Below are 41,077 nucleotides of genomic sequence, written 5' to 3' on the forward strand. Positions count from 1 at the left end.
CGAGCCGGCTGCTCATGGCGTTGAAGCTGTCGCCCCGCTACATGGGCGAGGGAGTGCGGGAAGCGGCGAGGGAGTTGTTCAGCTCGCGCGTCTTCCTCTCCAGCGTGGCGCTGTCGGTGCTGGTGTATTTCAGTGCCTGGCTGGTGCCCGAGCCGCTGTTCACCAAGGCGTGGGTGGCAACGTGGACGCTGAGGCTGACGCTGTTGGTGGGGGCGGTGGAGTTGAGCCGGTTCGCCAACGCGTGCGTGAGGCTGTACCAGGAGGCGCAGGCGGCGAGGACGGTGGAGGAGTTGGAGGCGGTGGCGGAGCGCTTCGGCAAGGCAATGGGAGGCACGGGGCTGAGGGTGTTGATGGTGGTGGCGAGCCTGGGCGTGGCCAAGGGGTTGCCCGAGGTGCCGAGTGGAGGGCTCGGGGCGTTGCTGCGAGCGCCCCGGTTCGCGCTGCCCGAGGGGATGTCGATGGGGAGCGCATCGACGGTGCAGATGATGGCGGATGGCACCGTCATCGTGACGGGAGTAGCGGCGGGCACGGCGGCGGCCTCCGCGGTGGGAAGCGCCTGCACGGATGGCACCGAGAGCCAGGAGGGCTACCACTGGCACCACCTGGCCACGAACAAGAACGACATCTCGGAGCGTTCCGGTGGCCCATGGACGCCCAGGTTCGAGCAACTCTTCGAGTTGGCGGGGATGAGCCTGGACGCGGCGGAAAACCTCGTCTACCTCAAGGGCCACAAAGGCCCTCACCCCGAGGCGTACCATGAAGCGGTGTTCGAGAAACTCAACAGCGAGCTACGCGACTGCGGGCCCGTTCCTCGATGCAAGGCCAAGCTGCTGCAGGCACTTGGAAAGCTCGCGGAGGACATATGCACTCCCGGGTCCCGGCTTCATCGATTGGTGACGAAGTCTCACGACTGAAGCCGGAGGGCAAAGCGTGCACTATCTCCTCAAGGATGACATGCGCATCGCGGGACGTTGGCACCTGCGCCATCCCATCGATGAACACGGCGAGAAGATCGAGCCCTGGCAGTTCACCAAGAGCCAACAGCTCGAGCCCCACGGGACCATCCGTTTCCCCGTGAAGCCCGATGGACTGGCGCTGGAGTTCACCTTGGATGCCTTCCTGACTCCCGTGGTCCACGGCCGTGTCATCCAGCTCTTCGAGCGACTGGGCATCCAGGAGGTGCAGTTCATCCCCATCCAGGTCGAGGGACATGCCGGGCCCTATTTCATCCTCAATACCCTGCGCGTCATCCGATGCATCGACGACGCCCGGTGTGAGGAGGTGCAGTACTGGAAGCCGGAGGACGGCGAGCCCGAGAAGGTGGGCGAGTACCGGTTCGTCGCGGGCCTGCGCATCGATCCGTCGAAAGTCGAAGGAGCCCGCATCTTCCGACCCTGGGGGTGGCCGATGGCTCTCCTCATCTCTGAGGACCTCAAGCAGGCCATGGATGCCGAGCACATCACCGGCACGCGGTTCGTCGAGGCGTAAGAGTCGTGTGCCTTGAATAGTGGCGAGTTCCTCTCCGGCCCATGTGGCCTCGCCTGGTGAGAGACATGTCCGGATTCCATGAGCTAAGGGATGACGTCTACCATCCAGGGCGCTGGCACTTGAGCAGTCCCAGGGATGAGCAGGGACAGCGAATCGATCCCTGGCAGTTTTTCAAGGGTAGATGGCTCGAACGCCAGGGGCCCATCCGCTTTCCAGTGAAGCCCGATGGGGTGGAATTGGGCTTCTGTTGGGCGGCCTTCTCCATCCCCGTGGTCCACGGCCGCTTCGTCCAACTCTTCGAGCGCCTGGGTGTCCAGGACGTGCAGTTCATCCCCGTGGAGGTGGAGGGTCACGCCGGCTCCTTCTTCATCCTCAACACGCTGCGCACCCTGCGCTGCATCGACGATGCCCGGTGTGAAGAGGTGCAGTACTTCAAGCCCGAGGACGAGCAGCCCGAGAAGCTGGGCGAGTACAAGTACATCGCGGGCCTGCGCATCGACCCGGCGAAGGTGGGCGATGCCCGCATCTTCCGCCCCTGGGGTTGGACGGGCTCGCTCATCGTCTCCGAGGACCTCAAGCAGGCCCTGGAGGCCGAGCGCATCACCGGCACGCGGTTCGTCGAGGTGTGAGCGGGCATTCCCCGCGGCCCCGGATTGCTTTTGGGCCGGACCGCGTTTATCTCTATGGAACGATGATTCTCCTGACGTGCCAGCGTCGATTTAGCCGCCCCCCGAGCCCCACCAGGCGCCGGGAGGCCGTGCTGCGTCGCTAGCCCGTTCTCCCTTCGCGGATCGCCTCTCGGCGTGACGCTCGCCTGGACCAGGGGTTCGGGGGGTGTCCGAGCGTCCCGGCGTCTCCTGACGCCGCCTCCTTCCACTCCAGCCCGAGAGCCCTTCCATGTCCGTCTGCATCCTCAGCACCGACGCCGTCCGCCGTGCCCTTTCCATCCGTGACCTGACCGATCCCTCCGCCGGCCCTCATGCCATGCAGCGTCTCGTCGAGGACGTGCTCGCCGCCCTCCGCGACACCTGGCGCTGCGAGGTCCTCCTGCACCGGCAGAGCCCCATCGTCTCCGTCTCCGACAACTACGACCGGCTGCGCTACCCGCCCGGCGGGGCCGCCCGCGACGCCCGCTACACCCGCTACGTCTGTGACACCGCCCTGCTGCGCACCCAGACCTCGGCGATGATTCCTCCCCTGTTGCGTCAGCTCGCCGCCTCTCCCCGCGCTCCCGGAGACGTGTTGCTCGCCTGTCCCGGGCTCGTCTACCGCCGCGACTGCATCGACCGGCTCCACACCGGCGAGCCCCACCAGATGGACCTCTGGCGCATCCGCCACGGCGCGCCCCTCGGCGTCCGCGAGCTGCTCCACATGGTGGAGACCGTGGTGCGCGCCCTGCTCCCCGGCCACGCGCTGCGCACCACTCCCTCCCAGCACCCCTACACCACCGATGGGCTCCAGCTGGACGTCCGCCACGACGGCCAGTGGGTGGAGATCGGCGAGTGCGGCCTGGCCCACCCCGAGCTCCTCGCCGACTGCGGCCTGGACCCCTCGCGCGTCTCGGGGCTCGCCATGGGGCTCGGGATGGATCGCATCCTCATGTTGCGCAAGGGCCTGGACGACATCCGCCTGCTGCGCGCCGAGGACCCACGCATCGCCTCGCAGCTGCTCGACCTGGAGCCGTACCGCGAGGTCTCCTCCATGCCCGCCGTCCGCCGCGACCTCTCCCTCGTGCTCGAGGGCGACGCCACCCACGAGGAGCTCGGAGACAGGGCGCGCGCCGCGCTCGGCGAACAGGCCGGCGTGGTGGAGTCCGTCGAGGTGCTGTCGGAGACGCCCTACGAGTCCCTGCCGCCCGCCGCCATCCGGCGGCTCGGCATCGCTCCCGGGCAGAAGAACGTGCTGCTGCGCGTGGTGCTGCGCGCGCTCGACCGCTCGTTGACCCACGCCGAGTGCAACGAGCTGCGCGACCGCCTCTACGCCGCCCTGCACCGGGGCTCCGCCTGGCAGTGGGCCTCGGCCTCGGCCGCGCACCCCTGAGGCTGGTCCCGAAAGCAGGCCCGGCGCGGGGGACTACTCCGCCGCGCCGGTGTCCTGCTTCGCCGCGGTCTCGCGCGCCGCCTGCCCGCGCACCTGCATCGAGCCCACCAGCCGATCAATCCACATGTGGCTGATGCCGAAGTTCTTGTCCGGGCAGGCGAAGTGGTGCGCCATGTGGTGCGCGCGCATCGTCTTGCCCCACTGGGTCCACGGCTTCTTGTAGTGCACCGCCCAGTGCAGGTAGTCGTAGGCGAGGTAGCCCACGACGATGCCGAAGAAGTACGGAATCGTCGCGTCCGGCCGGCCCACCAGCCACAGCAGTCCGCCGATCACGATGGCCAGCGGGATGCTCGCGCCCAGGGGCATCACCAGCCGCTGCGGATCATCCGGGTACGTGTGGTGGTAGCCGTGGATGATGGCGTGGAAGCGCCGGGTGAGCGGCCCGTTCCCCTCCCAGTGGAAGAGGTTGCGGTGCAGCGTGTACTCCATGAAGCACCACGTGAGGTACCCCAGCGGCGCGAACAGGGCCACCATGCCCAGGCGCGTCGTCCCGCTCCAGAGCGCCCAGCCCAGCAGGCCCGTGATGATCGGGATGTAGAAGGCGAACGGAGTGACAGGGTGGATCTTCGAGGCGGCTTCGAGGAAGTCGTTCTCGAACATCCGCGCGGATCCGTGGCGCACGTACTCGGTCTTCATGGACGTACTCGGGAGTGAGGCAGAAGGGGTGTTGCATGGCGGACATCGCCCGCCGCCGTCCTTATATACCCCCCGGGCAAGCGGGGGGCGTCACGAAAATCCCCGGCTTCCTCCCCCGGTGTCCTCCAGTCCTTGCTGTCCGGCCCGCCTGGAGGACAGGCGGACGGCCGGGGTGTCTACCCTTGGACAGCCAGTTGCGGCATCCTGGATTTCCGTGGAGGGCATGAGCCGATGCGCCGACTGCTGCTGAGCACCCTGTATGGCACCCTGCTGGTGGGCGGCTCCCTGCTGTCCACCACCGTGCCCGCCCAGACCGAGCCCCGCAAGGACGTGGACCCTGCCGCCCTCTTCGCCCGGTTGGGCTGCACCCTGTGCCATGCCCCGGGCGCCCGCTACCACGAGCGCCTCGTCCAGTCCGCCAGCAAGTCCGAGCAGGAGCTGGTGAAGTGGATCCGCAACCCCGAGCAGTTCGCTCCCGGTACCACCATGCCCACCTACGCCTCGCTCGTCGACGAGCCCACGGCGCTCGCCCTGGCGCGGTGGATCAAGTCCGGCGGTCCGGCCGCTCGCAAGTAGGAGGCGCCGCATGCGTGTGCGCCGGGCGCTGCTCGTCGTGGATCTCGATGGTGTGGCCGGTGTGGACGCGCCCGACGCGCTCAGCGCCGGGACGGCGGAGTACGCGCGCGCCCGCGCCCTGCTGACGGCCGAGGTGAATGCCGCGGTGGAGGGCCTGCTCGCCGCGGGCTACCCGCGGGTGCGGGTGAGCGACAGCCACCTGTCCGGCTCCGGTGAGTCCAACCTGCTCCTCGATGCGCTGCACCCCGCGGCCGAGCCGTACTTCCTCGTCCCGGACGCGTACGCGCCCCACCTCTTCGAGGACGTGGAGGCGGTGGCCTGTCTGGGCATGCACGCGGCGGCGGGCCCGGTGGGCTTCGCCGCGCACACCGTGAACCTGCTGGGCGAGTGGACGTGCGCTGGACGGGCGCTGTCCGAGGCGGACTTGGTGCTGGCGCTGGCCGCGGAGGCCGGGGTGCCGGCGGTGTTCGTCTCGGGCGATGACGTGCTCCAGGCGCAGCTCGGCGGCCGCGTGGCCTCCGTGCGCACCAAGGAGGCCCTCTCCGTCACCCGCGCCTTCTCGCGCGCGCCCGAGGCCGTGCTGCCGGAGCTCACCCGCGCCGCTTCGCAGCCCGCCCGCCCCGTGGAGCCCCTCCCGGACGCGCCGCTCGTCCTCACCTTCAAGAGCGGGCACCAGGCCGCGCTCGCCGCCCAAGCGGGGGCCCGGCGGTTGGACCGTTACCGCGTGGAGGTGGAGGGGCCCACCTTCCGCGAGCGCTACACGCGGGCCCTTCACGCCGCCCGGGCCGCCACCGCGGTGCTGGGGGACGCGGTGCCGGATGCCCCCGGCAGCCCCGCCTTCCTCCGGGATGTCTCGGCGCTCTTCCACCTGCGAGGGCCTCCCGCGCACCCGCCCTCCCCGCGGACGGAGGCGGTGGACCGCGCGCTCGGGGCCTTCCTCTCGCTGACGGAGGGAGCGGACGACGAGGCGCGGGCCCTGCGCGCGCTGACGCTCCACATGCTGGAGGGCCATGCGCCCGGGGTCTTCGCACGCCGGGGACTGGGGCCCACGCTGGAGGCGGCGGTGGCCGCGCTGGCCGAGGTGCCGCTGGTGCTCCCCGACGGGCTCTCCCCGGACGTGGGCATGGCGCGGGTGGACGCCTGGTACGTGCGCCGCGAGCGCGGCCTGCCCCATGCCCCGCTGACGCCGTACCTCCTCCGGGCCTACCTGGAGCACCTGGATGGCGAGGGCCACGGCCTCCATGCGTGGCTGCTGGGGGAGATGGCCGCCACGCGCGGCCTGGACGTGCGCCTGTCCATCCCCGCACGGGCCATGCGCGAGCTCTCCCGCGTGGCGGACCTCTACTGGCTCACGCACCTGTACCTGCTGGACACCCGCTACCTGCGCACCGCGCCGCGGCACCCGGACGCCACGGCCTGGACGGAGGAGTTGCTGGTGGCCACCCCCTGGGTGGTGGAGCAGGGCAACGTGGACCTGGGCGCGGAGCTGGCCTTCTGTCTCCAGTGCGTGGACGAGGCGGGGGGCGGGGCCCACGAGGCCCTCCTGTGCCTGCTCGAGCGTCACCAGCAGCCCGATGGCCGCATGGAGGACGCCCATGCCACCGCGGGCGCGCTGCTCGCCTTCGCGGGCGCCGAGGAGCGTCATCCGAAGTTCTCACGGTGACGAACGGACAGGCACCGGCGGGGCGCCATCTTTCCCAGATGGGGAAATGACTTTCCATGGAGAGCCTGTAGGCCTCTGTGTGCCCGCTCCGGCGGGTGTTGATCCTCTCACGTTCTGAGACGCCCACCGTCGAGCGTTGGACGGAGTGGCTGTCGACAGGCAGACCTCTACGGCTTTCCTGGAGTTCCAGCCGATGCCGGGAAAATCCCGCATCCCCACCCTCACTTTTGCCACCCGGTGAGCCCCAGGTGGCCGAGAGCCGGAGGTGTGAGCCATGGGTTTCACGTCTTTCGAAGGTCTGCGGAACGGGATGGCCGGGCGCGTGGCGGGTCGGAGCGTGGTGGCGTGGGTGCTCACGTCGGCGCTGGTGGGCGCCACGGGCTGCGGGGTGGCGGAGCTGCCCGCGGACGAGCAGGGCTCGGAGTTGCGGACCCTGGAGCAGGCGCTCCGGGAGGAGAACGGGCTGTCGCTCAACGGCCTGTCGCTCAACGGCCTGTCGCTCAACGGGCTGTCGCTCAACGGCCTGTCCACCACGAACTTCTCCACCTGGTTCAACGGCGATCCGGCCAACAACGACCGGCTGATGCGCTACATGGTCCGCTGCGCGGTGCCCGCGGGCCAGACGCGCACCTTCACCAGCTCGCTGACGGGCACCGTGTACTCCTGGACGGGCCTGCTGGGACTGGCGCCCAACTGGGCGAGTGGCGCGCCGGCCACCGTGGAGGAGCAGCAGGTCATCTCCTCGTGCCTGGGGGCCCACGCCAACAACTACGGCCTCAACGTCTCCATCTCCGTGCTGGGGCGTGACGCGACGGGCAGCACCATCCCCTTCTCCTCCGAGGAGCTGTCCACCTTCTCCCGCAAGGAGTCGTGCTTCTTCGGCAACGTCTTCACCAACGAGGGGCTCTTCGCCGGCAATGACCGCAACGCGCTGGCCTCGGACGAGAGCACCGACCGTCCGTGTGGCCTGAAGGGCTTCGGAGCGCAGTCCAACCCGGCCTGCGAGCAGGTGAAGCGCATCGGCCAGTGCGAGCAGTACTGCACGCTGGACGCCAGCGGCACGTACTACACGCAGTGCACCTACAACGGCGTGCAGTACAAGCCGCTCACCACCCGCATCCGCGCCCAGGACGTGCACCGCTGCGGTGACGGCGTGTGCCAGAAGGGCGAGAGCTGCGGCTTCGGCATCACCGCGGACAGCTGCCTGCTCGACTGCGGCACCTGCGTCCTCTGAGGGGCGGTGGCCTCAGGCCACGCGCACCCGAGGGAGCTCCTCGCGGCGCTCCACCCGCATGGGCATGGGGCCGCGGGGACGGAGGCTGACGTGGGCCTCGGGCACCACGGGCACGCCGGGCACCTCGCGCAGCCGGAAGCGCTGCGCCACCAGCGTGAGGAGCAGCTGGGCCTCCATCATCGCGAAGTTGTTGCCGATGCACTGGCGCTGCCCGCCACCAAAGGGCAGGTAGGCCCAGCGCGGCCGGTCCTTGCTGTTCTCCGGGAGGAAGCGCGCCGGGTCGAAGCGCTCCGGCTCGGGCCAGAAGTCCGGGTGACGGTGGGTGACGTAGGGGACGAGGATGACGATGTCCCCCTTGGGAATCCGGTAGCCGTCCACCACGTCGTCCTCCAGGGGCACGCGGGGAATGGCCCAGATGGGCGGGTAGAGGCGCATGGCCTCCTCGAAGACGCAGCCCACGTAGCGCAGCCTCGGCAGGTCCGCCACCGTGGGCATCCGCCCGCCGAGCGCCGCGTCCACCTCCGCGTGCAGCGTGGCCTCCACCTCCGGGTGTCGTGCCAGCAGGTGGAACGTCCACGCCAGCGAGGTGGCCGTCGTCTCGTGGCCGGCCAGCAGCAGCGTCATCACCTCGTCGCGCAGCTGCGCGTCATCGAAGGTGTCCCCGGTGTCCGCGTCGCTGGCGGCCATGAGCATGCCGAGCAGATCCTCCGCCTGCGTCCCGGCCGCGCGGCGCTGGGAGATGAGGCCGCGGACGATTCCATCCAACGTGTCCACCGCCCGGCGGAAGGCGCGGTTGCTCCGCGTGGGCAGCCGGTAGAGCCAGGGCAGGTAGGGCAGGGGAGAGATGATGCGCGCGTTGGTGACCTCGAGCGCGGTGGTGAAGGCCTCGCCCACGGTGGTGGTGTGCCCGGCCACGTCCACGCCGAAGAGGGCGCGCACCGCCACGGTGAGGGTGAGCCGCATCAACTCCTGGAACACCGGCAGCGGCGTGCCCCCGTCCGCCGCGCGCTCCCAGGCCGGCAGCAGCTCGGCGATGGTGTCCGTCATCCGCGTGCCGAGCGCCGCCAGCCGCTCGCGGTGGAAGGCGGGCTGGGCGAGCCGGCGCTGGCGCTTCCAGAAGTCCCCCTCGGCGGTGAGCAGGCCGTTGCCCACCAGGGGACGTGTCTTGTCGAAGACGGTGCCCTTCGTGTAGCGGGCGCTCGCGTCGGCGAGCACGTGTTTGACGTGCTCGGGGTGCGTGAGCTGCTCCACGTAGATGTAGCCCATGCGGTAGCGCACCACGTCTCCCAGCCGCCGCTGGCTGTCGAGGTAAAGGCCGAGCGGGTTGCTCGCGCGCTCGGGCAGGTGGCCCCAGAGCCAGTGGCCCGGGGGCATGGGAGGCAGCGGTGCGGAGGGGGTGTTCATGAGGGACGGGCCGTTTCGGGAAGAGGCGGGAGTGTGTCCGCCGTGGAGCGTGGGAACCAGCATCCACGGGGAGACTGACGTCACCTGACGAGTCCCCTCTTCCCCTGGGAGAGGGCCAGGGAGCGAGGCCATGTATACCCGGCGTGAAGTCATCGGAGTGCTGGGCTCGGGGACGGAGGCGCACCGGAGCTGGGTGGAGGTAGCCCTTGAGCTGCACGCGCCAGGTGCCCGCGGCCGGGCGGGGCACTGTTGATGCGGGAGTTCCGGATTGGATCCAGATTCGAAAATCATTCTCCGGGTGCTACCGGGGCCGGGAGGTAGCGGGCCGTCGTCTCGCCGCCGCCGAAGTCGACGGTGAGGAATGGCTCGGTGATGTCCCCCTCGGGGCGTGCGGCGGGGAGCCCGGGCCGCGGGAGGACGAGGAGCTTGTCCCCCTCGAGCGTCAGGACGTGGCCCTCCCGGGTCACCGGGGTGCTCGACAGGTGGAGCGTGATGGACGTCGCCTCCACGAGCGTGTCCGGGTTCTCGAACATCGACGGGGAGACGTGCACGGGGAGGGCGGGGACACTCACGCCCTCGCTGGAGCACGTCCAGGACGTGGCCGCCTCCCCTGGCGCGGTGAAGACGACGCGGGCGGGCGTGGCCACGGTGGCCGGGCCGTCCTGTCCCACCACGTAGGCGCAGGGCGGTTCGGCGGGGGTGAGGCTCCAGACCATCAGCCCCGCGAGCAACACGCCACCCGACAGTGGCAGCCACTGGCGGAAGGCCGCTCGTTGCTTCTCACTCGAATCGGAGGGGCGCACCTGTCCAGGTATTGATGCGAGGACAGGGGATTGGATCTCCCGCGCTCAATACACCGTCAGCCGCAGGGTGAGGGTCGAGGGCGAGGGCGGCAACAGGCCCCCGGCCGTGGCGGTGACATTGAATTCGTACACGCCCGCCTGGGTGGGCGTGCCCGAGACGACGCCCGTTCCGGCATTCAAGGTGAGGCCCGGTGGGAGGGCGCCGTTCTCCGTCTTCCTCCACGTCCAGGTGACGGAGCTGGGGGTGCTCTGGAGGGTATGGGTATACGCCGAGCCGGCGCGCGCATCCGGGAGGGCGCTGCTCTTGATGCAGACCTCGGAGCCCGAGCACGAGATGGAGGTGAGCTGGAGGCGGCGCACCCGGCTCTGCGGAGGCTCGTCGGAGTCGGTGACGCGGACCTCGAAGGGAGGCGTGCCACTGCCCGCGTAGGCCGCGCCGTCGAGCCTGCCGTTGACGCGCAGGACGATGCCCGGGGGCAGTGCGCCACTGGAGAGCTCGAAGGTGTAGGGCGGCTTGCCTCCGGTGGCCGAGAGGAGCTCCACATAGTCCTTGCCGCTCTCGAAGTACGCGAGGACGTCCGGCCCGGCCAGGTGCAGGAGGGGCCGGATGCGCAGGGAGAATTCCTGGCCGCGGCGCTGGGGCTCGGCGCCCTGGTCCACCACCTCGACGGTGAAGGTGGACTCCCCGGCGGTGAGCGGCTTGCCGGAGAGCTCTCCTCGCGCGGTGTCGAAGGACAGGCCCGCGGGCAGCTCGCCCGTGGTGGAGAAGGTGTATGGAGGCGTGCCGCCGCTGACCTGGAAGCGGTGGAAGTAGCTCACCGTCTCCGTGCCGGGCCCGGGCGCATCCGGCACGAGCATGAGCCGCGCCGGGCCCGCGTCGGGGTTGCCACCCTCCGCTTCCGTGCCCCCGTCCGTGCCCCCGTCCATGCCCATGCCCGAGGGATCCTCGCCGGTGCAGGGCCCGCGCTCGCCGCAGTCCGGGAGGCAGACGCCCTCGGAAGCCAGACACGTCCAGCCCGAGGCACAGGCCCCCTGTGCGTCACACGCGGGGAAGCGGGAGAGGTTGGGTTGGAAGGTGCAGGCCGCCACTCCGAGGAGCACGGCCAGTCCCAGCCACGTCAGCCCCTGTCTCATGGCAGCTCCCAGACGAAGAAGACGGCGCCTCCGGCCCCCAGCAGCGCGCCCGTCCCCATCAGCACGTTGGCCGTGCGCGCCTGCCGCTGGCCCTCGCGCAGGCGCCCGGTGAAGCAGGAGCGGAAGGCCTCGCCCTCGCCCGTGCAGCCCGCGTTGCCCTGGGAGAGCACCGCCTCCGTGTTGCGCGCCGCCAGCCCGAAGCCCACTCCGGCCGCCAGCGCCACGCCACCCGCCGCCAGCAGCACCGTGGGCCACACCCCGCCCGGGCGTTTCACCGCGCCAGCCGGCAGGCGCGTCTTCCACAACTCCTGGAAGGCCTCACGCGCCCGCGCCTCCTCCTGGCCGGGCGGCAGTCCCTCTCCGGAGAGCTCGACGAGGGTGTGGGACTCGAGGCCCTCGCGATCCACCAGCGTGAGCGCCACGCTGCGCCCACCGCCCACGCCGAGCGCGACGCCTCGCACCAGCCGCTGCGCGCCGAGCGCCTTCGCCTGCGCTCCCCGGCACGCCGCGTCCACGCAGCCCGGCAACCGTCCACCCTGGGCGCGCACCTTCGCCACCGTGTCCGCGCGCGGCTCCAGGCACACGCCGGAGGTGCCCTCCGCCGCCCGGCGCACGGCGTCCTCCACCTGCCGGGCCTCGGCCGTGGACAGCGCCACCGGTTGGAAGGGGAGCAGCACCCACCGCTCGCCGCCTCTGCACGGGGCCTGCGCCAGCGACAACGCCAGCGCGAAGGAGAGAAGGCTCATGGCGAGAGATCGGGCTGTTGCTCGGGCGCCACGGGCGTCTGCCCGAGGCTGGCCATGTAGCCGTTGTAGAAGCGCGGGCCGAAGGGCACGGAGAAGAGCCTGTCACGCAGGGCGTCCTCCATGGCGCCTCGCGCGGCCAGGGCGTTGTCGCGCCACGAGAGGACTCCGCCATCCACCACCGCGCCCGCGCGGGCGAAGCGGAAGGAGGCCTCGCGCCCCGCGCCCCTCAGGAAGTAGCCCTGCGAGGGAGGCAGCCCCAGCACCACCGAGCGCTCGCGCTCCTTGTGGAGCTCGGCCACCCGCAGGCCGCGCGCGTCCTCCACCCACAGCCGGCCCTCCAGGCCCGCGGGCAACAGGAGGAAGCCCAGGCGCGCCTCGTCCCCCAGGTCCACCAGCGCCGCCGCCCGGTCCAGCGCGGGCGGTTGGATGGAGACCTCGAGCCGGCCGCGCACGTCCTCCACCCCCTGGTTGGCGGCGGCGACGAAGGCGCTCAGCTCCGAGTACTCCACCCGCCCGTCCGCGTTGACGTCCGCGGCGCCGGAGAGCGCGGAGAGCACCTGGTGGCTGAAGACGCCCGAGCGGATGGCGCTCCACTCGTGGCTCTCCTGCTCGCGGGTGGTGGAGAGCACGGCGCCCACGTTGGGGTAGCGCGCCAGCTCGCGCGTGGCCAGCAGCCCCTTCACCGCCTGCACCTGGGCGGGCGCCACGGGCAGCGCGCCGCGCGAGTTGACGAAGAAGTACGAGTCACACGCGTCCACGATGAGGTGGACGAAGGCGGCGGTGCTGGGGGCGATGACCTGGGAGTAGAGGTCCGTGCGGGTGAAGGGCCCGTCCAGCAGGCTCACGGCGCCCTCGCCGGCGGGCCCGCGCTTGCCGTGGCCGGTGAAGACGAAATACAGCACGGGCGAGTCGCCGCGGGCCTTGTCCTCGGCCATGCGCGCGTTGAGCTGGCGCAGGGCCTCCTTGAGGGCGGCCCGGGTGGGCGGACGCGTGCGGGCGGCGAGCCCCGGGTGGAGCGCCTGCGTGTCCGCGTCCAGCACGGAGAGGAAGAGCGTCTCCTTCGTGCGCGAGGAGAAGAGCTCGTAGTAGCGCGCGCCGTCGTCATCGGCGTAGCGCAGGGGCGCCTGCTTGGGCTCGGTGCCGGTGTTGTTGGCGATGATGAGCGCGTAGGCGGCCCGTGCGGGAGCGGCGCTCGCGGTGGAGCCGGCGAGGAGCGCGAGCCACAGCAGGGCTGCCGGAGCGCATCGGAGCGGTCGCATACGCGGGGGGTCTCCGGGGGGAACGACGAGGGCGCTCAAGGTGCCACGGTTGCATGTGGGGAATCCACCCGCCCTCCCAGGGGGCTGGGACCCACCAGGGGGTGTGTTGCGCAGATGACCCTGGGCGTCATGGAGCGGGAGTTGCTCCCACCCGGGTGGCTCCAGGGGGAGGACCTGGGCGGGTGTGGCGCAATCGGGCTCATCCCCCTACCCGTGACGTTCAGGCTTCCTCGTCGGGCAGGAGGGTGAGCAGCAATGTGTCGTCGGGGCCGAGCGGACGCCAACCGGGCGGCGGTGGCGTGGCGAGGAGTGAATCACTGACCCGGTCGGCACGCTCCTTATGGGTTTCCGGGGTGTAGGCAATCCACGAGCCGAGCGCCTCGGCGACCTTGAAACGGTTGGCGTCGTCCAGCACCGTCGGCCACCCGTCGGGAACACTCTGGGACCACAGGCGTGTGAAGACATCGCGTACGAATCGTGTGACCTGTTTGCGCCGCTCCGCCTCGGCGAGCAGACCGCTCAACACCTGTACCCCGGCGACGTCATCCTTGCCGAGCTCCTCGGCCAGCAAGTGCAGCGGGACGGCAGGACGCGCATCCGCGAAGGCGGTGAGCGAGTCGTAACCCCGTTCACGAACCCGCTCATACAGGCGTGCCTTCACATTGCCCTGCCAGGCACGTCCGCTGCTCATGGTCCTCTCCATCGGATGAAATCCATCTGGATGCCGTAATCCGTCATGCGCTTCGCGACTGTTCCCAGGACCTCGGTTGGCGTCAACATCCGGCCGGCCCTGGCTTCGGCTTTCCGCAGCGTCTCCATGATCATCCGGTTCCATTCACCGGGCCAGGTGCGCCCCAGCTTCCAGTTCCCACCCCCGTGGATGGCCTGGTGGTGGGCCTGCTCCAGCCTGACGCAGAAATGGTCGATGCTCATCTCACCGGTGAAGCCGCGCTTCTCGAACCACTCGCGGAACTCCTTGGGCAGGACGTGGTGCCCCGGTGGCTCGGCCATGCCAGCCCCCGCTCTGTCCGTCACCCGCATGCCCCGCACCTCGGGCCCATCGCCCAGCGCCTCGCGCACGCCGTGCGGCAGCTCGTCGTGCGCCTCGGCCATCAACACCTGTCCGGCCTGAATCCGTACCGCCGCACTCACGGCAGGCAGTGAGATGACGCCCGCCCGCACCAGCCGCCGCATCATCTCCACCCATTCGGCTGAGACGACGATGCGTGTGCCCATCATCACCCCGTCGCCTCCCATCATCATGCCCATCCCCAGGGTCGCGGGCGCCGATGGTCCCAGCCGAGGCAGCGAGAACTTCATCGCCGACACCATCGTCACCATCTCCACGAGCTGCGCCAGCGCCATCACCTTCTGGATATTCCTCAGCCCCGAGTGGAGGCGCTGCGCCGTCGCGTTGAACTCGCCGGACAGGTGGCCCATCAGCAGGGGCATGTCCTGGGCCGCTGCCTTCAACTGCCCTGGCTCTTGCGAGGCCAGTGCGGTCATGGCCGGCTCCAGCATCTTCTGCCAGCGGTCCATCTCCACGAACAGCGTCTCCAACGAGTTGTAGCCGTGCTTGAACGCCACATCGAGCAGGTGGAGCACGTCGACCCAGGCCGCCAGCACCAGTGAGCCCAGCATGGCCGCCTCGAGCCGGGGGCCCGCCAGGCGCAGCAAGGCCAACCGCATGTCCTCGTCCTCCACCTCCGAGGCGGCGTCGGCCAGCCGGGTGGCGGCGGCGAGCTCGGCTTCCATCCATCGCAGCTGGCTCTGGCCATACCCGACATGGGGCAGGAAGAGACCAGCGCCCTTACCGGCGATGCCCCAATGGCTCTTCTCCAGCTTGGAGAGTTCCCCGGAGAGGCGGCGGGTGGTGCCGGCCACGTCACTCAGTGCACCACGAAACGCCAGGTGGGCCGCCAGGGTGCTCCCCCTCGCGGTCCCCTCCGTGCTCCCCCTCAATCCCTGGCCGTGGTGCAGCCACTGTGGCCCCACGGGCTCGAGTGGCGCGGCGGCCTCGCCGTGCGAGTAATGCAGTTTCATTCCCCGGCCGGGCGGCGGCGTCAGTGACGCGCATCCGGTGGACGACAGGGCCAGGACGAGCAGCAGCCCCAGCGTCGTCACTTCCAAACGTGTCGGCTCACGCCACCCTGTCATCCGCGCCTCCGAGGGGGACTCCCATTCTGGCGGACGCTTCCGATGACGCACCCGGTCATTTCCAGCGGGGAGTGGGTTCAGGGTTCCCACAGCCCCCCACCCCGTCAGGGGGGCGGGCGGCCGAGGCCCTCCCGGTGACGATTGTCGAACCCTGGCGATCCACCCGAGCGGTCAATTCGCAATGACAGCATGAGCGAAGGGTGACGGGGGTGGGCGGGGCACGGTAAGTCGCCGAGGGATGGAGTGGGATGCGCGGACATTGCAACGCTTCCGGGACGGTGAGCCGGAGACCCTGGCACGGGTGTACCGGGCGCACGCGGAGACGTTGGCGAGGATGCTGCGGGCCATGGCGTGGCGGGGGCGGGGATTCGGGCAGATGAGGGGCGCGCTGGAGCTGGAGAACACGGTGCTGGAGACGTTCGCGCGGGCCTTCGAGCCACGGACGCGGGCGGCGTACGACGGGGTGCGGCCGTACGGGCACTTCCTGGTGGGCATCGCGCGCAACGTGCTGTTGGAGCAGACGCGGCAGCGCGAGGTGGCGGTGGGGTTGGAGCCCTTCGAGGAGACGGGCGCGGCGCCCGAGGAAGTCGAGGGCCTGGCGCAGACCTTGGAGGACCGGGAGGTGGAGGGGTTGCTGGCGGCCTTCAAGGAAGGACTGTCGGCGGAGGAGCGGGGGCTGTTCGAGCTGCGCTTCGGCGAGGAGGAGATGGCGCAGGAGGGCGCGGCGGAGCGGCTGGGGCTGACGCGCATCCAGGTGCGGCGGAGGGAGCTGGGGTTGAAGACGCGGCTGCTCGAGTTCCTGCAGGCGCGCGGGTACCTGGAAGGGATGGAAGTGAGGGGGTGGAGCTTCTTCAAGCGGCGAGGCCAGTCATGACGAGGTGTGGGGACCGGCAGGCGAAGCAGGCGCTGGAGGCGCTCTTCCGGGGCGAGCTGGACGGGGAGGGCTTCCACCGGTTGCGCGCGCACGCCGCGGGGTGTGACGAGTGCCACGAGGCCTACGACAAGCTGGGCCGGGTGGAGTCGGTGCTGGAGAAGCGCGCGTTGCCCGCGAGCCGGGAGGCGCTGCTGGAGAAGGAGCTGATGGCGCGGCTGGGCGCCGCCACGACGCCGGCCCGTGCACCGGTGCGGACCGGGCGCGAGCGCTTCTTCCCGCGCTTCCTGGTGCCGGCGATGGCGGGGCTGGCGCTGGCCGGTGTGGCCATGCTGGTGGTGGTGCCACAACTGCGGACGCGCGAGACGTCCGAGTGGCAGGCGCGAGGCGGAGAGACGGGCACGTCGGCCTGGGGCATCCGGGTGTTCTGCGTGGGCGGGGACGGACAGGTGACGGGCGAAGCCCGGCCTGGCGGGCGTCTGGTGTGCGGAGAGGGGAGCGCGGTGCAGTTCAGCTACACGGCGCCGGAGGCGGCGAGGCTGACGGTGGAGGCGACCTCACCGGAGGGTGAGCCGCTGCGCTTCTTCCCGCCGGAGGGGACGGAGCAGGAGGTCGAGGCGGGAGTGGACGTCCTCCTGCCGCTGAGCACGCCGGTGCAGGAGGGCTGGCTCGCCGGGCCGCTGGAGGTGCGAGCGACCTTCGAGGACGCGCGGGGCCGGCCCCTCTCCAAATCACACCTGACGCTGACCCCGCGCTGACCGCCGTCTTCCCTCTCCCTCTGGGAGAGGGCCAGGGTGAGGGTCTACCCGCCGAGCAAGCCGAATCACCGGACCCCCTTGGCATGTCCGGAGGCACCGCGCACCGTCAGTCGCGCCATGACCCCCGAGCGTCCCATCCGAGTCCTCTTCCTGAGCATGGGCAATGCGGCCCGGAGCATCATGGCCGAGTACCTGCTGCGCCGGGTGGGGCACGGGCGCTTCGAGACCTTCAGTGCGGGTGTGCTGCCGAGGGGTGAAGTCCACCCGCTGGCGCTCCAGGTGCTGCGAGAGCGCTTCCGGTTGGATCCACGGGACGCGCGCAGCAAGTCCTGGGAGGAGTTCCGGGGCGAGCACTTCGACCTGGTCATCACGCTCTGTGACAAGGCGCACGAGGCCTGGGCGGTGTGGCCGGGACAACCGCGAGCGGCGTACTGGGACGAGCCGGACCCGGTGGCCTTCGCGGGGAGCGACGCGGCGCGCGAGCAGCTCTTCCTCCAGGTGGGGCGGGAGCTGTCCCAGCGCCTGGACCTGCTGTGCGCGCTGCCGGTGGAGAAGCTGCTGCATCTGCCGAACGGGGACGCGCGGGCGGCGGCACCGCTGTAGCACTTCCATTCCCACGCCAGCACCTTCCGGGTGCCGGGGCGGGGAATCACGGGACACGTGTGCGCTCGGCTGGGCGCCTGCCCTCTGAGGGGCATTCCCCTACCCGGAACGAACGCGAAGGCTCCTCGGGTTGGGAGATCGCCAAACCTCAGCACTGGAGCAGGCCTTTGAATCGTCGCACCAGCCATTCCAGCCGTACCCAGACTGGGAAGAAGACCCGCAAGCCGACCACGCTCGCCCGCCACGCGCACGCCCGTCCCCGGCGGGTCGCGACGCTCGAGGCGCTCGAGACCCTGCTGGAGTCCTTGCGAGCCGTCACCCACGGAGACTTCTCCGTGCGGCTGCCGCCCGAGGCGCAGCCCCAGGCGATGGAGGACATCGCCCACGCCTTCAACGCGATGGTGGCGATGAACCAGCGGATGCAGGACGAGCTGGTGCGCGTGGAGCGCGTGGTGGGCCGCGAGGGACAGATGGCGGAGCGCGCGTCGCTCGGCCCGGTGAGCGGCGGGTGGGCGTCGAGCATCGGCTCCATCAACTCGCTCATCGCGGACCTGGTGCAGCCCACCACCGAGGTGGCGCGCGTGCTGGGCGCGGTGGCCCGCGGTGACCTGACGCAGAAGATGGCGCTGGACCTGCCGGGGCAGCCGGTGAAGGGCGAGTTCCTCCGCATCGGCACCACGGTGAACGCGATGGTGGATCAGCTCAGCTCGTTCGCCGCCGAAGTGACGCGCGTCGCGCGCGAAGTCGGTACGGAAGGAAAGCTGGGAGGCCAGGCGCGTGTGCCGGGAGTCGCCGGGACGTGGAAGGACCTCACCGACAGCGTGAACCAGCTGGCCAACAACCTGACCGCCCAGGTGCGTAACATCGCCGAGGTGACCACGTCCGTGGCCCGCGGTGACCTGTCGCGGAAAATCACCGTCGACGCGCGCGGCGAGGTGCTCGAGCTGAAGAACACCGTCAACACGATGGTGGATCAGCTCCGTTCGTTCGCGGGCGAAGTGACGCGCGTCGCGAAGGAAGTCGGTACCGAGGGCAAGCTGGGTGGCCAGGCCGACGTGCCCGGCGTCTCCGGCGTGTGGAAGGACCTCACGGACAACGTGAACCTGATGGCCTCCAACCTGACCACCCAGGTGCGAGGCATCGTCAAGGTCGTGACGGCGGTCGCCAACGGGGACCTGTCCCAGCGCCTCGTGGTGGATGCCAAGGGCGAGGTGGCCGCGCTGGCCGACACGCTCAACAGCATGACCAAGACGCTCGGCATCTTCGCCGACCAGGTGACCAGCGTCGCCAAGACGGTGGGCGTGGAAGGCAAGCTGGGCGCCCAGGCGGATGTGCCCGGTGTGGCCGGGACGTGGAAGGACCTCACCGACAACGTGAACCTGCTGGCCAACAACCTCACCGCCCAGGTGCGAAACATCGCCGAGGTGAGCACGGCCGTCGCCCGCGGTGACCTGTCCAAGAAGATCACGGTCGATGCCCGGGGCGAGGTGCTCGAGCTGAAGAACACCATCAACACGATGGTCGAGCAGCTCCGCTCGTTCGCCGGTGAGGTGACCCGCGTCGCGAAGGAAGTGGGTACGGAAGGAAAGCTGGGCGGTCAGGCCGACGTGCCAGGCGTCTCCGGTACCTGGAAGGACCTCACCGACAACGTGAACTTCATGGCCTCCAACCTGACCGCCCAGGTGCGCAACATCGCCCTGGTGACCACGGCGGTGGCCAACGGTGACCTGTCCAAGAAGATCACCGTGGACGTGAAGGGAGAAATCCTGGAGCTCAAGAACACCATCAACACGATGGTGGATCAGCTCCGGTCGTTCGCCGCCGAGGTGACGCGCGTCGCGAAGGAAGTGGGTACGGAAGGAAAGCTGGGCGGCCAGGCCGAGGTGCAGGGCGTGTCGGGCGTCTGGAAGGACCTGACCGACAGCGTGAACTCGATGGCCTCCAACCTCACCAACCAGGTGCGCAACATCGCCAAGGTGACGACGGCGGTGGCCAACGGAGACCTGTCCAAGAAGATCACCGTCGACGCGAAGGGGGAAATCCTCGAGCTGAAGGACACCATCAACACGATGGTGGATCAGCTCAACGCGTTCGCTTCCGAGGTGACCCGCGTCGCGCGCGAGGTCGGTACCGAGGGCAAGCTGGGTGGCCAGGCGCGGGTGCCCGGCGTCGCCGGCACGTGGAAGGACCTCACGGACAACGTGAACCTGATGGCCCGCAACCTGACCACGCAGGTGCGCGGCATCGTCAAGGTGGTGACCGCGGTCGCCAACGGTGACCTGACCCAGAAGCTCGTCGTGGACGCGAAGGGCGAGGTGGCCGCGCTGGCGGACACCATCAACAGCATGACGGACACGCTGGGCACCTTCGCGCAGCAGGTGTCCACGGTGGCCCGTGAGGTGGGTATCGAGGGCAAGCTGGGGGGCCAGGCCAAGGTGCCCGGTGCCCGCGGCGCCTGGAGGCAGCTGACCGACAACGTGAATCAGCTCGCCGGCAACCTGACGTCCCAGGTGCGCGCCATCTCCGAGGTGGCCACCGCCGTGACGAAGGGTGACCTGACGCGGTTCATCTCGGTGGATGCGGGCGGCGAGCTGGCCGCCCTGAAGGACAACATCAACCAGATGATCGTCAACCTCAAGGAGACGACGCAGAAGAACACCGAGCAGGACTGGCTCAAGACGAACCTCGCCAAGTTCTCCGGCATGATGCAGGGACAGAAGAACCTGGAGGCCGTCTCCCGGCTCATCATGTCCGAGCTGACGCCCCTGGTCTCCGCGCACCACGGCGCCTTCTTCCTCATGGACCTCGAGGACGGCCACCCCGTGGCCAAGCTCACCTCCAGCTACGCCTACCGCGAGCGCAAGAACGTGGGCAACCGCTTCCGCCTCGGCGAGGGCGTGGTGGGCCAGTGCGCCCTGGAGAAGAAGACCATCCTCCTCACCCACGTGCCGTCCGACTACATCCGCATCACCTCCGGCCTGGGTGAGGCCAGCCCCCTCAACATCATCGTCCTGCCCGTCCTCTTCGAGGGCGAGGTCAAGGCCGTCATCGAGCTGGCCTCCTTCCACCCGTTCAGCACCATCCATCAAATCTTCCTGGACCAGCTCACCGAGAGCATCGGCGTGGTGCTCAACATGATCATGGCCAACATGCGCACCGAGGAGCTGCTGCGTCAGTCGCAGAGCCTCGCCAACGAGCTCCAGAGCCAGTCGCGCGAGCTCACCCAGCAGCAGGAGGAGCTCAAGCGCTCCAACTCGGCGCTGGAGGCCCAGGCCCTCGAGCTGGAGGAGAAGGCCAAGCTGCTCGAGCAGCAGAACATCAAGGTGGAGGAGAAGAACCGCGAAGTGGAGCAGGCGCGCTCCTCCCTGGAGGAGAAGGCCGAGCAGCTCTCGCTCATCTCCAAGTACAAGAGCGAGTTCCTCGCCAACATGTCCCACGAGCTGCGCACGCCGCTCAACAGCATGCTGGTGCTCGCCAAGCTGCTCGCGGACAACTCCGACGGCACGCTGGGCCGCAAGCAGGTGGAGTACGCGGAGACCATCTACTCCTCGGGTGGGGACCTGCTGTCCCTCATCAATGAAATCCTCGACCTGTCCAAGGTGGAGGCCGGGAAGATGCAGGTGGAGCCGCGCGACTCCGCCGTGGCGGAGCTGGTGGAGTTCGCCCGCCGCACCTTCGGCCCCGTGGCCGAGCAGAAGCACCTGGGCTTCCTCACCGAGGTGGGCTCGGAAGTGCCCGCCACCGTCTTCACGGACCCCAAGCGCCTGCAGCAGATTCTGAAGAACCTGCTGTCCAACGCCTTCAAGTTCACCAGCACGGGCCAGGTGACGCTGCGCATCCGCATGGCGGACACCGAGGAGCGCTTCGCCGCGCCGGAGCTGGTGGAGGCCGACCAGGTGCTCGCCTTCTCCGTCATCGACACGGGCATCGGCATCCCCGAGGACAAGCAGAAGCTCATCTTCGAGGCCTTCCAGCAGGCGGATGGCACCACCAGCCGCAAGTACGGCGGCACCGGCCTGGGGCTCTCCATCAGCCGTGAGCTGGCGCGTCTGCTCGGCGGTGAAATCCGCGTGCGCAGCTCGCGCGGGGCGGGCAGCACCTTCACCCTCTACCTGCCGCGCAGCTACAGCGGCCCCGAGCGGGGCGGCGAGCCGGCCAGCGACACGGACGTGGGCTACACCCCCATGCTGCGCGAGCTGCTGCCGCGCGACGAGGTGCACGGCACCGCGGCCCCCCATCCGCTGGTGGATGACCGCGACGACCTCGGCCCCGATGACCGGGTGCTGCTCGTCGCGGTGGATGACCTGGAGTTCGCCCGGGGCCTCGTGGCCACGGCCCACCAGAGCGGCCTCAAGGCCCTGGTGGCCACGCGCGGCGACGTGGCGCTCTCACTCGCCCAGCGGCTCAAGCCGTACGCCATCGTCCTGCAGCTCGGCCTGCCCGTCATCGACGGCTGGAGCGTGTTGGATCAGCTCAAGCGCGACACGCGCACCCGCCGCATCCCCGTCCAGGTGGTGAGCGTGGACCGGCTGCGCGGCGCCTCGTGCGGCGGCGGCTTCGTCTACCTCGACCGGCCCTTCACCCCCGAGGCCATCCAGGGCGCCTTCAGCCACCTGGAGCTCAAGGCCAACGGCCACCCGCGCAAGCTGCTGCTGGTGGACCCCAAGCCCGAGCTGCGTGAGTGCGTGCAGCAGCTCATCGACATGGGCGAGTCCCTGGAGATGCGCCAGCTCGAGTCCCACCGGGCCGTGGAGGCCCTGGACCGCGGCGAGGTGGACGCGCTCGCCCTGGACCTGGCCTCGCCCGGCGGCCGGGGCATGAAGCTGCTGGTGGAGCTGGTGCGCCGGCCCGCCCGCCTGCCCCCCGTGCTCCTCTATAGCGGCTCGCAGCTCCTCCCGGATGACGAGCGGCGCCTGCGGCGCTCGGCCGAGGCCGTGCTGCTCGAGGCGGCCGCCCGCTCGCCCGAGGCCGTGCTCGCCGAGGTGGGCCGCTTCCTGCGCAAGGTGGGAGATCAGTCCCGCGCCTCCGCCGAGGAGATGAAGGAGCTCTCCCGCTCGCTCACGGGCCGCAAGGTTCTCCTGGTGGACGATGACGCCCGAAACATCTTCGCCCTCACCAGTGTCCTGGAGAACCATGGCATGCAGGTGACCTTCGCCCAGGACGGACGGGCGGCCATGGACTTGATGGAGAAGAATCCGGAACTGGATGTGGTTCTGCTGGACGTGATGATGCCCGAGATGGACGGCTACCAGGCCATGCGCGCCATCCGCGCGGATTCCCGGTGGGCGTCTCTGCCGGTCATCGCCATCACCGCGCGGGCGTTGAAGGACGACCGCGAGAAATGCCTGGAAGCAGGCGCGTCCGATTATCTGTCCAAGCCGGTCGACACCGAGCGGCTTCTGGAGTTGATTCGCCGTTGGGTGGAGCCTTGCGCGGGAGCGAGATGACAGCGATGACGTGGTCCGAGGGGGGGAACAGCGGTGGTCTGCCGGTTCAGCCGGAGGTGCCGCGGGCCCGCATCCTGGTCGTCGATGATCACGCTCCCAACCTCCTCACCCTGGAAGCCACGCTCGGCGACCTGGGTGAGGTGGTGAAGGCGCACTCGGGCGAAGAGGCCCTGCTGCACCTGCTGCGCGAGGACTTCGCCCTCATCCTGCTGGACGTGCAGATGCCGGGCCTGGACGGCTTCGAGACGGCCCGGCTCATCAAGGAGCGCGAGCGCTCGCGCTTCATCCCCATCATCTTCCTCACCGCGCGCAGCCGGGACGCCTCGCACGTGTTCCGCGGCTACGCCCAGGGCGCGGTGGACTACGTCCTCAAGCCCTTCGCGCCGGAAATCCTCCGCTCGAAGGTGTCCGTCTTCGTCGAGCTGTTCCTCAAGGAGGAGAAGCTCAAGCGCCAGGAAGCCCTGCTGCGCCAGCGCGAGCGCGAGGCCATGGAGCGCGAGAGCGCCTACCGCTACCGCCTGCTGGGCGACGCCATGCCCCTGTGCGTGTTCGCCGCCGGCCCGGATGGCCGGCTGCGCTATGGCAACCGCGCCTGGACGGAGCTGTCCGGCCTGCCCTCCGAGGCGGTGGAGGACTTATGGCGCTCGGAGGTGATGCACCCGGAGGACCGGGAGGGCGTGTACGCCGCCTGGTGCCAGTCGGTGGGCACCGGCCAGCCCTTCGAGGTGCAGTTCCGCCTGCGCTGCCAGCGCACCCAGGCGTTCCGCTGGCACCTGGGCCGCGCCGTGGCGGAGCGCAACGAGCGTGGCCGCATCACCGGGTGGATCATCACCGCCACGGACATCGACAACCAGAAGCGGGCCGAGGAGGAGCTGGCCCGGGCGAGTGTGGCCAAGGACGCCTTCCTGGCCGCGGCCTCGCACGAGCTGCGCACGCCGCTGGCCGCGGCGAAGATGCAGGTGCAGCTGGCCCAGCGCAAGTTCGGCGCCGAGCTGACGGACGGGCCGCGCCGGGCGCTCGAGGGGTTGGACCGGCAGGTGGACCGGATGACGAAGCTGGTGTCGGACCTGCTGGACGTGAGCCGGCTGCTCACCGGGCGGCTGTCGCTGGAGGTGGAGGAGTTCGACCTGGTGCCCCTGCTGCGCACCACCTGTGAGCGGCTGCAGGCGCTCTCCACCGAGCACCGGCTGCGGCTGGAGACGCCCGAGACGCTGCCCATGCGGGGAGACCCGGGGCGCATCGAGCAGGTGGTGACCAACCTGGTGGCCAACGCCATCCGCTACTCGCCCCAGGGCGGCGCGGTGGAGCTGCGCGCCTGGTCCGAGGCGGGCAACGTCCTGCTCCAGGTACGAGACCAGGGCATCGGCATCCCGGCTGAAAAATTGCCAGTCATCTTCGAACGCTTCGGTCAGGCGCACGGCGCGAGGTATGGTGGCCTGGGCCTGGGGTTGACCATCTCCCAGGGCATCATCGAGCAGCACGGCGGGCGCATCTGGGCGGAGTCCCGGGGAGTAGAGGGCGAGGGCAGTACGTTCCACGTGTGCATGCCGCTGCAGTCCTAGCTTCCAGAACAGGACCTTCCGTCGTAGAAGGGGCCGTTTTCCGAGGTGGGGAGAAAGGGATGACGTTTGCGCGCGGGCGATCTTCCCGAAGCAGTGCGTCGGCTGATTGCCGAACACATTGATTCGGTCGAGCAGCTGGAGATCCTCTTGCTGCTGCATCAGCACCCGGAGCGTTCCTGGACCGCGGAGTCCGTGGCCCGGGAACTGCGGATCTCCCCCTTGTCGGCCGGGGACCGGCTGAAGGACATGGCTCGCGCGGCGATCCTGGCCAGGGTCCAGGGCAGCGAGGCGGAATACCGCTACGCGCCGGAGAGTCCCCAGATGGGAGAGGCGGTGTCCGGGCTCGCCGCAGCGTACTCGGAGCGCCGCGTGACGGTCATCAACCTCATCTTCTCCAAGCCGGTCGACAAGATCCGGACTTTCGCCGACGCCTTCCGGCTCCGAAAGGACGCTGACGATGACAATGGCTGATGCGGTCTTCCTGCTGTGTGCGGTGACCAGCCTCGCCTGCGCGGTGCTGCTTCTGCGCGGGTATGCGCAGAACCGGGTCCCCCTGCTGCTGTGGAGCAGCCTGTGTTTCGTGGGGCTGGCGGTGAACAACATCCTGCTGGTGGCGGACCTGATTGTGTTTCCCGGGAGGGATCTGCTGCTGTTCCGCAACCTGTCCGGGCTGCTGTCGCTCGCGCTGCTGGTCTTCGGACTGGTGTGGGATTCCGAATGAACGAGTTCCTCTCCGGCATGGCGGCTGCGCTGGCGCTGGTCGCCGGGTTGTTCTTCCTCCGGTTCTGGAGGAAGACGCGCGACCGCTTCTTCGCCTTCTTCGCCGCCTCCTTCTGGTTGATGGCGGTGCACCGCATGGTGGGCTTGTACCTGCGGGACAGCAGCGAGAACCAGCTCACGGCGTACATCATCCGGCTGGTCTCGTTCGTCCTCATCCTGGTGGCCATCATCGACAAGAACCGGGCGGCGCCTCGCAAGTAGGGACGGGCGCGGGCCCCGCGAGAGGACCCACGCGGCGGGCCCTCTTCGGCTGCTGTCCCCGGGCCTGTCAGGGCGGAGATGCGGCGAGCTGCGGGCTGATGCGCGAATGTGAGCCGCGCCCGGACGAGCGGACGTGCCGCTCTCCCTGAGCGCTACAGCGGGAGTACGGCCTCCTTGCCCCGCAGCGGGGGCGTCATGCCGTCCACGGGCAGCTTCAGCTGGAAGGCGGTGCCCTGGCCCGGCTGGCTGCGCACCTCGATTCTTCCGCCCATGCCCTGCACGATGCTGTTGCAGATGGCCAGCCCCAGGCCGGTGCCCACGCCCACCGGCTTGGTGGTGAAGAAGGGCTCGAAGATGCGCCGCTGGATCTCCAGGGGAATGCCCTGCCCGTTGTCCTCCACCTGGAGCACCACGTGGTGGGGCCCCTCGCGCCACGTGGACACCTGGATGCGGTTGTCGTCGGCGGTGCGCGCCGGGAGCGCCTGCAGCGCGTTCACCAGCAGGTTGACGAGCACCTGTCCCAGCCGCGCCTCGTTGCCGCGCACGGGCGGCACCTCGCCGAACGCGCGCACCACCTGCGTGCGGTGCCGCATCGCACTGCGCATCAGCCTCAACGCGCTCTCCACCACCCGGTGCACGTCCACCGGCCCCACGCGCTCGTCGTCGGCCCGCGCGAAGGACTTCAAGTCCTGCACCAGCTCGCGGATGCGCCCCACGCCCTCGCGCGTCTCCGAGAGCACCTCGCGCATCTCGGGCAGCGCCTCGGGCAGCACCATCATCCCCGTCAGCTGCTCCTCCAGGAAGGTGAGGTTGGCCGAGACGAAGGTGAGCGGGTTGTTGATTTCATGCGCCAGGCCCGTGGCCAGCGTGCCCGCCGACGCCATCCGGTCCGCCAGCCGCAGCTGCGACTCCAGCCGCTTGCGATCCGTGATGTCCCGGCTGAGCACCATCAGCAGGGAGCGGCCTCCGCCCATGAAGAGCGTCTTCCGGGTGAGGAGCACGCGCGTCTGGCCGGACGCGTCGGTGAAGGTGTCCTCGGCCTCGTGGGGTTGGCCGGTGGTGAAGACCTGCTCGTCCTGCCGGCGCAACGTGTCCGCCTCGGCCTTGGGCATGAGGTCGCGGTCCGTCCTGCCGAGCAGATCCTCCAGCGGACGCCCCATGAGCCGGCAGAAGGCGCTGTTCATGGCGATCCACCGGTACCCCCGGTCCTTCACCAGCAGCGGCTCCGGCACGGTGTCGAGCGTCTTCTGCAGCAGGTCGCGCGAGCGCTCCAGCTCGTCACGCCGGCGACGGCGCTCCAGCTCGAAGCCCGCGCGCACCGCGAAGGCGTTGATGAGCGCGTAGTCCAGCTGCCGCGCCTCGAGCGGCCGATCATGCAGGATGGCCAGCACGCCGATGGGCTGGCCACTGGAGTCCCTCAGCGCCGCGCCCAGGTAGCTGCGCAGGCCCTGCTCGCGCAGCATCGTGTCCTCGGGGAAGCGCGCGGCCACCCCGTCCGGGTAGTGGCAGATGGCCTGGTCCACGGTGATCTCACACGGCGTCCCGGCCAGCGCGTAGGGCGGCAGCTCGCAGAAGTCGCCCAGGTTGAAGCAGGCCAGCTTGCGCACCGAGTCCCCATCCAGCTCGCCCACCAGCGCGCACGTGATGCCGAGCGCCTGGGCCAACTGCCGCACCATCACCTGGAAGAAGTCGGGGCCGGGCTCGGCCAGGGTGAACTCCAGCAGCGCCTGGAGCGTGGCCTCCGTCCGCATGCGGTTGCTACCCGCCACCATCAAGGCCGAGGGCTCCCATGCGCGCAGCCGCCGCTCCAGGGCGATCAGCCGCGCGCCCCAGCGCTCCCCCGGAGGCGGCAGGCACTCGTCGGCGCCGGCCTGCTCGAGGGTGTGCAACTCGTCCGGGCCGCGCGGGGTCAGCACCACCAGCTGCGAGCGCAGCGGCTCCCGGCGCGCGTGCAGCCGCTGGCAGAGCGTGAGCGTGTCCTGCACCGGCCCGCCCGCGTCCCAGAGCACCAGCAGCCCGGGAGGAATCAGCTCGGGCAGCTCCTCCAGGCCCCGTGCGTGCTGGACCTGGCACTCCACCGCGTGACGCATGCCCTCCTCGCGCAGCCTGCGCTCCCATTCCTCGCGGACGGTTTGGGGAACTCCCAGCGTGACGACGTGCATGGCATTCCTCCCCCTTGCCGCACTTGTCTCACGCGCCCGTGTGGCTTGTCTGGCGTCAAGGTGGGTTGACGCACCACATCATAACCGACCTTCGAGAGGAGTGGGGGTCGAGACGTTGGCTGCTGGACGTGCTCAGGGCGCGACGGAGACGGAGAGCTCGCCCAGCCCCTCGACGGTGAGGCGGACGCGGTCCCCGGCCCGGAGCGGCTGGGCCGCGGTGGCGGCTCCGGAGAGCACGATGCTGCCGGCGGGCAGTGACTGCCCGTGCTGGTCGAGCAGCTCGCACAGCTGGAGGATGGAGACCACGGGGTCTCCCGAGATGGCATCCGAGCGCGCCGCCTGGACGCGCTCGCCATTCACCTCCATGACCATCTGGAGGTTGGGGAGGTCCAGCTCGCGCGGCGGGCGCTCGAGGGTGCTCAAGACGTAGTGCGAGGCGGAGGTGTTGTCCGCCACCACGTCCGGCAGGGAGAAGTATTTGAAGTCGACGAAGCGCGAGTCGAGGATCTCCATGGCCGCGAACACGGTGGAGCAGGCGTCGAGCGCCTGTTCGCGGGTGATGCGGCCGCGCAGCTCGCGCGAGGTGCGGAAGGCGATCTCCGGCTCGATGCGGGGGTGGATGGAGCCCTGCATCCGGAGCGTGCCGCCGGCGGGGACCGCCATGCGGTCGGTGATGAAGCCGTAGATGGGCAGGTCCAGGTTCATCTGCTTGCGCTTGGCCTCGGAGGTGAAGCCCATCTTCAGGCCCACCACGTGCTCGCCGCGAGCGGTGCGCAGGCGGCGGCCCTCGGCCTGGATGGCATAGCCGTCCGGGAGCGAGAGGGTGGGGTGGGCCCGGGTGAGGGGAGGGACCGCGCGAGCCTCCAGCCGTGCCTGATCCAACAGCCGGGCCAGCTCCTCGTGCATGCGTGCGCTCATCGCCATCTCCGAAGTGGGGGGGAGGGGCCCGTTTACCGATGCCGCCGCCGCGAGCGCAAGCCGCGTTTCTGGCGCGGTCCGGTGAAAGACGCCTAGGTTCCGCTCCCACAGGAGGCTCACGCATGGCGAAGCGGACGTTCGAGGAGTCCAGCAAGGAAGGCGGTCTGCACCACCGGTTGGCTCAGCTCGCCGGGGAGTGGGAGGGGATGACGAAGACGTGGTTCGAGCCGGGCAAGCTCGAGGATGAGTCGCCCTGGCGTGGCACGCTGCGTCCCGCGGCGGGAGGACGGTTCATGGTGTACGAGTACGAGGGCTCGATCCAGGGCAAGCCGCTCTCGGGCATGGCGATTCTCGGCTACCACCTGGATCCGGACCGCTTCGAGATGGCGTGGGTGGACAGCTTCCACACCGGCACGAGCATCATGTCCTTCAAGGGGGCGAACGAGGGCCGGGGCTTCGGAGTGCTGGGCAGCTACGACGCTCCCTCCGGGCCGCCGTGGGGCTGGCGCACGGAGGTTCAACAGCCTGAGGCGGACCGGTTGATCATCACCCACTACAACATCACCCCCGACGGCCAGGAGGCCAAGGCGGTGGAGACGGAGTACCGGCGTAAGCGCTGAACCGCGGTAATCGGCTGGTCAGGTGAAGCACTGCTTGAACCAGCCGACGAAGCGCAGGGCCTCTGGTGAATCATGGCCGAGCACTTCGGTGGTCAGCGCTGTGCCGAAGGGTAGACCCGGGTCCCTCTGCCACGCGAGCCAGGCATGGATGGCGCCCTTGAGATGGTCGCGCTGACTCAACCTGGCGCCCAGCGCCAGGGCCTGGGTGGTCGTGGCCTGAGCATGCGGCCAGACTGTATCCCCGTGGGGAATCAGCTTCTCGATGAACTCCTCGACCCGCCCGGGCTGTGAGTTGTCTGGCATGAGCCAGATGCCGACGCGCGAGTTGGGGCGGATTCCGGCGGTGACCGTGCCATCTGGAGAGGGGGTCGCTGGCAGGGTGACGCCCAACTCCCTGAAGAGGTCCTTGAGCTGCTGCCACCGGTGGGTGGGGGTCAGGTCCGCGTCGATGACGAGCCCGAGCCGTTCGTACGTCTTGAGCGCCGTGGAGAGCGTGGCCTTCACGAGCAGTTTCTCGACGCCTCCAGCGGCTTCGACGTAGGGACGTGTCGTGCGGTCATCCTGCCAGTCGTACCCATGACGGCCGAGGAGATTGATGATGGTCCACTGGTCATCCGGACCTTCGACCATCAACCGGTAGGGACTCTTGGGAAGGGGCTTGCTCACCGGAGTTCCATCTGGTGCTGGGAGGCCGCGAGGATTTCATCGGCGGAGTAGGGGACACTCGCCTCGGCGCCGCGCTCGATGCGATGCAGCGAGATGAGGTCCCGGACATCGGGGGACTCCTCGTAAAGGGATGCCAGCGCCCTGACGCAATCGAGGCTGTGGGTCGTGGCCAGCACCTGGACGTCCATTCGTCGCGCCACTTCCACGACGAGCCGCCACATCTGCGTCATGACGGAATGGTGCAGCCCCGTGTCGATTTCATCGATGAGCAGGTAACCGCCCGCTGAGCTCACGAGGTTCATGCTCAAGGCGAGGAGCCGTTTGATTCCCTCTCCCATGCTTCCCAGTGGGATGCGTTCGTCAGAGCCTCTGAGCTTGACGAACATGCTTCCCCCCCTTTCCGACCTCGGCCCGGACAGGGCCGCGAGACGTTCGATGTCTGGCTCGATGATCTGGAGCGCGCTCGTGACTTTTGCTTCTTCCGGGGTCAGTACAATGTCATCCCATAGCAGCTGGAGTTCCGAAACGGGTGGTGCGGCCGTTCCCATGAACCGGACCTTCCAGTCGTTACCAGCAGGCTTCGCCACTGCATGACGCAGTAGACGAGACATGACGTTGTAGCCAGCCAATGGAAAGGTGTGGACCTCCGGACTCATTCCATCTCCTGAAATCGAGAGGGCGAGGTTCGGGGAGCCAGACCTGAGAAACTCAACAGGCGGTGCAATCTCGTCGCCCTCCATCTTTCCGGAGGGGCGGGGAATAACCCTACAGTTGATGAACCGAGGATGCTCTCCCACGACCGCCTCGATCTTGAAAGATTTTTCGGGTTCGAGAGTGTGGCCATGGAAGAGATGGTTCACCTCGATGTAGCCGCCGCTAAAATCCCGGATGGGAACGTACTCGCCTCGGCTGCGCGCACTGCGTTCGAGAATGGAGGGGCTTGTCCCGCCCAGCACCAACTCGGCGGCTTCGAGCACCGAGGTCTTCCCCGCGTTGTTCGTGCCGACCAGCAGGCTGACCCGGGTCAACCCTTCCACGGTGAGCTTGCGGAAGGAGCGGAAGTTATCAATCCGCAGAGTGGTCATCATGCAGGAGACTCCAGGCACAAGAGGGACAGCCGCTCTCGCGTCTACCATCAGCACCCCCAACGCTCCAGTTGTGAGCGAGGGCGGCTGGGGCGACCGGCTCCTCGCTTGGGAAGGACTCCAGAACTGAACGCTCCGGCGCCCCCGCCCCGGTAGCCGGGGTGTGGGGCCCGTGGTATTCCGGGCCCCGGCTTGCCCGAGGAGGATGCGCGCATGGAGAAGGTCCTCAACTACATCGGCGGAGAGCTGGTCGCCCCGAGCTCCCAGGTCTGGTTCGACAAGCCGGACCCGGCCACCGGAGAGCCCGCGGTCCAGGTGCCGGACTCGGACGAGAAGGACATCCAGCGCGCCGTGGAGGCCGCCCGGAACGCGTTTCCCGCCTGGGCCGCCACCCCGGCCAGCGAGCGGGCTCGATTGCTGCGCCGCGTCGCGGACACCCTCCGCTCGCGGCTGGACGCCTTCGCCCGCGCCGAGGCCATCGACACCGGCAAGCCGCTCACGCTGGCCTCCACGGTGGACATTCCCCGCAGCATCCAGAACTTCGAGTTCTTCGCGGACGCGGTGACGCAGTTCTCCACCGAGGCCCACGTCATGGACGGCGGGGCGCTCAACTACACGCTGCGCTCGCCCCTGGGCGTGGTGGGCTGCATCTCGCCGTGGAACCTGCCCCTCTACCTGCTCACCTGGAAGCTCGCGCCCGCGCTCGCCATCGGCAACTGCGTGGTGGCCAAGCCCTCCGAGGTGACGCCCATGACGGCGTACCTGCTCGCCCAGGTGTGCCGCGAGGCCGGCCTGCCTCCCGGCGTGCTCAACATCGTCCACGGCTACGGCGCCAGGGTGGGCTCCGCCATGAGCCGCCACCCGGAGATCAGCGCCATCTCCTTCACCGGCAGCACGCGCACCGGCGCCGAAATCGCCCGCACCGCCGCGCCGCTCTTCAAGAAGCTCTCGCTGGAGATGGGCGGCAAGAATCCCAACGTCATCTTCGCCGACTGCGACTTCGACGAGGCCCTGGCCACCACGGTGCGCTCGTCGTTCTCCAACCAGGGTCAAATCTGTCTCTGCGGCTCGCGCATCTTCGTGCAGGCCCCCATCTACGAGCGCTTCAAGGCGGCGCTGGTGGAGCGCACGAAGGCGCTGAAGGTGGGCGACCCACTGGAGCCCTCGACGGACCAGGGCGCGCTGGTGTCCCCGCAGCACTTCGAGAAGGTGATGGGCTGCATCGAGGTGGCGCGCAAGGAAGGCGGCCGCGTCCTCACCGGAGGCAAGCGCGCCGAGGTGCCGGGCCGCTGCCGCAACGGCTGGTTCGTGGAGCCCACGCTCATCGAGGGCCTGGGCCACGCGTGCGCGACCAACCAGGAAGAGATTTTCGGACCGGTGGCCACCATCACCTCCTTCGAGAAGGAGGAGGAGGTGCTCGCCTGGGCCAACAGCACGCGCTACGGGCTGGCGGCGAGCGTGTGGACGCGCGACGTCACCCGGGCGCACCGCTTGGCCGCGAAGCTGGAGAGCGGCATCGTCTGGGTGAACTGCTGGATGCTGCGCGACCTGCGCACGCCGTTCGGCGGCGTGAAGGAATCGGGCGTGGGACGCGAGGGCGGCCTGGACGCGCTGCGCTTCTTCACCGAGCCCAAGAACGTGTGCGTGAAGCTATGAGCAACTCCGATCGAGTCGACTCCCAGAAGGCTCCCGAGCCGGTGGGCCTCTATCCCCACGCCCGGCGCGTGGGCAACCTGCTGTTCCTCTCCGGCGTGGGTCCGCGCGAGCGCGGGAGCAAGAAGATCCCCGGCGTCGAGCTGGATGCCCAGGGCCACATCGTCTCCTACGACATCGAGACGCAGACGCACTCGGTGTTCCGCAACGTGCGCTACATCCTGGAGGAGGCGGGCTCCTCGTGGGACAAGCTCGTGGACGTGACGGTGTACCTCACGGACATGAAGAAGGACTTCCCCACGTACAACCGCCTGTGGGCCGAGTACTTCAAGGACGTGCCCACCCCGCCGTGCCGGACGACGCTCGGCATCACCGCGTTGCCCACCCCCATCGCCATCGAATTGAAGTGCATCGCCACCATCGGAGACTGAGATGAGCCGGCTGCAACCCCTCAACTTCAAGAAGTGGATCGACGAGCACCGCCACCTGCTCAAGCCCCCCGTGGGCAACCAGATGGTGTGGCAGGACCGGGACTTCATCGTGATGGTGGTGGGCGGGCCCAACTCGCGCACCGACTTCCACATCGACGAGAGCGAGGAGTTCTTCTACCAGGTGGAGGGGGACATCACCCTGCGCGTCATGGAGGACGGCAAGCCGCAGGACATCCCCATCCGCGAGGGGGAGATCTTCCTCTTGCCCCCCAACGTGCCGCACTCGCCGCAGCGGCCCGCGGGCACGGTGGGCCTGGTCATCGAGCGCAAGCGCCGCGAGGGCGAGCTGGATGGCTTCGCGTGGTTCTGCCCCCAGTGCAACACCAGGCTGTATGACGAGTACCTCCAGGTCACCAACATCGTCACCCAGCTGCCGCCCATCTTCGAGCGCTTCTATGGCAACCCGGAGCACTGCACCTGCAAGCAGTGCGGCTTCCGCGTGACTCGCGAGCAGCGCAAGGCCTCATGAAGATCGACATCCACACGCACCTGCTGCCGCCCGAGCTGCCGCGCTTCGCCGAGCGCTACGGTTACGGCGGCTTCATGACGCTGGAGCACCACGCCCCGTGCCGGGCGCGCATGGTGCGCGATGACGGGAAGTTCTTCCGTGAAATCGAGAGCAACTGCTGGGACCCGGTGAAGCGCATCGAGGAGTGTGATGCGCACGGCGTCAGCGTGCAGGTGCTGTCCACGGTGCCGGTGATGTTCGGGTACTGGACGAAGCCGGAGCACGGGTTGGATCTGTCTCGCTTCCTCAATGACCAGCTGGCCTCGGTGGTGAAGGCGCACCCCAAGCGCTTCGTGGGGCTGGGCACGGTACCCCTGCAGTCCCCCGAGCTGGCCGTGCGCGAGCTGGAGCGCTGCATGCGCGAGCTGGGGATGGCGGGCGTGCAGGTGGGCTCGCACGTCAACGGCCTCAACCTGGGCGAGCCGGAGCTCTTCCCCTTCTTCGAGGCCGCGGCGGACCTGGGCGCCGCCCTCTTCGTCCACCCCTGGGACATGCTGGGCGAGGCGCGGATGAAGAAGTACTGGATGCCCTGGCTCGTGGGCATGCCCGCCGAGGTGGCGCTGGCCCTCTGCTCGCTCCTCTTCGCGGGCACGCTGGAGAAGCTGCCGAAGCTGCGGCTCGCCTTCGCGCACGGCGGCGGCGCCTTCCCGGGCACCTTCGGCCGCATCGAGCACGGCTTCCAGGTGCGGCCGGACCTCGTCGCGGTGGACAACCCCGTGCCGCCCCGCGACGCCCTGGGCCGCTTCTGGGTGGACTCGCTGGTGCACGACCCGGACATGCTGCGCTTCATCGTGAAGCTGTTCGGCCCGGACAAGGTGGCCCTCGGCAGTGACTACCCGTTCCCGCTCGGCGAGGACCGGCCGGGCACGCTCGTGGAGTCCCTCGCGGACTTCGACGCCACCACCCGGGAGAAGCTGTTGTGCCGCAACGCGCTCGCGTGGCTCGGGCGCTCGTATGAGGAGTTCACGTAGATGAGCGGTGAAGCGGTGCGGTACGAGGCCAGTGAGGCGTTCGCCCGGCGGATGGACGCGGAGGATCCGCTCCGTCACTTCCGCGACGAGTTCCTCTTTCCCCGCCACCACGGCGAGCCCGTCATCTACCTCGTGGGCAACTCGCTGGGACTCCAGCCGCGCAAGGCGAAGCCCTACGTGCTGGAGGCGCTGGAGGCGTGGGAGCAGCACGGCGTGGAGGGCCACTTCCGCGGCTCGCATCCGTGGATGCCCTACCACGAGTTCCTCACCGAGCAGACGGCCCGGCTGGTGGGCGCCCACCCGCTCGAGGTGGTGGTGATGAACACCCTCTCGGTGAACCTCCACCTGATGCTGGTGTCCTTCTACCGGCCCTCGGGCGAGCGCCGCAAAATCCTCATGGAGGGAGGCGCCTTCCCCTCGGATCAGTACGCGGTGGCCTCGCAGGTGCGCTTCCACGGGTACACCCCGGAGGAGGCCGTGCTTCCGCTCACCCCGCGCCCCGGCGAGGAGACGCTGCGCTCCGAGGACATCCTCGAGACGATCGAGCGGCACGGGAAGGAGATCGCCCTGGTGCTGCTGGGCAACGTGAACTACCTCACCGGGCAGGCCTTCGACATGGCCGCCATCACCCGCGCCGCGCACCGGCAGGGCTGCAAGGTGGGCTTCGACCTGGCGCACGCGGCGGGCAACCTCCACCTCTCGCTGCATGATGACGGGCCGGACTTCGCCGTGTGGTGCTCGTACAAGTACCTCAATGGCGGCCCGGGCACGCTCGGTGGTGTCTTCGTCCACGAGCGCCACGCGCGTGACAAGACGCTGCCCCGCTTCCAGGGGTGGTGGGGCCACGACAAGCAGACGCGCTTCCAGATGGGGCCCGACTTCGAGCCCATTCCGGGCGCCGAGGGCTGGCAGCTGTCCAATCCGCCCATCTTCCAGATGGCGGCACTGCGCGCGTCCATGGAGATCTTCGATCGCGCCACCATGCCGGCCCTGCGCCGCAAGAGCGAGCTGCTCACCGGCTACCTGGAGTTCCTCCTGGACCGGCTCCCGCCCGGCTTCGTGCGCATCACCACGCCGAGGGACCCGAAGCAGCGCGGGGCCCACCTGTCGCTGCGCTTCACCCAGGAGCCCCGGGAGCTGCTCGAGAAGCTGACGGCGCAGGGCGTCCTCTGCGACTTCCGTTCACCGGACATCATCCGCGCCGCGCCGGCTCCGCTCTATGTGAGCTTCCTTGACGTATACCGCTTCGCGGGAGTGCTCGAACGTCATGCACGAGATTGACCGGACGCAACGTGTGACGGTGGTGGGAGCGGGGCTGGTGGGCTCGCTCCTCTCGATGTACCTGGCGCGGCGTGGCTTCCAGGTGGACGTCCTGGAATGGCGCCCGGACATGCGCCGCGAGGAGATTGGCGCGGGCCGCTCCATCAACCTCGCCATCTCCGCCCGCGGGTTGTACGCGCTGCGGCAGGTGGGGCTGGAGGAGGAGGCGCTGCGCCACGCCATCCCCATGCGCGGCCGGATGATCCACCCCGTCTCCGGCGGGCTCGCCTATCAGGCCTACGGCAAGGACGAGTCCCAGCACATCAACAGCATCTCGCGCGCGTGGCTGAACAAGTTCCTGATGACCCACGCGGAAGCGACGGGCCGGGTGCGCATCCAGTTCGAGCAGCGCGTGCAGCGCGTGGACTTCCAGAAGGGCGTGCTCGACATCGTGGACAGGGCGGGCGGCCCCTCGCGCGAGGTATACACGCCGGTGGTGCTCGGCACGGACGGCTCGGGCTCGGCGGTGCGGCGCGAGATGGCGCAGGCGCCGGGCTACCGCGCGGCCCAGGAGCAGCTGAGCCACGGGTACAAGGAGCTGACGATTCCCCCCGGCCCGGGCGGCGCCTTCCAGATGGAGAAGCACGCGCTGCACATCTGGCCGCGCGGCTCGTACATGCTGATCGCCCTGCCGAACCTGGATGGCAGCTTCACGTGCACGCTCTTCCTGCCCTTCCAGGGCCCGGTGAGCTTCGAGTCGCTGGGGACGCCGGCGCAGCTGGTGGGCTTCTTCGAGGAGCAGTTCCCGGACGCGCTGGCGCTGATGCCCGGCCTGACGCACGACTTCTTCCACAACCCCACCGGGACGATGGTGACGGTGAAGAGCGAGCCGTGGCACGTGGGGAGCCGGGCGCTGCTGCTCGGGGACGCGGCGCACGCCATCGTGCCCTTCTTCGGGCAGGGGATGAACTGCGGCTTCGAGGACTGCGTGGCGCTGGATGCGTGCCTCGGGAAGCACACGCGGTGGGAGGACGCCTTCGTGGAGTTCTTCCGGCTGCGCAAGCCGAACGCGGATGCCATCGCGGACATGGCGGTGGAGAACTTCGTGGAGATGCAGCACAAGACGGCGGACCCGCGCTTCCTCTTGGAGAAGGCGGTGGAGAAGGAGCTGCTCAAGTCCTTCCCGGGCGAGTTCCTGAGCCGCTACACGCTGGTGAGCTTCAGCCTGACGCCGTACCGTCTGGCGTACGAGGTGGGGGCCATCGCGGGCGGCATCGTCGCCGAGCTGAGCGAGGGCCTCACGCGGGCGGAAGACGTGGACCTGGACAGGGCGCGCACGCTCATTCGCGAGCGGCTGGTGCCCTTCGTGAAGGAGCATTCGGATGGATTTGGGACTGCGAGGTAGGAGGGCGCTGGTGCTGGGCGCCTCGGCTGGACTGGGGTACGCCATTGGCGCGCAGCTGGTGAAGGAGGGCGCGCGCGTGGCCATCTGCTCGCGCGACGAGGCGCGCATCCGCGACGCCGCTCAGCGCATGGGCGCCGAGCTCGGCGTGACGGCGGACCTGACGAAGCCGGGCACGACGAAGGAGCTGGTGGAGAAGGTGATGGGCGCGATGGGCGGCGTGGACATCCTCGTGGCGAACACGGGCGGGCCGCCCAAGGGGAGCATCGAGAAGCTCACCGCCGAGCAGTGGCAGGACGGCTTCCAGAGCCTGTGGATGAGCGTGGTGGAGGGCCTGCAGGCGGCACTGCCGGGGATGAAGGAGCGGCGCTGGGGCCGCATCATCCTGGTGACGTCGGTGGCCGCGCGCGAGGCGATGCCGCTGCTGACCATCTCCAACGGCCTGCGCGCGGGGCTCATGGGGCTGGTGAAGACGGTGAGCAACGAGGTGGCCGAGCACGGTGTCACCATCAACGGCGTGCAGCCGGGCTACCACGCGACGGAGCGGCTCAAGGAGCTGGGCGTGCCCGAGGACAAGATTACGTCTGCGATTCCGGCGCGCCGCCTGGGCAAGCCCGAGGAGCTGGGCGCACTGGTGACGTTCCTCGCCTCGGAGCAGGCGGGCTACATCACCGGGCAGTCCGTCGTCATCGACGGCGGCTGGATGCGCGGCTTCTGACGTCCCCTCTCTTCCGCCGATGCGCTCGACAGCGGCCGGACACGGCGTCGACAATGCTGGAATGCTCACGCTGCCGCCGATCCCACCGGCGCGCAGCGGCGTCCCGAGCTGGTGAAGTGGGCCGAGCGCCAGCTGACAGCGCTCGAGGACTGGCTTCGGGAGCGTCCGTATCTCACCGGCGAGGCGTTCACCGTGGCGGACATCCTGATGACCACGGTGCTGCGCGAGGTGCGCCACGCGGGCGTGCTCGACGGCTTCCCCCGGGTCTCCGCCTACCGCGAGCGCTGTGAGGCACGGCCCGCCTGGCGGCGGACGCTGGATGCCTATGAGCAGCGCCTCGGGGCCCCGGCGGGCAGCGCGCGCTAACCAGAGCGCATGGGATTACATGCGCTTTCCGCTGTGCGTCCGGTAAGGCGGCGGCCCCCACGGGCTACGCCGCGAGCGTGCGGAGCGGGCGCAGTCACAAGAGGGGCGTGTCAGTTCTCATCCCTGCGCGAGGGCCTCCCTCCTGTATGGTTGGGTCTCCCGCATCCTATCCTTCAGGGTTGTTTCACCTGGGGAAAGGCCAGCGCCGTGGCGAACGAATACCGGAGTCCTGGGGCGGGGGAGGGCGGAGGGTACGCAGCTCGAGGATTGGCGGAGCTCGCGGGACAGGCCGCGGTGGGCCTCGCGCTTCGTTGCGCTGGTGCTCATTGGGCTGCAGACGGCATGCGCGACGGGCTACCCGATGGGAGGGACGCTCACGGGCGCGTCGCGCAGCTGGCGGCGGAGTCTCGGGCCCCAGGTGGCGGCGGCGGACTGGTCCGACGCCCGGGGCGAGGATGTGGCGGTGGCCAACCTCCGGCGAGCGGCGAAGCTGCCCTGGACGGACGGGGGGCGCTGTGTCGTGCAGGATGCCTCCCAACCCTGGCCCGTGCTGGCGGAGCGGTGCTACCAGGTGCTCGACCACGAGCGGGTGCGGTTCAGGGACACCACGGGGCGGTGCTCGGTCGCCTCCGCCGGCGCCGGGGCCTTGGGCATCGGGCTCTGTGTCCTCGCGGCGCCGGAGCTGGCCGTGGGCGCGGTCATCGTCGTGGGCGTGGTGGTGGTGGGCTTCGCCATTTCAGAGGCGCTGGAGTCCTACGAGAAGCGGGGGCGTCCCCAGGTGCAGCCGCCGCCAACGCTGCCCGTGCCGGAGACACGGCCCGTTCCAGAGACACGGCCCGTGCCGGAAGCAGTGCCGGTGACAGAGGCGAAGCGCGCTCCACCGGAGCTCAAGAAGAAGCGGCGTCCCAAGTCGAAGCCCGAGGGAGAGGACTGGCCGCCAGGACCGGCCCCCGAGCCCACCGACAGAGAGCGCGACCGCAAGTGCGAGGCCATTCCGGTCCCTCATCAGGGCGGTAACAAGGCGCACAACACGTGCGCCGACGGGTATCCGCCCAACCGCTGGCCCGGGAAGGATGCACAGGTAGCCGGCAAGAACTTCGACGCGCTTCAGGTGGGAGTGCGGGTGCTGTGGGAGATCAAGGTCGAGTACTTCGACGGGTACACCGACTTCCTGAAGAAGGTGACGGTCGAGAGGGAGATTGAAGAGTTGACCGAGTTCCGGGACATCGCGGTGGCTTGTGGCTATGCCTTCAAGGTTGGGGTGATCAGCGAGGCTCACAAGGCCGCGCTCCTGAAGGAAGACCGCAGCTTCGATATCGTCGTGACAGAGTGCAAATGATGACCGGTCGAGCCGAGTTGCATCTTCACGTTTACGCGCCAGCACTCGCCGTTGACGACGGGCGCCCGCTCGCGGCCGTTGAAGGGATGGAGCGAGCGGTGCCCGGGTTGCGCTTGGCGTGGCGGCTCTCGGACTCGGGGCGGCCCGTCGCGCTTCCGCAACGCGCGGCGTGGCTGGCTAAAGCGACCGCGAGTGGCAAGTTTGGCTTGCTGTGCAATGGCGACGAGAGCTACCCGGTGACGATGGGAGGCCGACGGGGGAGCGCAATTTCGAGTCCGGGGGGGGAGCCGCTGCTGACGGTTCACGCGACGCTCCCCCAGGACGAGCCCGTTGTCGCTGCGGCCGTGGACATGCTGGAGAACGTCGCTGAGGGCGTGCGCGCCCGGTGGGGCGTCGTGGCGCCCGGCCCCGTGAGGTTGCTCATCGCGGAGCAGACGGGCCCGAAGTCGGGTGGGCCGGAACGGCCTCCTCACGGGCTGCCAATGCTCAAGCTCCCGTGGAACATCCGCTCCGCCACGGTCCCCCAGTACCTCGGGTGGATCAACTACTGGTCTGCGGCAGCTGCCGAGGCCATCGGCTTTCCGGACCCCTCCCGCGACGCGGAGCTGCTGACGCGGGCCCGGCGCACGGCGTCGGGAGGGTGGGTGGTGAGGCTCACCGCGGCGCCGCTCGATGTGGACAACCCCGCCCACCTCGAGGCCCTCAAGCGAGCCTATGAGAGGTTCCCGGAGATTGGTGGGCGTGCGGAGGAGTGACGTAGCTGGATGAGGAGACGTGCCAATGGAGCCGGTGCGGGTGGAGGAGGTGGAGGACAAGGGCAGCATCATCGTCCTCACGCCGGAGCTGCTACGCAGCAACAGCCCCGACCACCTGGTGCTTGCCCGGAGGGTGCGGCAGAGCCTCGAGGCCCGCGGGCTGCTCCGCTGGCTCCTCGACACGCATTCGGCGTGACGAAGAAACACCCCGGTCCGATGAGACCTCGGAGCCGGGGCTGTCGTCGCAGTGCGTTGAGGCGGGGGAGCCCCGCGCGAATGGGGAGGTAGCAGCTACAACCGAACCTTCCGGCGGTCCCCCTGGAGGTTGAGCGTCCAGGCTCGAGCGGCCCCAACCGGGCCGCGTGACCTGATAAGTGGAGGTCCCACGAGGTAGGCCCCGCGTGTCCACACATCCGCCAGTCCCCAGTCCCGAGCACCCCATTGTCCGCGGCGTGGTGGCCGCCCTGCTTCCGCCCGATGAGGCGCCGCCGCTGCCGGTGGGCACCCGGATTGGTGGGGACGTGGTGGAGGGGGTGCTGGGCCGTGGCGGCTTCGCCACGGTGTACCGGGTGCGCAGCCAAAGCGGCTACGTGTCCGCCCTCAAGGTGCTGCCGCTGGACCAGGGCCCCGAGCGGGCCGAGCGCGCCTGGCGGGAGATGGCGCTGGGCGCGCGCCTGAACCACCCCAACCTCGTGCGCCAGTTGGGCGCGGGGCAGTGGCCCCTGGAGAACCCGCGCTACC

38 protein-coding genes and 2 pseudogenes are annotated in these 41,077 nt (G+C 69.4%); 28 read left to right on the forward strand and 12 right to left on the reverse strand.

Going from position 1 to position 41,077, the window contains the following annotated elements:
- The 4 genes from AC16DP_RS33820 to srmL form a co-directional block, all read left to right on the forward strand.
- Positions 1-914: AHH domain-containing protein (locus AC16DP_RS33820; RefSeq protein WP_483956923.1), on the forward strand; the 914-nt coding region annotated here is incomplete at its 5' end.
- Between the two features lie 16 nt (positions 915-930).
- Positions 931-1,488, forward strand: a complete 558-nt coding sequence (locus AC16DP_RS33825; protein ID WP_329733266.1) for an imm11 family protein — start codon at positions 931-933, stop codon at positions 1,486-1,488.
- A gap of 119 nt (positions 1,489-1,607) precedes the next feature.
- The gene (locus tag AC16DP_RS33830) at positions 1,608-2,117 is read left to right on the forward strand and encodes an imm11 family protein (protein WP_483956924.1); all 510 of its coding nucleotides are present in this window, start codon (positions 1,608-1,610) and stop codon (positions 2,115-2,117) included.
- 268 nt (positions 2,118-2,385) lie between these two features.
- Positions 2,386-3,528: a PheS-related mystery ligase SrmL gene (srmL, locus tag AC16DP_RS33835; RefSeq protein WP_329733264.1), complete on the forward strand. Its 1,143-nt coding sequence runs from the start codon at positions 2,386-2,388 to the stop codon at positions 3,526-3,528.
- A gap of 33 nt (positions 3,529-3,561) precedes the next feature.
- Here srmL and AC16DP_RS33840 read toward each other — a convergent pair whose 3' ends face one another.
- Positions 3,562-4,224, reverse strand: a complete 663-nt coding sequence (locus AC16DP_RS33840) for a sterol desaturase family protein (protein ID WP_329733263.1) — start codon at positions 4,222-4,224, stop codon at positions 3,562-3,564.
- 231 nt (positions 4,225-4,455) lie between these two features.
- Between AC16DP_RS33840 and AC16DP_RS33845 the strand changes: the two genes are divergently transcribed.
- From AC16DP_RS33845 to AC16DP_RS33855, 3 genes are all read left to right on the forward strand, one after another.
- Positions 4,456-4,800, forward strand: a complete 345-nt coding sequence (locus tag AC16DP_RS33845; RefSeq protein ID WP_329733262.1) for a c-type cytochrome — start codon at positions 4,456-4,458, stop codon at positions 4,798-4,800.
- Between the two features lie 10 nt (positions 4,801-4,810).
- On the forward strand, positions 4,811-6,463 hold the full coding sequence (locus AC16DP_RS33850; RefSeq protein ID WP_329733261.1) for a M55 family metallopeptidase: 1,653 nt from the start codon (positions 4,811-4,813) through the stop codon (positions 6,461-6,463).
- Positions 6,464-6,737: 274 nt separating this feature from the next.
- Positions 6,738-7,697 carry a hypothetical protein gene (locus AC16DP_RS33855; RefSeq protein WP_329733260.1) on the forward strand — a complete coding sequence of 320 codons (960 nt, stop codon included), beginning with the start codon at positions 6,738-6,740 and terminating at the stop codon, positions 7,695-7,697.
- Positions 7,698-7,709: 12 nt separating this feature from the next.
- On the opposite strand, the gene AC16DP_RS33860 is transcribed toward AC16DP_RS33855, so the two are convergent.
- The 7 genes from AC16DP_RS33860 to AC16DP_RS33890 form a co-directional block, all read right to left on the reverse strand.
- Positions 7,710-9,101 (reverse strand): cytochrome P450, encoded by a 1,392-nt coding sequence (locus AC16DP_RS33860; RefSeq protein ID WP_329733259.1) that lies wholly within the window; start codon positions 9,099-9,101, stop codon positions 7,710-7,712.
- Between the two features lie 287 nt (positions 9,102-9,388).
- Complete coding sequence (locus AC16DP_RS33865) at positions 9,389-9,904, reverse strand: hypothetical protein (RefSeq protein ID WP_329733258.1); 516 nt, start codon at positions 9,902-9,904, stop codon at positions 9,389-9,391.
- A 45-nt stretch (positions 9,905-9,949) separates the two neighbouring features.
- On the reverse strand, positions 9,950-11,038 hold the full coding sequence (locus AC16DP_RS33870) for an Ig domain-containing protein (RefSeq protein ID WP_329733257.1): 1,089 nt from the start codon (positions 11,036-11,038) through the stop codon (positions 9,950-9,952).
- Complete coding sequence (locus tag AC16DP_RS33875; protein WP_329733256.1) at positions 11,035-11,784, reverse strand: hypothetical protein; 750 nt, start codon at positions 11,782-11,784, stop codon at positions 11,035-11,037. The genes AC16DP_RS33870 and AC16DP_RS33875 overlap by 4 nt, the downstream gene beginning before the upstream one ends.
- Positions 11,781-13,043 carry a caspase family protein gene (locus AC16DP_RS33880; RefSeq protein ID WP_329733255.1) on the reverse strand — a complete coding sequence of 421 codons (1,263 nt, stop codon included), beginning with the start codon at positions 13,041-13,043 and terminating at the stop codon, positions 11,781-11,783. Before AC16DP_RS33880 ends, AC16DP_RS33875 begins: the two co-directional genes overlap by 4 nt.
- A 220-nt stretch (positions 13,044-13,263) precedes the next feature.
- A complete protein-coding gene (locus AC16DP_RS33885) occupies positions 13,264-13,734 on the reverse strand; it encodes an NUDIX hydrolase (RefSeq protein WP_329733254.1) in 471 nt (156 codons plus the stop codon).
- Positions 13,731-15,200, reverse strand: coding sequence for a DUF2380 domain-containing protein (locus AC16DP_RS33890; protein ID WP_329733253.1), 1,470 nt, complete (start codon positions 15,198-15,200; stop codon positions 13,731-13,733). The genes AC16DP_RS33885 and AC16DP_RS33890 overlap by 4 nt, the downstream gene beginning before the upstream one ends.
- Before the next feature lie 259 nt (positions 15,201-15,459).
- Between AC16DP_RS33890 and AC16DP_RS33895 the strand changes: the two genes are divergently transcribed.
- From AC16DP_RS33895 to AC16DP_RS33930, 8 genes are all read left to right on the forward strand, one after another.
- Positions 15,460-16,074 carry an RNA polymerase sigma factor gene (locus tag AC16DP_RS33895; protein WP_329733252.1) on the forward strand — a complete coding sequence of 205 codons (615 nt, stop codon included), beginning with the start codon at positions 15,460-15,462 and terminating at the stop codon, positions 16,072-16,074.
- Positions 16,071-16,829: a hypothetical protein gene (locus AC16DP_RS33900; RefSeq protein WP_329733251.1), complete on the forward strand. Its 759-nt coding sequence runs from the start codon at positions 16,071-16,073 to the stop codon at positions 16,827-16,829. Before AC16DP_RS33895 ends, AC16DP_RS33900 begins: the two co-directional genes overlap by 4 nt.
- Before the next feature lie 117 nt (positions 16,830-16,946).
- Positions 16,947-17,432, forward strand: a complete 486-nt coding sequence (locus AC16DP_RS33905) for an arsenate reductase ArsC (RefSeq protein WP_329733250.1) — start codon at positions 16,947-16,949, stop codon at positions 17,430-17,432.
- Between the two features lie 167 nt (positions 17,433-17,599).
- Entirely contained in the window at positions 17,600-22,879 is a 5,280-nt protein-coding gene (locus AC16DP_RS33910; protein ID WP_329733249.1) for a HAMP domain-containing protein, read from the forward strand.
- A 5-nt stretch (positions 22,880-22,884) separates the two neighbouring features.
- On the forward strand, positions 22,885-24,441 hold the full coding sequence (locus AC16DP_RS33915; protein ID WP_329733248.1) for a sensor histidine kinase: 1,557 nt from the start codon (positions 22,885-22,887) through the stop codon (positions 24,439-24,441).
- A gap of 66 nt (positions 24,442-24,507) precedes the next feature.
- On the forward strand, positions 24,508-24,912 hold the full coding sequence (locus AC16DP_RS33920; RefSeq protein WP_329733247.1) for a hypothetical protein: 405 nt from the start codon (positions 24,508-24,510) through the stop codon (positions 24,910-24,912).
- Positions 24,899-25,162, forward strand: coding sequence for a DUF5985 family protein (locus tag AC16DP_RS33925; RefSeq protein WP_329733246.1), 264 nt, complete (start codon positions 24,899-24,901; stop codon positions 25,160-25,162). Before AC16DP_RS33920 ends, AC16DP_RS33925 begins: the two co-directional genes overlap by 14 nt.
- Complete coding sequence (locus tag AC16DP_RS33930) at positions 25,159-25,422, forward strand: DUF5985 family protein (RefSeq protein WP_329733245.1); 264 nt, start codon at positions 25,159-25,161, stop codon at positions 25,420-25,422. The genes AC16DP_RS33925 and AC16DP_RS33930 overlap by 4 nt, the downstream gene beginning before the upstream one ends.
- A 152-nt stretch (positions 25,423-25,574) precedes the next feature.
- On the opposite strand, the gene AC16DP_RS33935 is transcribed toward AC16DP_RS33930, so the two are convergent.
- Both AC16DP_RS33935 and AC16DP_RS33940 read right to left on the reverse strand, forming a co-directional pair.
- Complete coding sequence (locus AC16DP_RS33935; RefSeq protein ID WP_329733244.1) at positions 25,575-27,584, reverse strand: two-component system sensor histidine kinase NtrB; 2,010 nt, start codon at positions 27,582-27,584, stop codon at positions 25,575-25,577.
- 132 nt (positions 27,585-27,716) lie between these two features.
- A complete protein-coding gene (locus AC16DP_RS33940) occupies positions 27,717-28,502 on the reverse strand; it encodes a 2-keto-4-pentenoate hydratase (protein ID WP_329733243.1) in 786 nt (261 codons plus the stop codon).
- A gap of 122 nt (positions 28,503-28,624) precedes the next feature.
- On the opposite strand from AC16DP_RS33940, the gene AC16DP_RS33945 reads away from it, so the two are divergent.
- Positions 28,625-29,122, forward strand: a complete 498-nt coding sequence (locus AC16DP_RS33945; protein WP_329733242.1) for a DUF1579 domain-containing protein — start codon at positions 28,625-28,627, stop codon at positions 29,120-29,122.
- Between the two features lie 18 nt (positions 29,123-29,140).
- Here AC16DP_RS33945 and AC16DP_RS33950 read toward each other — a convergent pair whose 3' ends face one another.
- Positions 29,141-29,788: a DUF3226 domain-containing protein gene (locus AC16DP_RS33950; protein WP_329733241.1), complete on the reverse strand. Its 648-nt coding sequence runs from the start codon at positions 29,786-29,788 to the stop codon at positions 29,141-29,143.
- Positions 29,785-30,876, reverse strand: a complete 1,092-nt coding sequence (locus AC16DP_RS33955) for an AAA family ATPase (protein WP_329733240.1) — start codon at positions 30,874-30,876, stop codon at positions 29,785-29,787. The genes AC16DP_RS33950 and AC16DP_RS33955 overlap by 4 nt, the downstream gene beginning before the upstream one ends.
- Positions 30,877-31,086: 210 nt before the next feature.
- Between AC16DP_RS33955 and AC16DP_RS33960 the strand changes: the two genes are divergently transcribed.
- The 12 genes and pseudogenes from AC16DP_RS33960 to AC16DP_RS34015 form a co-directional block, all read left to right on the forward strand.
- Positions 31,087-32,529, forward strand: a complete 1,443-nt coding sequence (locus tag AC16DP_RS33960; protein ID WP_329733239.1) for an aldehyde dehydrogenase — start codon at positions 31,087-31,089, stop codon at positions 32,527-32,529.
- Positions 32,526-32,957: a RidA family protein gene (locus AC16DP_RS33965; RefSeq protein ID WP_329733238.1), complete on the forward strand. Its 432-nt coding sequence runs from the start codon at positions 32,526-32,528 to the stop codon at positions 32,955-32,957. The genes AC16DP_RS33960 and AC16DP_RS33965 overlap by 4 nt, the downstream gene beginning before the upstream one ends.
- A 1-nt stretch (position 32,958) precedes the next feature.
- A complete protein-coding gene (gene nbaC, locus AC16DP_RS33970) occupies positions 32,959-33,486 on the forward strand; it encodes a 3-hydroxyanthranilate 3,4-dioxygenase (protein ID WP_329733237.1) in 528 nt (175 codons plus the stop codon).
- Positions 33,483-34,496 carry an amidohydrolase family protein gene (locus AC16DP_RS33975; RefSeq protein ID WP_329733236.1) on the forward strand — a complete coding sequence of 338 codons (1,014 nt, stop codon included), beginning with the start codon at positions 33,483-33,485 and terminating at the stop codon, positions 34,494-34,496. Before nbaC ends, AC16DP_RS33975 begins: the two co-directional genes overlap by 4 nt.
- Positions 34,497-35,777: a kynureninase gene (kynU, locus tag AC16DP_RS33980; RefSeq protein ID WP_329733235.1), complete on the forward strand. Its 1,281-nt coding sequence runs from the start codon at positions 34,497-34,499 to the stop codon at positions 35,775-35,777.
- A complete protein-coding gene (locus AC16DP_RS33985; RefSeq protein ID WP_329733234.1) occupies positions 35,764-37,161 on the forward strand; it encodes an FAD-dependent oxidoreductase in 1,398 nt (465 codons plus the stop codon). The genes kynU and AC16DP_RS33985 overlap by 14 nt, the downstream gene beginning before the upstream one ends.
- A complete protein-coding gene (locus AC16DP_RS33990; RefSeq protein WP_329733233.1) occupies positions 37,139-37,876 on the forward strand; it encodes an SDR family oxidoreductase in 738 nt (245 codons plus the stop codon). Before AC16DP_RS33985 ends, AC16DP_RS33990 begins: the two co-directional genes overlap by 23 nt.
- 105 nt (positions 37,877-37,981) lie before the next feature.
- Positions 37,982-38,242 (forward strand): annotated as a pseudogene (locus tag AC16DP_RS33995) (glutathione S-transferase family protein); the annotation flags it as partial.
- 319 nt (positions 38,243-38,561) lie between these two features.
- Entirely contained in the window at positions 38,562-39,581 is a 1,020-nt protein-coding gene (locus AC16DP_RS34000) for a DUF6310 domain-containing protein (RefSeq protein WP_329733232.1), read from the forward strand.
- On the forward strand, positions 39,581-40,336 hold the full coding sequence (locus tag AC16DP_RS34005) for a DUF5953 family protein (protein WP_329733319.1): 756 nt from the start codon (positions 39,581-39,583) through the stop codon (positions 40,334-40,336). Before AC16DP_RS34000 ends, AC16DP_RS34005 begins: the two co-directional genes overlap by 1 nt.
- Before the next feature lie 25 nt (positions 40,337-40,361).
- Positions 40,362-40,532 (forward strand): Imm52 family immunity protein, encoded by a 171-nt coding sequence (locus tag AC16DP_RS34010; RefSeq protein ID WP_329733318.1) that lies wholly within the window; start codon positions 40,362-40,364, stop codon positions 40,530-40,532.
- Between the two features lie 205 nt (positions 40,533-40,737).
- A pseudogene (locus AC16DP_RS34015) lies at positions 40,738-41,077 on the forward strand (hypothetical protein); the annotation flags it as partial.

The sequence above is a fragment of the Archangium sp. genome (assembly GCF_057119385.1).

What these genes read in the sequence shown, in the direction of transcription:
- srmL (WP_329733264.1), top strand. Translation starts at nt 2,386, where the DNA reads ATGTCCGTCTGCATCCTCAGCACCGACGCCGTCCGCCGTGCCCTTTCC.
- AC16DP_RS33840 (WP_329733263.1), bottom strand. Translation starts at nt 4,224, where the DNA reads ATGAAGACCGAGTACGTGCGCCACGGATCCGCGCGGATGTTCGAGAAC.
- AC16DP_RS33845 (WP_329733262.1), top strand. Translation starts at nt 4,456, where the DNA reads ATGCGCCGACTGCTGCTGAGCACCCTGTATGGCACCCTGCTGGTGGGC.
- AC16DP_RS33850 (WP_329733261.1), top strand. Translation starts at nt 4,811, where the DNA reads ATGCGTGTGCGCCGGGCGCTGCTCGTCGTGGATCTCGATGGTGTGGCC.
- AC16DP_RS33855 (WP_329733260.1), top strand. Translation starts at nt 6,738, where the DNA reads ATGGGTTTCACGTCTTTCGAAGGTCTGCGGAACGGGATGGCCGGGCGC.
- AC16DP_RS33860 (WP_329733259.1), bottom strand. Translation starts at nt 9,101, where the DNA reads ATGAACACCCCCTCCGCACCGCTGCCTCCCATGCCCCCGGGCCACTGG.
- AC16DP_RS33870 (WP_329733257.1), bottom strand. Translation starts at nt 11,038, where the DNA reads ATGAGACAGGGGCTGACGTGGCTGGGACTGGCCGTGCTCCTCGGAGTG.
- AC16DP_RS33875 (WP_329733256.1), bottom strand. Translation starts at nt 11,784, where the DNA reads ATGAGCCTTCTCTCCTTCGCGCTGGCGTTGTCGCTGGCGCAGGCCCCG.
- AC16DP_RS33880 (WP_329733255.1), bottom strand. Translation starts at nt 13,043, where the DNA reads ATGCGACCGCTCCGATGCGCTCCGGCAGCCCTGCTGTGGCTCGCGCTC.
- AC16DP_RS33885 (WP_329733254.1), bottom strand. Translation starts at nt 13,734, where the DNA reads ATGAGCAGCGGACGTGCCTGGCAGGGCAATGTGAAGGCACGCCTGTAT.
- AC16DP_RS33890 (WP_329733253.1), bottom strand. Translation starts at nt 15,200, where the DNA reads ATGACAGGGTGGCGTGAGCCGACACGTTTGGAAGTGACGACGCTGGGG.
- AC16DP_RS33900 (WP_329733251.1), top strand. Translation starts at nt 16,071, where the DNA reads ATGACGAGGTGTGGGGACCGGCAGGCGAAGCAGGCGCTGGAGGCGCTC.
- AC16DP_RS33905 (WP_329733250.1), top strand. Translation starts at nt 16,947, where the DNA reads ATGACCCCCGAGCGTCCCATCCGAGTCCTCTTCCTGAGCATGGGCAAT.
- AC16DP_RS33915 (WP_329733248.1), top strand. Translation starts at nt 22,885, where the DNA reads ATGACGTGGTCCGAGGGGGGGAACAGCGGTGGTCTGCCGGTTCAGCCG.
- AC16DP_RS33925 (WP_329733246.1), top strand. Translation starts at nt 24,899, where the DNA reads ATGACAATGGCTGATGCGGTCTTCCTGCTGTGTGCGGTGACCAGCCTC.
- AC16DP_RS33930 (WP_329733245.1), top strand. Translation starts at nt 25,159, where the DNA reads ATGAACGAGTTCCTCTCCGGCATGGCGGCTGCGCTGGCGCTGGTCGCC.
- AC16DP_RS33935 (WP_329733244.1), bottom strand. Translation starts at nt 27,584, where the DNA reads ATGCACGTCGTCACGCTGGGAGTTCCCCAAACCGTCCGCGAGGAATGG.
- AC16DP_RS33940 (WP_329733243.1), bottom strand. Translation starts at nt 28,502, where the DNA reads ATGAGCGCACGCATGCACGAGGAGCTGGCCCGGCTGTTGGATCAGGCA.
- AC16DP_RS33945 (WP_329733242.1), top strand. Translation starts at nt 28,625, where the DNA reads ATGGCGAAGCGGACGTTCGAGGAGTCCAGCAAGGAAGGCGGTCTGCAC.
- AC16DP_RS33955 (WP_329733240.1), bottom strand. Translation starts at nt 30,876, where the DNA reads ATGATGACCACTCTGCGGATTGATAACTTCCGCTCCTTCCGCAAGCTC.
- AC16DP_RS33960 (WP_329733239.1), top strand. Translation starts at nt 31,087, where the DNA reads ATGGAGAAGGTCCTCAACTACATCGGCGGAGAGCTGGTCGCCCCGAGC.
- AC16DP_RS33965 (WP_329733238.1), top strand. Translation starts at nt 32,526, where the DNA reads ATGAGCAACTCCGATCGAGTCGACTCCCAGAAGGCTCCCGAGCCGGTG.
- nbaC (WP_329733237.1), top strand. Translation starts at nt 32,959, where the DNA reads ATGAGCCGGCTGCAACCCCTCAACTTCAAGAAGTGGATCGACGAGCAC.
- AC16DP_RS33975 (WP_329733236.1), top strand. Translation starts at nt 33,483, where the DNA reads ATGAAGATCGACATCCACACGCACCTGCTGCCGCCCGAGCTGCCGCGC.
- kynU (WP_329733235.1), top strand. Translation starts at nt 34,497, where the DNA reads ATGAGCGGTGAAGCGGTGCGGTACGAGGCCAGTGAGGCGTTCGCCCGG.
- AC16DP_RS33985 (WP_329733234.1), top strand. Translation starts at nt 35,764, where the DNA reads ATGCACGAGATTGACCGGACGCAACGTGTGACGGTGGTGGGAGCGGGG.
- AC16DP_RS33990 (WP_329733233.1), top strand. Translation starts at nt 37,139, where the DNA reads ATGGATTTGGGACTGCGAGGTAGGAGGGCGCTGGTGCTGGGCGCCTCG.
- AC16DP_RS34005 (WP_329733319.1), top strand. Translation starts at nt 39,581, where the DNA reads ATGACCGGTCGAGCCGAGTTGCATCTTCACGTTTACGCGCCAGCACTC.
- AC16DP_RS34010 (WP_329733318.1), top strand. Translation starts at nt 40,362, where the DNA reads ATGGAGCCGGTGCGGGTGGAGGAGGTGGAGGACAAGGGCAGCATCATC.